At 34.6% G+C, this 57,671-nt stretch carries 51 protein-coding genes and 2 riboswitches (2 of these 53 only partly in view); of the genes, 5 read left to right on the forward strand and 46 right to left on the reverse strand.

Annotated features, from left to right (window positions below):
* The 3 genes from HQN62_RS18520 to HQN62_RS18530 all read left to right on the forward strand — a co-directional run.
* On the forward strand, positions 1–663 hold the final stretch of the coding sequence (locus HQN62_RS18520) for a helicase HerA-like domain-containing protein (RefSeq protein ID WP_173505441.1). It extends 846 nt beyond the left edge of the window; 663 of the gene's 1,509 nt are visible here — the last part of the coding sequence; the start codon falls outside the window, past its left edge; its stop codon occupies positions 661–663.
* A gap of 79 nt (positions 664–742) precedes the next feature.
* A complete protein-coding gene (locus HQN62_RS18525; protein ID WP_116797045.1) occupies positions 743–1,111 on the forward strand; it encodes a DMT family protein in 369 nt (122 codons plus the stop codon).
* Between the two features lie 6 nt (positions 1,112–1,117).
* Positions 1,118–1,564, forward strand: a complete 447-nt coding sequence (locus HQN62_RS18530) for a YybH family protein (RefSeq protein WP_173505442.1) — start codon at positions 1,118–1,120, stop codon at positions 1,562–1,564.
* A gap of 2 nt (positions 1,565–1,566) precedes the next feature.
* Here HQN62_RS18530 and HQN62_RS18535 read toward each other — a convergent pair whose 3' ends face one another.
* The gene (locus tag HQN62_RS18535) at positions 1,567–3,957 is read right to left on the reverse strand and encodes a penicillin acylase family protein (RefSeq protein ID WP_173505443.1); all 2,391 of its coding nucleotides are present in this window, start codon (positions 3,955–3,957) and stop codon (positions 1,567–1,569) included.
* A gap of 273 nt (positions 3,958–4,230) precedes the next feature.
* Between HQN62_RS18535 and HQN62_RS18540 the strand changes: the two genes are divergently transcribed.
* The gene (locus tag HQN62_RS18540; RefSeq protein ID WP_116797042.1) at positions 4,231–4,878 is read left to right on the forward strand and encodes a flavin reductase family protein; all 648 of its coding nucleotides are present in this window, start codon (positions 4,231–4,233) and stop codon (positions 4,876–4,878) included.
* 309 nt (positions 4,879–5,187) lie between these two features.
* Here HQN62_RS18540 and HQN62_RS18545 read toward each other — a convergent pair whose 3' ends face one another.
* From HQN62_RS18545 to HQN62_RS18615, 15 genes are all read right to left on the reverse strand, one after another.
* On the reverse strand, positions 5,188–5,601 hold the full coding sequence (locus tag HQN62_RS18545; RefSeq protein ID WP_173505444.1) for a glycine zipper family protein: 414 nt from the start codon (positions 5,599–5,601) through the stop codon (positions 5,188–5,190).
* 108 nt (positions 5,602–5,709) lie between these two features.
* Positions 5,710–6,984 (reverse strand): kynureninase, encoded by a 1,275-nt coding sequence (kynU, locus tag HQN62_RS18550; protein ID WP_173505445.1) that lies wholly within the window; start codon positions 6,982–6,984, stop codon positions 5,710–5,712.
* Positions 6,985–7,562: 578 nt separating this feature from the next.
* Complete coding sequence (queA, locus tag HQN62_RS18555) at positions 7,563–8,612, reverse strand: tRNA preQ1(34) S-adenosylmethionine ribosyltransferase-isomerase QueA (protein WP_111411093.1); 1,050 nt, start codon at positions 8,610–8,612, stop codon at positions 7,563–7,565.
* A 174-nt stretch (positions 8,613–8,786) separates the two neighbouring features.
* Positions 8,787–10,022 (reverse strand): 3-phosphoshikimate 1-carboxyvinyltransferase, encoded by a 1,236-nt coding sequence (aroA, locus tag HQN62_RS18560; RefSeq protein WP_173505446.1) that lies wholly within the window; start codon positions 10,020–10,022, stop codon positions 8,787–8,789.
* An 80-nt stretch (positions 10,023–10,102) separates the two neighbouring features.
* The gene (locus tag HQN62_RS18565; protein WP_007811153.1) at positions 10,103–10,429 is read right to left on the reverse strand and encodes a nucleotide pyrophosphohydrolase; all 327 of its coding nucleotides are present in this window, start codon (positions 10,427–10,429) and stop codon (positions 10,103–10,105) included.
* A complete protein-coding gene (locus HQN62_RS18570) occupies positions 10,426–12,423 on the reverse strand; it encodes a DUF3857 domain-containing protein (RefSeq protein ID WP_173505447.1) in 1,998 nt (665 codons plus the stop codon). The genes HQN62_RS18565 and HQN62_RS18570 overlap by 4 nt, the downstream gene beginning before the upstream one ends.
* Before the next feature lie 3 nt (positions 12,424–12,426).
* On the reverse strand, positions 12,427–14,454 hold the full coding sequence (locus tag HQN62_RS18575; RefSeq protein WP_173505448.1) for a transglutaminase domain-containing protein: 2,028 nt from the start codon (positions 14,452–14,454) through the stop codon (positions 12,427–12,429).
* Positions 14,455–14,461: 7 nt separating this feature from the next.
* A complete protein-coding gene (locus tag HQN62_RS18580; RefSeq protein ID WP_173505449.1) occupies positions 14,462–16,378 on the reverse strand; it encodes a DUF3857 domain-containing protein in 1,917 nt (638 codons plus the stop codon).
* A gap of 54 nt (positions 16,379–16,432) precedes the next feature.
* Positions 16,433–16,885 carry a D-aminoacyl-tRNA deacylase gene (gene dtd / locus HQN62_RS18585; protein ID WP_173505450.1) on the reverse strand — a complete coding sequence of 151 codons (453 nt, stop codon included), beginning with the start codon at positions 16,883–16,885 and terminating at the stop codon, positions 16,433–16,435.
* A gap of 50 nt (positions 16,886–16,935) precedes the next feature.
* Positions 16,936–17,913: a ribosome small subunit-dependent GTPase A gene (gene rsgA / locus HQN62_RS18590; RefSeq protein WP_173505451.1), complete on the reverse strand. Its 978-nt coding sequence runs from the start codon at positions 17,911–17,913 to the stop codon at positions 16,936–16,938.
* 224 nt (positions 17,914–18,137) lie between these two features.
* Positions 18,138–19,220: a bifunctional 3-deoxy-7-phosphoheptulonate synthase/chorismate mutase type II gene (locus HQN62_RS18595; protein WP_111411100.1), complete on the reverse strand. Its 1,083-nt coding sequence runs from the start codon at positions 19,218–19,220 to the stop codon at positions 18,138–18,140.
* Between the two features lie 153 nt (positions 19,221–19,373).
* Complete coding sequence (locus HQN62_RS18600) at positions 19,374–20,231, reverse strand: prephenate dehydrogenase (RefSeq protein ID WP_116797033.1); 858 nt, start codon at positions 20,229–20,231, stop codon at positions 19,374–19,376.
* 83 nt (positions 20,232–20,314) lie between these two features.
* Entirely contained in the window at positions 20,315–21,460 is a 1,146-nt protein-coding gene (locus HQN62_RS18605; RefSeq protein ID WP_173505452.1) for a pyridoxal phosphate-dependent aminotransferase, read from the reverse strand.
* Positions 21,461–21,530: 70 nt separating this feature from the next.
* Positions 21,531–22,358, reverse strand: coding sequence for a prephenate dehydratase (locus HQN62_RS18610; protein WP_173505453.1), 828 nt, complete (start codon positions 22,356–22,358; stop codon positions 21,531–21,533).
* Positions 22,359–23,027: 669 nt separating this feature from the next.
* Positions 23,028–24,272 (reverse strand): dicarboxylate/amino acid:cation symporter, encoded by a 1,245-nt coding sequence (locus HQN62_RS18615; RefSeq protein ID WP_173505454.1) that lies wholly within the window; start codon positions 24,270–24,272, stop codon positions 23,028–23,030.
* Positions 24,273–24,437: 165 nt separating this feature from the next.
* Here HQN62_RS18615 and gldA point away from each other — a divergent pair, with 165 nt between their 5' ends.
* The gene (gene gldA, locus HQN62_RS18620) at positions 24,438–25,334 is read left to right on the forward strand and encodes a gliding motility-associated ABC transporter ATP-binding subunit GldA (protein WP_173505455.1); all 897 of its coding nucleotides are present in this window, start codon (positions 24,438–24,440) and stop codon (positions 25,332–25,334) included.
* 83 nt (positions 25,335–25,417) lie between these two features.
* Here gldA and HQN62_RS18625 read toward each other — a convergent pair whose 3' ends face one another.
* The 30 genes from HQN62_RS18625 to HQN62_RS18770 all read right to left on the reverse strand — a co-directional run.
* Positions 25,418–26,182, reverse strand: a complete 765-nt coding sequence (locus HQN62_RS18625) for a hypothetical protein (protein WP_173505456.1) — start codon at positions 26,180–26,182, stop codon at positions 25,418–25,420.
* An 82-nt stretch (positions 26,183–26,264) separates the two neighbouring features.
* Positions 26,265–27,392 (reverse strand): helix-turn-helix domain-containing protein, encoded by a 1,128-nt coding sequence (locus tag HQN62_RS18630; RefSeq protein ID WP_173505457.1) that lies wholly within the window; start codon positions 27,390–27,392, stop codon positions 26,265–26,267.
* 43 nt (positions 27,393–27,435) lie between these two features.
* Positions 27,436–28,290 carry an alpha/beta hydrolase gene (locus HQN62_RS18635; RefSeq protein ID WP_217362502.1) on the reverse strand — a complete coding sequence of 285 codons (855 nt, stop codon included), beginning with the start codon at positions 28,288–28,290 and terminating at the stop codon, positions 27,436–27,438.
* A 55-nt stretch (positions 28,291–28,345) separates the two neighbouring features.
* A complete protein-coding gene (locus HQN62_RS18640; RefSeq protein WP_173505458.1) occupies positions 28,346–29,758 on the reverse strand; it encodes a pyridoxal phosphate-dependent decarboxylase family protein in 1,413 nt (470 codons plus the stop codon).
* 337 nt (positions 29,759–30,095) lie between these two features.
* Positions 30,096–31,052, reverse strand: a complete 957-nt coding sequence (metF, locus tag HQN62_RS18645; protein ID WP_173505459.1) for a methylenetetrahydrofolate reductase [NAD(P)H] — start codon at positions 31,050–31,052, stop codon at positions 30,096–30,098.
* 78 nt (positions 31,053–31,130) lie between these two features.
* A complete protein-coding gene (gene metH, locus HQN62_RS18650) occupies positions 31,131–33,812 on the reverse strand; it encodes a methionine synthase (RefSeq protein ID WP_173505460.1) in 2,682 nt (893 codons plus the stop codon).
* A 176-nt stretch (positions 33,813–33,988) separates the two neighbouring features.
* Positions 33,989–34,429 (reverse strand): potassium channel family protein, encoded by a 441-nt coding sequence (locus HQN62_RS18655; protein ID WP_116797021.1) that lies wholly within the window; start codon positions 34,427–34,429, stop codon positions 33,989–33,991.
* 59 nt (positions 34,430–34,488) lie between these two features.
* Positions 34,489–35,691, reverse strand: a complete 1,203-nt coding sequence (locus HQN62_RS18660; protein WP_173505461.1) for a cation:proton antiporter — start codon at positions 35,689–35,691, stop codon at positions 34,489–34,491.
* A 443-nt stretch (positions 35,692–36,134) separates the two neighbouring features.
* Positions 36,135–36,518 (reverse strand): hypothetical protein, encoded by a 384-nt coding sequence (locus HQN62_RS18665; protein WP_173505462.1) that lies wholly within the window; start codon positions 36,516–36,518, stop codon positions 36,135–36,137.
* An 83-nt stretch (positions 36,519–36,601) separates the two neighbouring features.
* Positions 36,602–37,603 (reverse strand): homocysteine S-methyltransferase family protein, encoded by a 1,002-nt coding sequence (locus HQN62_RS18670; RefSeq protein ID WP_173505463.1) that lies wholly within the window; start codon positions 37,601–37,603, stop codon positions 36,602–36,604.
* 235 nt (positions 37,604–37,838) lie between these two features.
* Positions 37,839–37,946, reverse strand: a riboswitch (SAM riboswitch).
* A gap of 216 nt (positions 37,947–38,162) precedes the next feature.
* A complete protein-coding gene (locus HQN62_RS18675) occupies positions 38,163–38,456 on the reverse strand; it encodes a type II toxin-antitoxin system RelE/ParE family toxin (RefSeq protein WP_116797017.1) in 294 nt (97 codons plus the stop codon).
* Positions 38,447–38,671, reverse strand: coding sequence for a hypothetical protein (locus HQN62_RS18680; RefSeq protein WP_116797016.1), 225 nt, complete (start codon positions 38,669–38,671; stop codon positions 38,447–38,449). Before HQN62_RS18680 ends, HQN62_RS18675 begins: the two co-directional genes overlap by 10 nt.
* A gap of 123 nt (positions 38,672–38,794) precedes the next feature.
* A complete protein-coding gene (locus HQN62_RS18685; RefSeq protein ID WP_173505464.1) occupies positions 38,795–39,847 on the reverse strand; it encodes an NAD(P)/FAD-dependent oxidoreductase in 1,053 nt (350 codons plus the stop codon).
* A 145-nt stretch (positions 39,848–39,992) separates the two neighbouring features.
* Positions 39,993–40,568: a precorrin-2 dehydrogenase/sirohydrochlorin ferrochelatase family protein gene (locus tag HQN62_RS18690; protein WP_173505465.1), complete on the reverse strand. Its 576-nt coding sequence runs from the start codon at positions 40,566–40,568 to the stop codon at positions 39,993–39,995.
* Positions 40,568–41,344 carry a uroporphyrinogen-III C-methyltransferase gene (cobA, locus tag HQN62_RS18695; protein ID WP_173505466.1) on the reverse strand — a complete coding sequence of 259 codons (777 nt, stop codon included), beginning with the start codon at positions 41,342–41,344 and terminating at the stop codon, positions 40,568–40,570. Before cobA ends, HQN62_RS18690 begins: the two co-directional genes overlap by 1 nt.
* Positions 41,337–43,427, reverse strand: a complete 2,091-nt coding sequence (locus HQN62_RS18700) for a HEPN domain-containing protein (protein WP_173505467.1) — start codon at positions 43,425–43,427, stop codon at positions 41,337–41,339. Before HQN62_RS18700 ends, cobA begins: the two co-directional genes overlap by 8 nt.
* Before the next feature lie 85 nt (positions 43,428–43,512).
* Positions 43,513–44,757, reverse strand: a complete 1,245-nt coding sequence (locus HQN62_RS18705) for a sulfate adenylyltransferase subunit 1 (protein ID WP_173505605.1) — start codon at positions 44,755–44,757, stop codon at positions 43,513–43,515.
* A 108-nt stretch (positions 44,758–44,865) separates the two neighbouring features.
* Positions 44,866–45,765 carry a sulfate adenylyltransferase subunit CysD gene (gene cysD / locus HQN62_RS18710; protein WP_111411121.1) on the reverse strand — a complete coding sequence of 300 codons (900 nt, stop codon included), beginning with the start codon at positions 45,763–45,765 and terminating at the stop codon, positions 44,866–44,868.
* A 124-nt stretch (positions 45,766–45,889) separates the two neighbouring features.
* On the reverse strand, positions 45,890–46,591 hold the full coding sequence (locus HQN62_RS18715) for a phosphoadenylyl-sulfate reductase (protein ID WP_173505468.1): 702 nt from the start codon (positions 46,589–46,591) through the stop codon (positions 45,890–45,892).
* 111 nt (positions 46,592–46,702) lie between these two features.
* Positions 46,703–47,113: an RrF2 family transcriptional regulator gene (locus HQN62_RS18720; protein ID WP_111411123.1), complete on the reverse strand. Its 411-nt coding sequence runs from the start codon at positions 47,111–47,113 to the stop codon at positions 46,703–46,705.
* A gap of 98 nt (positions 47,114–47,211) precedes the next feature.
* Positions 47,212–47,748, reverse strand: a complete 537-nt coding sequence (locus HQN62_RS18725) for an alpha/beta hydrolase (RefSeq protein WP_173505469.1) — start codon at positions 47,746–47,748, stop codon at positions 47,212–47,214.
* A gap of 60 nt (positions 47,749–47,808) precedes the next feature.
* Positions 47,809–48,516 carry a hypothetical protein gene (locus HQN62_RS18730; RefSeq protein WP_173505470.1) on the reverse strand — a complete coding sequence of 236 codons (708 nt, stop codon included), beginning with the start codon at positions 48,514–48,516 and terminating at the stop codon, positions 47,809–47,811.
* A gap of 318 nt (positions 48,517–48,834) precedes the next feature.
* Positions 48,835–50,007, reverse strand: a complete 1,173-nt coding sequence (locus HQN62_RS18735; RefSeq protein ID WP_173505471.1) for a trans-sulfuration enzyme family protein — start codon at positions 50,005–50,007, stop codon at positions 48,835–48,837.
* A 134-nt stretch (positions 50,008–50,141) separates the two neighbouring features.
* Positions 50,142–50,573: an OsmC family protein gene (locus tag HQN62_RS18740; RefSeq protein ID WP_173505472.1), complete on the reverse strand. Its 432-nt coding sequence runs from the start codon at positions 50,571–50,573 to the stop codon at positions 50,142–50,144.
* A 97-nt stretch (positions 50,574–50,670) separates the two neighbouring features.
* Positions 50,671–53,085, reverse strand: coding sequence for a bifunctional aspartate kinase/homoserine dehydrogenase I (gene thrA, locus HQN62_RS18745; protein WP_173505473.1), 2,415 nt, complete (start codon positions 53,083–53,085; stop codon positions 50,671–50,673).
* Positions 53,082–54,068 carry an alpha/beta fold hydrolase gene (locus HQN62_RS18750; protein WP_254454459.1) on the reverse strand — a complete coding sequence of 329 codons (987 nt, stop codon included), beginning with the start codon at positions 54,066–54,068 and terminating at the stop codon, positions 53,082–53,084. Before HQN62_RS18750 ends, thrA begins: the two co-directional genes overlap by 4 nt.
* A gap of 77 nt (positions 54,069–54,145) precedes the next feature.
* Positions 54,146–54,253, reverse strand: a riboswitch (SAM riboswitch).
* Between the two features lie 235 nt (positions 54,254–54,488).
* Positions 54,489–54,698, reverse strand: a complete 210-nt coding sequence (locus HQN62_RS18755) for a hypothetical protein (protein WP_173505475.1) — start codon at positions 54,696–54,698, stop codon at positions 54,489–54,491.
* Positions 54,699–54,799: 101 nt separating this feature from the next.
* Positions 54,800–55,051, reverse strand: coding sequence for a PLP-dependent transferase (locus HQN62_RS18760; RefSeq protein ID WP_116797003.1), 252 nt, complete (start codon positions 55,049–55,051; stop codon positions 54,800–54,802).
* 654 nt (positions 55,052–55,705) lie between these two features.
* Positions 55,706–56,914, reverse strand: a complete 1,209-nt coding sequence (locus HQN62_RS18765) for a sterol desaturase family protein (protein ID WP_173505606.1) — start codon at positions 56,912–56,914, stop codon at positions 55,706–55,708.
* A gap of 5 nt (positions 56,915–56,919) precedes the next feature.
* On the reverse strand, positions 56,920–57,671 hold the 3' portion of the coding sequence (locus HQN62_RS18770) for a homoserine dehydrogenase family protein (protein WP_173505476.1). The gene runs 355 nt beyond the window's last position; 752 of the gene's 1,107 nt are visible here — the last part of the coding sequence; the start codon falls outside the window, past its right edge; the stop codon is at positions 56,920–56,922.

Here is a 57,671-nt window from a genome sequence, read left to right on the forward strand (position 1 = left end):
CCCGAATTAGTCATTTTCATCGATGAAGCTCATTTAATTTTTAATGAAGCCAGCAAAGCATTATTAGAACAGATAGAAACTATCGTTAAATTAATTCGTTCCAAAGGAATTGGTATTTATTTTATCACTCAAAATCCTATGGATATTCCAAGTGGTGTTTTGGCACAACTAGGATTGAAGATACAACACGCTTTAAGAGCATTCACAGCCAATGACAGGCAGGCAATCAAACAATCGGCAGACAACTATCCTACATCCGAATTTTACAAAACAGACGAAGTATTAACCAGTTTAGGAATTGGAGAAGCCTTTGTAACTGCATTAAGCGAAAAAGGAATTCCTACTCCACTTGTAGCCACTATGATGCGCGCTCCAATGAGTCGAATGGATATATTAACTGATGCTGAAATTCAAGAAATCAACACAAAATCCAAATTAGTTAAAAAATACAGTGAAGTTCTTGATCGTGAAAGTGCTTATGAGATGCTCAATAAAAAAATCGAATCCGCTCAAGAGAAAGCTATCGTTCCTGAAGAGAAAAAACAAGAAAGCAACGAACCGAGTACTGCAAGTGTCGTTACAAAATCGGTTTTAAAAGTCGTTACCAGTGCCACTTTTATTAGAGGAGCATTTGGAATACTGTCTAAAATGTTTAAAAAATAAACACATCTCTGTTTCCAAAATCAAAGACAGCAACCGGTCCGAATAGTAAAAATCACTATTTTTGGCCCAAAAACAAAACATGAAAGCATACGCTACTATAGGTTTATTAATATTATCAAATATTTTTATGACATTGGCTTGGTATGGACATCTTAAATTCAAAGAATTAAAATGGTTTGAAAATGCGGGATTGATAAGCATTGTATTGATTAGTTGGGGACTGGCTTTATTTGAGTATTGCTTCCAAGTCCCAGCGAACAGAATAGGTTATGAAGGCAATGGCGGTCCTTTTTCACTTATGCAACTCAAAGTAATCCAAGAAGTAATTACATTAGTCATTTTCGTGTTGTTCTCATTACTTTTCTTCAAAAACGAAACCTTAAGATGGAATCATTTCGTTGGTTTTTTATGCTTGGTTTTGGCCGTTTATTTTATATTCAAAAAATAATTCTCTATGAAAAACACCTTCAAACTCATTATTTTTCTATTGGTTCTGAGTGGCTGTTCGCCAAAGTCGGAAACTAAAAATTTAACGTATGTCAAGTTAGAGATTGTTAAAACAGAAAAAGACTTTGAAAAATTAGTTGCCAAAAAAGGGATAGCCGAAGGATTTTATCAATTTGCCGATTCTAATGCTGTTATCAAAAGAGAGCACGACACTTTAATCATCGGCAAGATCAATATTAAAAATTATTATTTAAACTCAAAGTACCAAAACGCAAGTGTAACTTGGTCTCCCGATGCCATAACCGTTTCCGATGCCGGAGATATGGCTTCAAGTTACGGCAAATATGTTTGGACTTTTAAAGATGCTTCCGGGAAGGAACAAGTTTCAAAAGGAGTCTTTCATACGGTCTGGAAAAAACAAAAAGACGGCTCTTGGAAATACATCTGGGATTAGTACTAATTTTTCTGAGGATAAAAAATAAGTTTTGTTGAAGATTGTATAATTTCCTTTTTATTCAATTTCATTTTTCTAAATTTTCCCGCATTATACAATTCGGCTTGATCTGCATAATGCTCACTAAATGGATTTCCGGATTGCCCCGTCGGCAGAATTCCCCAACTATTTTCAATATCAGAGAAGTCAATAACTCTTCGGCTTGAAGGCCCTCCTTTTACTTTATAAAATCCATCATCGACAAAATCAAAAAACTGATTATTTATTACTTCGTTAGAACCCGAAACTTCAAAAGGACCAACATTAAAAAAAGGTCTAAATAGCGCTAATTTTCCAATTGGGTGTTGGTATTCTACTGAATGTACTTTTTCCCACTTCCATTCCGAAGGTGAATTACCCAATTGGTTTTCCAAAGCCGCTATTGCTTCTTCGAATGATTTTGCTAAAATTTGATTTCTGGTTTCTTTTATGTTTTTTGTTCTAACATCATCCCACCATGGCGAATTTTCGTTTGAAATTTGTCTGGCGACAATTTGCTTCATAATATGGGTTCCTAAAAATTGTTTGAATCCTTCATCACCCAATTCGTCCTGAAAAGTATTTTTTAGATATAAAAAAATCCATTTATTATAGATTGTTGGTGCAACATCATTCAAATCATTTGAACCATTCCATGATTTCAAAATATGTATAGCTTCATTTTCCGTTTTGGAAAGTGATTTTGGATTTAAATTAGAGATTAACTTTTTTACAACTCCTGGACCTACGGCTGATGTATTGTCACTAATCATTTCACCCACTGAACTTTCATCCCAATCGGATTTTGAATCCAATAATTGTGTAATTCTTTTCGCCCTGTCTTCAGGAAGATAATAGCCTGGATAAGCAAAACCATCAATCGCTTCAGGCTGATTGTTTGCAGAATAAACATAATTCCAATCTGGATTGACTGCTGATGGGTTTTTTGAAAAATCTAAATATTCTAAACTATCATCTTTCCCATTTGCACCATCAAGTATAAAATTTGTATTCACGCCATTATTGTGTTTGTACAATTTTCCGGTTGCCCACCAACCAACATTTCCTTTGGCATCGCCATACATTACATTCAGTCCAGGTGCGGCAATAAGCGCAACTCCATTTTGGAAATCGGCTATTGATCTGGAATGTGATATTGCATAAATCGCCTCAATACTATGAATAGGTTGTTGTGTATAAATCCAAGACATCGCAACTGGTTTATTGCTTTTTAAACCAGTCAACAAATCATTCATAATGGGACCATGCTGACTCACTTTTAAATTCAAAATCACATCTGATGAATCTTTTACCTTTATTACTTTCTTTCTGATCTCATAATCCTGAAATCCTTTTTTGGTTTGATATTGGTTACTATTTTTGGGATTATTTTCTTCTTGATAGAAATCGACATCATCATTTTCAAACATTGTCAAACCATATGCATATTCACGATTGTGACCCAATAAAGGGAAAGGTGCTCCCGCTAGGTAACAGCCATACAATTCGAAATCGGGAGTGTCAATATGTGCTTCATACCAAGTTCCAGGTTGAGAGAATCCAATATGTGGATCATTTGCAAAAATCACTTTTTTATTCTTTGTTTTTGGAGGAGCAACAACCCAACTATTGCTTCCAACAAATGGCGCTACTGGTGATTGATCCAAAAGTGACGCGATCGATTTTGAAATAGCTATATATTCTTGAGATTTTTGTTTTGAAATTTTAATTTTAGTAGTATTAAAATCTCCCTCTATTCCAAAATCTTTGAGATAATCCATTCCATATTTATTCCTAATATCGGTAAGTAATGGATCTGTTTTTTGAGCCATTGCAAAGCTAAAAGACATATATCCAAAAATATTATATACATCCTTGATGGTAAATTTTTGCTTTTTAACCCCTAATAATTGAAATTCCACTGGAGTTACACCTTCCTCAAGATATTGATTAATCCCATCCAAATAGGCCATCATCAATTGATAGGCTGCACTATTTTTATCTAAGTTCGAAATTGCTTTTGCAGATGCTTCTTCAATTCCTAAACCCACAAAAAACTTATCGTTCTTCAATGCAACCGATCCAAATACCTCGGACAAGCGACCTGGCGCAATACGTCTAAGTAGTTCCATTTGCCATAATCTATCTTGAGCATGCACATACCCCAAAGCAACCATTGCATCATTTGAATTTTTAGCATAAATATGCGGCACTCCAAATTCATCAAAATAAACCGTAGTCTCCTTTTTAATATTTTTTAAATAAACATCACCTTCATATTTAGGTTTTTGATATGACCTATAAATTAAAAATGCGCCAATTAAGACAATTATCAAAAAAATAAAAACAAGTAAGGCTCTTTTTAGGTTTCTCATTGGACGTCATTTAAATACACTTTATCAAACTTATGTAAAAATCTACACATTTTATGTACTGTTTTTAAAAGAGACATTTAAAAAAGGGTATATTTTTATCAAATGTAAATAAAACACAATAATAATGAATTTTAGCATTATTGTTAATTTTTTATTATAAAACAAAGAATAAACTCCTTAAAAGTTAAAATTCACTATTTAAATTGAGATTTTTACAACAAACTCCACGTGATTAAGTGTCAGTTTCTTATATTTGTTAAAACATAAAAAATCATGAAAAATATTTCAAAAGAAACCATTTCGCAAATGGATAAGATTGAAAAATTAAATTTAATTAATTCATGTACCGGTTTTAAGTCTGCCAATTTGATAGCTACGAAATCTATTGAAGGCAATACAAATGTTGCTATTTTTAGTAGTGTCACCCATCTGGGAAGCAGCCCATCATTAATAGGTTTCATAGTTCGTCCAACGACCGTTCCAAGAGATACTTATAAAAATATTATGGAAACTGGTTATTTCACCGTAAACCACATTACAGTTGACATGATTGCTGATGCCCATCACACCTCTGCCAATTATGATTCTGGAATTTCTGAATTTGACAAAACCAATCTAGAAGAAGAATACAAAGAAGGTTTTAACATTCCTTTTGTAAAAGGAAGTCCGGTACAACTTTACTGCAAATATGTAAATGAATACATCATCAAGGAAAATGACACGATCCATATTATCGCATCCATCGAGCATATTTTTTTCGATGAAACTTTAGAACATAAAGATGGTTGGCTACAATTAGACAAAGGAAATATAGTTGCCTTGAATGGTGTAGACGGTTACTTTTTACCCAAATTAATTGATCGATTTCAATATGCACAACAAAATGTTCCTACAAAATCATTTAAAAAAGATAAGGAATAAAAAATCAACATGAGTGATTAATAACCTATTTAAAATCATTCACCCGTCCCCACATTCTATTTAATGGTATTTTTGTTTTAGGTTCTTTATCATGAGAAATGTTTAAATTTAAAATATATACTAAATGGCAAAACTAAAAAGGCTGAAATAGAACTTGAGCGCATTCCAGAAAAGTCATTTTACAATTTTCTATGGCGAAATATAGCCGAATTTTTAAAAGAAATTTTGATTTAAAAATTCAAATAAAAAAGAGTGTTTAAATTCTTGATGAATTAAACACTCTTTTTGCTTTTTGGTAATGAAATTTATTTATTTTTTACTGCTGTCAATAATTGCCCCTGTTCCAGCACCTACACCAGCACCAGCAAGTCCACCTATAATAGCACCTTGCCCTTTTTTCTTGCTAATTATCGCTCCTGTTGCGGCACCGACTCCTGCGCCAATAACAGCTCCTTTTGCTGCTCCGCTCCAGCCTTTCTTTTTAGCAGTTGGTGCTTGAGCAGTACTCTGTTTGTTTACAACAACAACTTCTTTTTGATATTCAATTTTTTCTTTTTCAGCGTTTGCAAATTCGGTTTGCATAGAATCTATAATTCTTTGTTTTTCGATTACTGTTTTCATAGAGTCAATCGAAACTTGTTTCGCTTTATTTAAATCTACTTTTTGTTGATTTTGACAAGAGAAAAGTATCATTGCTGTAAAAACTATATATAAAGCTTTCATAATTATAAATTTTAAAGTTCAATTACAAAGTAACAACCTGAAACTCCAACTGGACTTACATAATTATTGCAATAGTTTATAACTTTAAAAGCTTTATGAAACAATAAATTACCCTAGAATTCCTTTTTTCAAAATCTGTCCGAAGTGATACATATCTTCATAAGAGGTATATAAAGGAACCGGTGCAAGACGAATTACATTGGGTTCACGCCAATCTGTAATTACACCGTTTTTCATTAGGTAATCAAATAAGCTACGCCCTTCGCCATGAAGGAAAACAGACAATTGACAAGCTCTTTCAGAAGGTTCTGTTGGAGTGATAATTTCAAAAGACCCTTGCACTTCTTTACTTATTTCGTTCAGAATAAATTCTAAATAAGAAGTGATTTTGTCTCTTTTTAATATTAATTCATCCATTCCAATTTCGTCAAACATTTCAACGGAAGCCAAATAAGGCGCCAATGATAGTATTGGCAAATTACTTATCTGCCAACCTCCAGCTCCGTGAACAGGATCAAAAACGGGTTCCATCTTGAAACGACGTTCTTTATTATGTCCCCACCAACCTGCAAATCGAGGCAATTCTTTATTGTTATGGTGTTTTTCATGAACAAAACAACCTGAAGCATTTCCTGGTCCTGAATTCATATATTTATAACTGCACCAAGCAGCAAAATCGACATTCCAATCGTGCAGTTCCAATTTAATATTTCCGGCAGCGTGGGCTAAATCCCAGCCTACGTAAGCACCTTGTTTATGTCCTGCTTCGGTGATGGTTTTCATATCGAAAACCTGGCCTGTGTAATAATTCACACCGCCTATTAAAACCAACGCCAACTCCTCGCCCACTTCTTCAATTTTTGTCAAAACATCTTCCAATCGGATGTTATGTTCTCCTTCACGACGTTTGATTTCCACAATGACATCTTCTGGCTTATATCCGTGAATATTTACTTGGCTTTGAAACATATATTGATCGGAAGGAAAGGCTTTTTCTTCGCAAATGATTTTGTAACGATTTGCTGTTGGTCTATAAAATGAAACCATCAATAAATGAAGATTCACTGTTAGCGTGTTCATTACAGTGACTTCAGATGGCAAAGCACCTACCAATTTACTTAACGGATTAGCAAAACGTTCCTGATAATCCCACCAAGGTTTTTCGGCATAAAAATGGCCTTCAACGGCGAGATTTGCCCAATCGTCCATCACTTCATCAATATATTTTTTGGTTCTTTTTGGCTGTAATCCCAAAGAGTTACCCGTAAAATAAATTACTTTTTTGTCATTGACTTTTGGAAAGATAAATTCGTCTTGGTATATATGTAGATGATCTTGTGAATCGAGTTGCTGAGCAAATTCTAATGTATTTTTGAAATCCATTTTTTGATTATTTTGTGCCGTAAAAATAGAAAAAAGAAAATTGAGATAAGAAAATAGAATAGAGAAAATAGACAATTGTGGTTATTAAAATTACAATTCAACAAAAATTGAATTATTTTAAACCTATATTTTACATTTACAGCAATAAGATTCTTATGAAAAGGAATTGCGTTAGGGGGTTCAAGTTTATAGATCATGACTATCGTTACTACAACCAAACTAATAATAGTAGCCACAGATTAAAAAGATTTACACAGATTTCTTTTATGATTGTACTGAAATCTCTTTAATCTGTAGTAAAAAAAACACTTGATACTCTTTGTGGACTACCCCATTTTAACCCAGATTCAGCATTATACTTTATTACGCAGAGACACACGAAGAATTCGCAAAGTTCCGCAAAGCTTTTTAAACTCCATTTAGAAAATTCTTTTTTCCTTTGCGAATCTTTGCGAGTCCTTTGAGCATCTTCGTGAAATTTTTCCTATTGCGAAAATTAAATGTTCGCTTTGCTCAATTTTGGGCAAAAAAAAATCTCGCCAATGCTGACGAGACTTTGTATTTAGTTTTGAATGTGATTAGATAATCAACATTGCATCTCCGTAAGAGTAGAATTTATATTCTTCTTTGATTGCTTCTTCGTACGCTCTTTTCATTAAATCATGTCCACAGAAAGCAGAAACCATCATTAACAAAGTTGATTTTGGCGTATGAAAATTGGTAATCATACAAGTTGGTATACTGAAATCGTGAGGAGGGAAAACAAATTTATTTGTCCAACCATCGTAAGGATTCAGTGTGTTTTGTGAAGAAACTGAACTTTCTACGGCACGCATAGAAGTTGTTCCTACGGTACATATTCTCTTTTTGGCAGCTTTGGCAGCGTTTACGATATCACAAGCTTCTTGAGTAATTTTTAATTCCTCAGAATCCATTTTGTGTTTCGACAAATCCTCAACCTCAACTGGATTGAAAGTTCCTAAACCAACGTGTAGTGTTACTTCGGCAAATTTAACTCCTTTGATTTCCAATCTTTTCAACAAATGTTTAGAGAAGTGTAAACCAGCAGTTGGTGCTGCAACAGCTCCTTCTTCTTTGGCATAAATTGTTTGGTAACGCTCTGCATCTTCTGGAGTTACGTCACGACTAATGTATTTAGGAATAGGAGTTTCTCCTAGTTCTGTTAATTTATTTCTGAATTCTTCATAAGATCCGTCATAAAGAAAACGCAATGTTCTTCCACGAGAAGTAGTATTATCGATTACCTCGGCCACTAATGAATCGTCATCTCCGAAGTACAATTTATTTCCGATTCTGATTTTACGGGCTGGGTCTACTAAAACGTCCCAAAGTCTTTGTTCTGCGTTTAACTCTCTAAGCAAAAACACTTCAATTCTTGCTCCAGTTTTTTCTTTGTTTCCGTATAAACGGGCAGGAAAAACTTTGGTATTATTCAATATTAAAACATCACCATCATCAAAATAATCGATAACGTCTTTAAACATTTTATGTTCTATCGTTTGTTTCTTACGGTCAATAACCATCAATCGAGACTCATCTCTATTTTCGGCTGGATATTCTGCAAGAAGTTCTTTTGGTAAATTGAATTGAAAGTGAGATAATTTCATTTGCTGTTTGTTTAAAAGTTTAAAATTTCAAGTCTCAAGTTATTTAAACTGAACTTAAAAATCTTTCGGATGCAAATATACGATTGTGAGATAGGCGTTGTCAAGTGTTTAGGTGTTTATTTTTCCTTACCTGACCCTATCCCGCAATGTGATTGCAAAAAACTCAATAAAAGTTTATGTAAACGACCATCTTTGCATCATAAAAAACCCTATTTTCTTTAAATCATCCCAAAAATCAGGATATGATTTTGATACGACATCAGCATTATTGATAACAATTGGCACTTTTAATCCTAATGGTGCAAAAGCCATCGCCATTCTGTGGTCGTTATAAGTATCTATCCTTATCTCTTCATTAATACTTTTTGTCGCTATAAGCGTCAAACTATCATTAGTCACTGATATATTGGCTCCCAATTTTGTCAATTCAATACGAAGTGCTTCCAGTCTATCGGTTTCTTTAATTTTTAAAGTGTGCAAACCGGTAAGATGACAACCAATTCCTAAACCTAAGCAAGTAACTACAATAGTTTGTGCAATGTCTGGAGTATTATTTAACTCAAAATTCAAATCTTTGTATTCGAAATCACTTTGCTTTGTCAAAGTAAGTTTGTTTCCTTCAAAATGTGACGTCACTCCCATTTCCTTGTATATCTCAACCAAAGCTGAATCTCCCTGCAAACTGGTTTCTTTGTAACTAGTCAAAGAAATAGAAGCTGTTTTTGCCAAGGCAACTAAACTAAAAAAGTAAGATGCCGAACTCCAATCGGATTCTACGGTCATTACTTTGGTTTCTACTTCCTTTTTTGGATGTACTGTGATTACGTTTCCGACAAAACTAGTTTGAATGTTTAAATCATTCAATAATGCCAAAGTCATTTTGATATAAGGAACAGAAGTTATCTCACCAACCAAAGTCAGTTCAATTCCGTTCTCTAATTTTGGCGCCACCAAAAGCAATGCCGATATATACTGACTACTCACATTGGCCGGAATACTAACCTTCGAAGCAGTGATTTTTTGCCCTTTGATTCGAATAGGCGGATAACCTTCTTCTTTTTCATAAGTGATCTGCGCTCCTAATTGCTGCAAGGCCTCAACCAAAACTTTTATCGGGCGTTCTGTCATTCTTTGAGATCCTGTCAACACAACTTCACGTCCTTCATTAACTGCAAAATATGCCGTTAAGAAACGCATTGCTGTTCCAGCATGATGAATATCTACAATTTCCTCATTACCATTCAAAGCCTTTTGCATTACTTCACTATCATCAGAATTTGAAGTATTCGCCAAAGTAATATTTGGATACAATGCCTGAAGCAACAATAGTCGATTGGTTTCGCTTTTGGAACCTGTAATTGCAATTTGTTCTTGTAAATCGTGTTGTGAAGTTTGTAACAGTAAATTCATTTTGGATGAGTTGATAGGTGTGTTTTAGCAAATTTATTTTAAAAAAAGGATGTACCAAAACTTTGCCCTGACTTATAACATTATTTTAGTTTATCGTTGTTTTTGTGTCGGTCTTTATCACGAACGGATTTTAGATCCATTTTCTTGTCAAAAGCGGCTTGCAAATCGATTCCGGTTTGATTAGCCAAACACAATACCACAAAAACAACATCGGCCAATTCTTCACCAAGATCTTTGTTTTTATCGCTTTCTTTTTCGGATTGCTCTCCGTAACGACGGGCTATGATTCGGGCTACCTCACCTACTTCTTCGGTAAGTTGTGCCATATTGGTCAATTCATTGAAGTAGCGAACTCCGTGTTCTTTGATCCAAGTGTCTACGTCTAGTTGGGCATTTTTTAGGTTCATGGTTGAATTTTTTTGAGAACTATTTTTTCGTTTTGCTTGTCAATCATTTTTTGATAAAACTCTTTAATTGGTTCATAAAACCCAGCAGAAACTATAGACATATTATTCTCCTTAGTAATTAAAAGCTGTATTCTATTACCCTGAAAAACCGTGTTAATTGAAAAAGACAACTCTTTACCGTCTGTCGATATTCTCATCGGCTGAGGAATTGACTCTACAGTATAATTGTCCGGTATTTCAAAACTGATATTATATCTTTCCAGTTTTGGATAACCAAAATAGATGGGCATTTGTCTTTTTTCCTGAACAAAAGGATTATGTGATTGTGTAAAAAACAACATCGGATTGATGTATATTTTGTCTCCAATAATATCGCAATGATTGCTAGCCGTAAAAGTAAAATTTTCCAGAATAGGATTTGCTAAATCGGTTTTTTTATTATCAATGGAATAATCTTGAATTTTAATACCGCTTAAATCATTTTCCAATTTTTCCAAATAAGCATCTCCATTCATTTCTGCATATTTTTCTCTAAAACTATACGCATCATAATCCGTCATTTGAAGTCTATACTTTCCTTCCATTTTAGCTTCCTTATCCATTTTCACCATCAAAGTATAATATTTACCAGATGGTTTTGCGGGAACTAAATCAACTTCTTGAGAAATTCCTTCTTGTTTGATAAGTCGGCCTTTCCAGTTTAAAACATTCAAAGGCAAGATGTTTTGTGTGGTGAATTTATGCGTTGCATCCAATAAAATTTGCTTGCCGTCTATAACAACAGCTGCAATAACATAATTAAAAACGGTTCTATTAGGAAAAACAGGTATCCCATGTTCTTTTGTACTAACCAAAACTGGACTCGCATCCAATCCTGCCAATTTCAACATTGAGATGAGAATGAAATTTATTTCTGCAACATTTCCTGTTTTGTCAATATAGGCCTGCCTAACACCTTTATCAGTATAATACCCATTGTCATTATTCCAGTTCATTCTGTTTTGAACAAATTTAAAAACTATTGCAAGTCTTTCTTCCTTAGAATCAACGTCTTTTAAAATCGTTTTTACATCATTTAGAAGATATAAACTTTCTTTTAATTCAATTCCAAATTCTTTATCCGCATAAATAGTTTTAGTTACACCATCCCAATCTTTGGAATAATTCTTTTCTTTTTCATCCGGAAAATTTGTCTTTTCAAGTTCGTGATGGAGAGAAGATTGATAATTTTGAATATTATCCACAAAATTTTCCTCTTTTAAAGCCGGAATATTTTCTGCAGTATATTTTGTCTTTAATTGTCTGAAACTCAAATTAACCATTTGTGAATTTTTGTCATCAAAAGAAAAACTTCCGTCCACCACTTTTGAATCCATTTTTATATCAATAAAACCAACTTGAATAGGCTTATAGGTAAAAAAATAAGGAATGCTCGTTATATATTCAGCGTAGTTTACTGGAATTTTCTCCTGAAAATTGAAAACTGGAAACTTAACTATATTTTCTGTTTTTAAAACATATTTAAATTCAATGACCGATCCCACTTTCACATTAGGCAACGTTATGGATGCTTCATTCCAATATTCATTTACATTTTTTTTAAAACTCCCCTCACTATTGAGTTTTGTTTTGACAATTGAACCATTCTCAAGATTATAAGTTGCTGCATTCGAAAACTTAACAACATCATCATTGTAATGTTCATACCCCACATAATAAGGCAAGGTGAAATTAGCCCAATCAGACCCTTCCTTTTTATAGATTTTAATACGCATAGTCACTTCTGTGATTGCTACAAATCCATTCTTCAAAGAATAATCAAAACTAGTTTTACCGTTTTTAAACAATATCGCTGCCACAGCGCTAGTATCTTTGGGATGCTGTTTTTCTTTTAATTCCGAAATAGACACTTTCCCTAATTCAAAATTTTGAGCATTTATCTTTATACAAGAAAACAAAATCAATAACCCCAAAAGGGCTTTAAAGTTTCTCATTATTTATGCTTTCTTTAAAACGATTTTTTCAGTTTGCTTAGCAATCATTCCTTGATAATATTCTTTTAGTGTAGTATAATATTCTGGCGAAACAATTGGTGTATTAATTTGATGGCTAATTGATAACTGTATATTGCTTCCAGATGCATTCGATATAAATTTAAAGCTACCAATATTATCCTCCATATTAAACACAGATGATTTTGGAAGTGTTTCTATCACATATCCATCTGGAATATCAATATTTATTGCATATTTGTCTATAAACGGGAACCCATAATCAATAGGATATTCTCTAACCTCTTGTTTAAATGGATTATGTTCTTTGGTAAAAAACAACAATGGATTGATATACATTTTTTCACCAATGATCTCACACAAACTTGTCCCTGTAAAAGAGCAGGTTTCTACAATTGGCTTTTTAACATCTTTCTCATTTGTTCTAGAGTAATCAGAAATTTCAATTTTCTCGTTTTCATTTTCCAATTTTTCCAAATATTCCTCCTCTTTTATGTTTTCTATCTCCGATCTAAAACTCATAGCATTATGGTTGGTTCGTTGACGTCTTAATTTACCCGTAATTTTACCGGTGGCATCAATTGAATACATCATTGTTACATTATCATCTGAAACTTTTGTAGGCATCAAATCGACTTCTTCTGATGTTCCATCTTTTCTAATTAACCTCCCCATCCAATTTAAATCCCTAAATGGCAATACATTTGGAGTTGAAAATTTACTTGTAGCATCCAACAATATCAACCCTTCTGGAGTTTCTACAGCAGCAATAACATAGTTAAAAGCCGTCCTATTTGGAAAAATTGAAATCCCATTTGCTCTGGTGCTAACCAAAACAGGATTTGCTTTTAATCCAGCTGTACGCAACATTGCTGTAAGCATTAAATTAATTTCTGCTACATTACCTGTCTTGTCTTTATACGCTTTTTTAACACCATCATCGCAAGAATAACCATTATATTCATTCCATTTTACGGTTAATTTCACATAATTTAGAATAGCTGAAATAATTTCATCTTGAGCTGATAATCCCGCAATAACGGCTTTTAAATCATCTTCAAAATAACCCGTTTTATTAAGTTCGGGCCCAAAATCATCATTGTCATAAATAGTTTTTACTACTGCATTCCAGTCGGTAGAATAAGTCTTAAGAGGTTCGTTTGGGTATTTCGTCATCGATAATTCTTGCGCTAAACTTGTTGTATAATTATCAATATTATTTACAAATGCCTCCTCCTTCAGGGCTGACATATTTTGAGCAGTATATGTTGTTTTAGTTTCTTGGTATTCGATCTTATCACTTGAAAAACTAGTTTTTGTAACATTTAATGAAGTTCCTGGAACTTGGCTTCTTTCCTTACTGGTAATAGTAAATGACTTTTGAGATTTTTCAACAGCAATTTGAGGTGAAATAAATCCTTTTAGCTTAGTGTTATAAACAAAGTATTCCGGAACATACGTTTTATATTCAGAATAATCAACAGGAATATCAGTCTGGAAATCAAATTCTCGTAGCATCCCAATATTATTTGTCCGTATGGTGTATTTAAATTCTAATACCGAACCTTCTTTAACATTAGGCAAGGTTATTTTCTTTTTACTCCAATATTTATTAACCTTTTCTTCAAATTCCCCCTCACTTTTTAGCTTTGATTTCTCAATCTTTCCTGCCACTAAATTATAAGCTACAGCATCCGTAAATAAAACACTTTCTTTTATTGATGTACTTCCCGAAATAAACCTTACTTCTTGATTTGCCCAATCATAGCCCTCTTTTTTATAAATCTTAATACGCATAGCTACTTCCGTAACTACTCTGAAACCTTCATTTTGCACATATTCAAATCTAGTTGCTCCAGTTTTAAACAATATTGCAGCAACAGCAGCAGTGTCTTTTGGGTGTGTTTTTTGTTCCAATTCGGCAATGGATACTTTCCCTAATTTAAATTCTTGTGCATTTACATTGGAACAAAATAGGATTGATAAAAATAAGAAGCAGGTTAAATTCTTCATTTGGTTATTAGCTTTTGGTTAAAATTATTTTGGCATTGTCGTTTCTAGAAATTTGCTCCATAAAAAGGCGAAATTCATCGTATTCTTTATTGGTATATAAACCTTTTTTCAAAAAAAACTTTCGCTTGTAAACGATAGTAGCATTGTCTTTTTTAATAATCTCTGTTTTATATTCGCCGAATTTTCCATTAATTTCAACATTCCCCGGAAGAAATTCAATTGAAAAATTAACAGGCAAAGCGATTTCAATTTCATCGATATCAACTGAGCCTCTTTGAATTTCTAAAGGATTTTTTCGATTTCGAATTCGTTTGACACTTTGAGTTAATGGATTAAAAGCATTTATAGCAAACATCATTTTATTTGTTGATACATTACCGTAATTCACTGCACTTATTTCGGCATTTTCAGTAAAACTCACTTTTTCAGTATCATTTTTAAAAGTGACTTTTTTGATTTTTAAATTATTAATGGTACTCCAATAATCTTTATAAAAAACTTCCATTTCCGTTGGAGAAAGCTTATCATTATTAAATTTTTGATTGTATTGAGAACCCTCAGAAACGATTCCAACTTTTCCTAAAAAATCACCATTCTCTGCAATAGAATAAGTTCCTTTACTGATTTGGGTATTACCCATATCTTCGTAAACTTTTGTTCTTACAATCTCTCCTCCTTCGGGTTTTACCACCAAAACATTTCTGTCATCTGTAAACGTTCCTTGATAACCAAAAGGATCTACCTGACTTGTACATTCTAAAAAAACATATTTATCTTTATTGGGTATAGCCAAAATCATATGATTCCCTTGCATTGAAACAAAATCAGTTTCAATATCACGCTTTCTTGGATTACCATATAAAATCACATTATAAGATGGTACATCCACCGCAGCAAGGAGTGCTTTGGTATAATTACTCAAAGCCTTACAGTCTCCATAGCCCAAACGATCAACATCACCAGCCAACATTGGTTTCCATCCTCCAATACCAATACTTATATTCACATATCTTGATTTTTCCTGAACATATTTATAAATGATTTGTGCTTTCTTAATGGGATCAGTTTCAGTACCTACTAGAGCTTTCATTTTTACTTTAGTTTCTTCTGGAAGATCTGTGGTTCCCTGTAGAATTTTTTCACTGTACCATTTTCCGAATTCTGTCCATGTTTTGGCAGTTCCATCCACACCTTCCAGATGAAACAACTCTAATCCCATCATTACTCTTGGAAAAAGGGAACTAATCGAGGGACTTGCTGCTTCTTCTTTTTGAGCCACCATTTTTGATGCTGTATAAGAAAGTTGTGTCGAAGTTTCTATCGTTTTTTTTACATTAAAATTCGAGAAATTGAATTCTTTATATTTAAAACTGAGGTTTGAAGGATAACTTATGTTCAGAATGCTTTTTTCTATACTTACAGCATAATCATTCAAAGGCATCCATTGCGGAATGAAAGCCGTATTGGATGTTTCTGTTTCGCTTTCAAAAACAACTGTAAACGGATATTGTATTGGTGTATAATCTAAGTAAATATAACGGCTCTCCGAAAAAAGAGTACTTCCGCTTACTGCACTTACATCCCTGAAATCTCCTTTTTTTATTTTTTTTATTTCCTTTCCTGAAACATCATAAACCGTTGCCAATATACTTTTGACAGGACTCGATTTGTCGTAATTTTCATAGGCTTCAATAGCGCCTAAGCCATTCTCATTCAAGACAGTTACCACACGTTTGTTTTTGATATTCATGCTGCGTTGAGAAGCAATTACAATATCAATTTGATTCAAACGAACCACTGCATTCGCATTTTCTTTGAGACTATCGGAAAGAGTAAGTGTACTATAATCGCTCTTTTGAGCAAAAAGAAACGTTGTTGCAAATAAGAAAGCAACGTAAATAACAGAATGGGACTTGGGGGTCATAATAAAATTTTAGCATCGAAATATAAGAAAATTTCGTTTAAATAAAAGCTAAAATTATTCTTTATTTTTACTATCAATCGATATCGTAACGGGACCGTCATTAATTAATGACACTTTCATATCTGCTCCAAAAATTCCAGTTTGTACTTTTTTACCTAATTCCTTTTCGATTTGTTTTACGAAATTTTCATAAATCGGAATGGCAACTTCTGGCTTTGAAGCCTTGATATATGAAGGACGATTTCCCTTTTTGGTCAGGGCATGAAGCGTAAATTGAGAAACAACAATTATCTCGCCGTCAACATCTTTTACCGAAAGATTCATAACGTCGTTTTCATCACCAAAAATGCGAAGATTAGTGATTTTTTGGCAAAGCCAATTGGTATCTTCTTGGGTATCGGCATCTTCCATTCCTACCAAAACCAACAACCCTTTTTGGATATTGGCAACAATTTTAGAATCGACAGTTACGGAAGCTTGGGAAACTCTTTGGAGAACAATTTTCATTTACATTAAATTGCAGATTTAAAAAATATTGAATTTTGAAATTGATATTGTTATTCCCTAGATTTATCACTAATGATTCTATCCTCATTATAATCATCGGTACGATAATGCTCATCATCTCCTTCCAGAATTTTGAGATAACTATTATATCGGGACCAAGCAATTTCATCTCTTTCTAATGCGGCTTTTATGGCGCAATGTGGTTCTTCTTTATGCAAACAATTGTTGAACTTACACTGGTCTTTCAATTTGAAAAATTCGGGAAAATATCCGCTAATCTCTGACGGATCCATATCGACCATTCCAAAACCTTTGATTCCTGGAGTATCTATAATTTTTGCCCCAAAAGACAAATCATACATCTCTGCAAAAGTGGTTGTATGTTGTCCCTGCTTGCTGGCTACAGATATAGTTTTAGTTTTTAAATGCAAAGAAGGTTCCATGGCATTCACCAGAGTCGATTTCCCAACACCCGAATGTCCAGAAAACATACTTACTTTACCAACCATCATATCTTGCAAAGCTTCGACCCCCTTATTCTCTGTCGAGGAAACCCGCAAACATTTATATCCTATTTCCTGATACACATGTTGCATATACAACTGCTCGTCAAGCGTAACCTCATCCAAGGTATCTATTTTATTAAAAACCAAAATAGCTTCAATTCCATAAGCTTCGGCGGTTACCAAAAAACGATCAATAAAGTTGAATGTGGTTGGTGGATTGTTTACTGTTACCAATAGAAATACGCGATCAATATTGGAAGCAATAATATGCATTTGATGTGATAAATTCACCGCCTTACGAACGATATAGTTTTTTCTCTCGTGAATATTATGAATTGTTCCAGTAACAGTATCTGAGGTTTCCTCGAGTTCATAATCGACAATATCACCCACAGCAATTGGATTGGTACTTTTAATTCCTTTGATTCGGAATTTCCCTTTCATACGGCATTCTATAAAATCTCCTTGTTCTGATTTTACGGTGTACCAACTTCCTGTAGATTTGTAAACGAGTCCTGTCATTATTAATTTTAGATTTCTGATTTTAGATTTCTGATTTAAAACCTAAGCCTTTGCAAAGATAAAGGATTTATGATTGAAGATTAACGATTTTAGATTTATGATTTGCAAGACTTCCTAAACAAACAAAAAAATCCCAAAACCTAAGCCTTGGGATTTATTAAAATCTAAATTTTACGACTCACAAAATCTGAAGTCAAAAATCGTTAATCTAAAATCTGAAATCTTTATGAATTCAAGATTTTTTCTTGGTGACCAATACTTTCTTGGTGGATATTTTTGAACAATTTAACTATAAATTCTTCTGTCAATCCTTTTTTAGCACCTTCGGCAATCATTTTTTCCTGGATTTCATTCCAACGATTATTTTGAAGAATAGCAACGTTATTTTCTTTTTTCACTTGACCAATTTCGTCCGCTACCTTCATTCTTTTTCCTAATAAGTCCAATAAATTAGCATCAAGCACATCGATATTAGCTCTTAATTTGGTCATTTTACTTGTAAACTCATCAGTGTCTCCACTCACTTTTCTTACTTTCAAATCTTTGAAGATTTGTTTCAAAGCAGCAGGAGTTACTTGTTGAGCAGCATCACTCCATGCATTATCTGGATCATTATGAGTTTCGATAATCATACCGTCATAATTTAAATCCAATGCTTCTTGAGTTACTTCAAGAATCATATCACGGTTTCCTGTAATATGTGAAGGATCAATAATCAAAGGTAAATCAGGAAATTTATTTTGCAATTCAATAGCAATTTGCCATTCTGGAATATTTCTGTATTTAGTTTTTTCGTAAGTAGAAAAACCTCTGTGAATTACACCCAATTTCTTGATTCCAGCAGCATACAAACGCTCTACACCACCCAACCATAAAGCCATATCTGGATTTACAGGATTTTTGATCAATACAATTTTATCAGTTCCTTTTAAGGTATCGGCGATTTCTTGAACAGCAAAAGGATTTGCCGTTGTACGAGCACCAACCCATAAAACATCAATATCATTTTCCAAAGCTAATTTACAGTGAGCTGCAGTTGCAACCTCTGTACCCATAAGCAAACCTGTTTCTGCTTTGGCTTTCTTTAACCATTTCAATCCAATCTCTCCAACACCTTCAAATCCTCCTGGACGTGTTCTTGGTTTCCAAATACCCGCTCTAAAAACGCTTACATCTGAATCTTTCAATTCGTGAGCAATTTTCAACACTTGCTCTTCTGTTTCAGCACTACAAGGTCCTGCTATTACAAATGGATGAGACAATTTGAATTCGTTCAACCAATCTCTCATTTCTTTCTTGTTTTCCATCTTTTCTAAAATTTTTCCTTTTTTCCCCTCTCCTCCCGATAGCTATCGGAACTCCCCAAACAACTGGAGGGATTGAGAGAGATCTTTATTATTAATTGCTTACTACTACTTTATTTTGTTGTTCTATTTTATTTTTCTCTAAACGAATTACTGCTACTTTTTGGCATTCATTCCGTTCAATATTTCCTTAATTCGGTTGACGCTTTCCATTTCATGATAAATCGCTTCGTAATCATCATTCACCAAAAGCTCCTTAAACTTGGATAAATTTGAAATATATTCTTCCAATGTTCTGACCACCTGTTTTTTATTTTGTTTAAAAATCGGTGTCCACATCGCTGGCGAACTCTTGGCCAAACGAACGGTACTTTCAAAACCGGAACCTGCCATATCAAAAATATCTTGTTCGTCCTTTTCTTTATTGATTACCGTTTTTCCAAGCATAAACGAACTGATATGTGATAAATGCGACACATAAGCAATATGTTTATCATGCGATTTTGGATCCATATAACGAATTCTCATTCCGATTGCCGCAAAAAGCCACAATGCTTTTTCCTGTAATTTGAAAGTTGTTTTTTCAACTTCACAGATGATGTTTGTTTTTCCTTGAAACAATCCTCTAATAGCCGCCGATGGTCCCGAAAACTCTGTTCCTGCAATAGGATGCGTAGCAATAAAATTTCTTCTTCTTGGATGACCCGAAACCGCTTCGCATATTGGCGTTTTTGTCGAACCCACATCAAAAACAATAGCCGAATCTGAAATTAAATCCAATACCGTTGGCAAAACTACAATAGCCGTATCCACTGGAACCGAAACAATCACAAAATCCGCTTTGGACAAATCATCAAACGTTGCTGCTTCATCAATAACTCCAAGCGCTATTGCTTCCTGCAAATGCTTTTCATTACTGTCAATCCCAAAAATTTTGGCATCAGGATTCAAACCTTTGGCGTCCAATGCTATCGATCCCCCTATTAATCCAACACCTATTACGTATATATTCATTTTATTCAATTTCAATGTCAATGTCAATTGCAATACCAATTAGAAAACCTAGCTTTTACTTTATTCCCCAAAAACTTAGAGTCCTAAAATCTATCTATCGCCTCCTGTACTTTTTCCTCTTTTACACAAAGTGCAAATCGGATGTAACCTTCTCCATTACTTCCAAAAATGGTTCCCGGTGTTATAAAAATAGATTTCTCGTATAATATTTTATCAATAAAATCCTCCGCCGATGTTATTCCTGCTGGCAATTTGGCCCAAACAAACAATCCAACACCTTCTTTATATACTTTGCATCCCAGTTTTTCGGCCAGTTGTTCAGTAAGTACACGGCGCTTTTTGTAAACTTCGTTCATCGAGTCAAACCAGGACTGATCGCTTTTCAAAGCCTCTACAGCCCCTTTTTGGATTCCGTAGAACATTCCGCTGTCCATATTGCTTTTTACTTTAAGAACTGAATCAATCAGCTTTGCACTTCCCAAAACCATTCCGACTCTCCATCCAGCCATATTGAACGTTTTGCTCAAAGAATTCAATTCCAGTGACACATCTTTAGCTCCTTCCACCTGCAACAAACTCATCGGTTTATCATTCAAAACAAAACTATACGGATTGTCATTGACCAATAATATATGATGCTTTTTGGCGAAAGCCACTAATTTTTCAAACAATTCCAGACTTCCTCTCGCTCCTGTAGGCATATGTGGATAACCAATCCACATAATTTTCACTTTTGATAAATCCAGTTTTTCTAAAGCTTCAAAATCAGGTTCCCAATTATTGACTTCTTTCAAATCGTAATAAACAGGTACAGCACCAACTAGATTCGTCACTGAACTGTATGTAGGATATCCTGGATTCGGAATCAAAACATGGTCTCCTTCATTCAAAAAAGCTAAGGAAATATGCATAATTCCTTCTTTAGATCCCATCAAAGGCAAAATTTCCACATTAGAATCTAAGGTTACACCATAATTATTTTTATAAAAATCTGCCATCCCTTTTCTAAGTTCAGGCAATCCTTGATAACTTTGATATTGGTGTGCATTCTCATCTTGCATTGCCAAAATTACGGCATCCATAACTGCTTTTGATGGCTTCAAATCTGGGCTTCCAATTCCCATATTGATAATTGGTTTTCCCTCTGAGGCTAATTGTCTCACTTCTCTCAATTTAGATGAGAAATAGTATTCTTCAATAATATCGAGACGTTTTGCTGTTGTAATCATGCTATTTTATATTTCTCTTTTCAGAGTTTATTTTATCTTTAAAAACTTTTGACTTGTAACTTCCGCCCAATTACGGCTTGGTGTTTTTATATTCTCCCAATACTTTAAAATATTCGGCCATTATCGTTAACAGCGCTTTTGATTTGGCAAAATCTTCATATTTATCAAAAGTAACATCAACAAAAAAAGAATATTTCCAAGGTGTTTCAATTTTTGGCAACGATTGTATTTTGGTTAAATTCAATTTACAATCACTCATTACATTCAAAACCGCCGCCAAACTTCCTCGTTTGTGATCCAATTCAAATTTTATCGAAGCTCTGTTTATTTCACTTTCTGGTACAAAATGATTTTCTCTATTGATAATCACAAAACGAGTCATATTATTGTTTATCGTTTGGATTTCCGGTGCCAGAATTTCCAAATCATACATTTCTGAAGCTGTTTTGCTAGCAATTGCTGCAATTCCTTTTAGCTGTTTTTCGTGTATTCTTCTGGCGGTTTCGGCAGTATCCTTGTCTTCAACTAATTTTATGTTTGGGTATTTTTTCAAGAACTCCATACATTGCAATAAAGCCATCGGGTGAGAATGTACTTCCAGAATGTCTTCTATTTTTTGACCTTTCAGCGCCATTAAATTTTGGTGAATATCAAGATAATGTTCACCAATAATATGCAGATTGTTTTTGTCAATCAATGCGTAATTTGGAATAATAGGCCCGGCAATAGAATTCTCTATAGCCATTACTGCCTGGTCTGATTTTCCCGACAATAAACTAGCTACCAATTCCTCAAAAGACAGACATTCGTCCACTTCGATGTTTTGATAAAAATAGTCTTGAGCCACTTGATGGTGGAAAGATCCTTTAATTCCTTGTATTGCAATTTTCGTTCTCATTGGGTCAAAAAAAAATCCTGATTTTCATCAGGATTGTATATTAGTTTTATTTGTTTTTTGTTCTTCAAATAACCATAGCACAATCCCTTACTTCCTAAAGAAGAAATAAAAAGAGTTGCTAAAATAAAAACGGTTATTAGACATGATGTGCTTTGTTTTTCTTCCGAAGAAGTATTTAAATTTTGGTTGTCAGAGAACCCACTTTTCATTTGATAGAAAACTTTTTTATTGTGGGTTTCAATTATTTATTGCAAATGTATAACATATTTTGAGTCAGCCAAAATAAAAATAATCTTTTATGTAACAAAAAAAGATTCGTTTGTTAAAAGGGATTTTAATTCATTATTCCATAAAAAAGAAGCTTTTTAAATGCATAAAATTATTGATTTCAAAACTACCAAACAGGCTACAACTCTTACTTCCTGCAAAAAAATTGCTTTTTGAATCCTTTTCTTTTGGATGTTGATGAAAAAAACCTCATTTCTGGGTTAATTCAAAGATGTTGTATGCGCGTGAGGGATAAAAGCTAGCTACCAAAGTAGCCCGGATAGCCCGACAGCATAAAACAAAGTGGCCGAATCACCGGTACAATGAGTTGGCCGCTTTGTTTTATGGTGGCACGCCCACACGAGCTTTTGCGAACTGACGTAGTAAAAGATTTTTATATTATTAGGTAATACTTTGGCTGATCCATTTCTTTCCTTCGGAGATTCTAGTGACTACCATTGCTGAAACCAAATCGCCATTGGCATTCAATAAAGTTGCGATTGGATCGACCAAGGTTCCTATAATCATTGCGGCCGGCAAGGCTTGCTCCATCGGAAAACCGTAGACCGTTATGGCGAGAATTTCTCCTATATAGCCCCCGTTTGGAATACCACCTTCGACTACAGATACTATTATGGTGATGCCGATTGCAGTCAATAAAGTATAAGGATCCGTAAAATCCTTGCCGAATAAGGCAAAAATTACAGCGATCTTCACAATCGAAGACATACTTGAACCGTCTTTGTGTAAGGGCGCCCCAAGCGGAATTACAAGATTCCGAATGTGACTTGGTATGTTCATTTTCTCCGCAGCTTCAAGATTGGCAGGAATCGTTGCAATGCTACTGCAAGTTCCCACTGCCGTCAATGCGGGTGTGATGTTGTTTTTCCAAAATACCTTAAGCCCTAAATTTCCTCCAGCGAAAAAAGCATACAAACTGTAGAACACAATGAAGTAAAAGGTACAAACGGCATAATATAACGCTAATGGTTTGGCATAAGCTCCGAATAACTGTGGTCCGAAGATACCGACTTGATATGCAAAATAAGCACCAAGACCTATTGGAGCCGTTTTCATAATAAGATGTAGTAATTGTTTCATCACTTCGTTACCCGAATTTAGGAATCGAGCAAAATCTTTTCCTGTTTCACCTGCACGCAAGGTCGAAAAACCGATTAGAAAAGAAAACAATATGAGCGCTAACATATTTTTTCGGGACAATATCTCATAGAAATCATTGACTGTTACCAATTGTGTGATTTGCGAACCGGTGCTACTTTCCTGAATAGTTTCTAATGCTATTTTTGAGATTACAACACCTTGATGAATTGGAAAAATCAAAACACCAATAATCATTATAACTGCCGAAATAATTACAGTTGTTAGAAACACTCCTAAAACTATTCCGAAGAGCTGACCGAGTTTTTCGGATTTTTGCAAATTGGCAATGGAGGACGCAATGGTAAAAAACACCAACGGTATGATTGCCGTGAAAAGTAAATTCAGAAATATATCTCCCAATGGTTTTATGACTTCTACCCCATTCCCAAAAACCAAACCTAATATGCTGCCAACGATTATTCCGCCAAGGAGTAATAGAATACTGCTGTAATTTTTCAAGAAACTGCCTGATTGATTATTTCCCATATTGATTTAGTTTAATTGTAAATATATAAATCTTAATGATAAAGCCATCATTTCTATCCAAGCTTTGTCAAAGTTCCAAAATTTGACAAAGGTGTAAGGCTCATTGTTGGACAAAAACAATAAACAAAAGTTTTTTCTGTTTACTTTTGCAACAAATAAAGTTTTATGTCAATAGAAGTTAAAAACATTTCGAAAAGTTATGGTGTTCAAAAAGCGTTGGACAACATTTCATTTTCTGTTAAAAAGGGAGAGATTGTTGGTTTTTTAGGTCCTAATGGTGCTGGAAAATCGACCTTGATGAAAATTTTGACGACATATCTTCACGCCGACTCTGGTGTTGCGCTAGTCAATGACTTTGATGTAAACACTCAGGAAAAATCGGTGCAACTTTCTATTGGATATTTACCGGAACACAACCCATTGTATTTGGACTTGTATGTGAGAGAATATCTGGCTTTTAATGCCGACGTTTATAAAGTAGATAAATCAAGAATCGAAGAAGTAATTCAACTTACAGGTTTACAAACTGAAAGCCATAAAAAAATAGGACAGTTGTCCAAAGGCTATCGCCAAAGAGTAGGTCTTGCAAATGCATTATTGCACAATCCCGATGTTTTGATTCTGGATGAACCTACTACCGGATTGGATCCAAATCAATTAGTCGAAATCAGAAATGTGATTAGAAACGTAGGAAAAGACAAAACGGTTTTTCTTTCTACACACATTATGCAGGAAGTCGAAGCGATTTGCGACCGAGTGATTATTATTGACAAAGGACAAATAGTTGCCGATAAAAAATTGGACAATTTAATTTCCGCCAATAAAGAACAAGTAATCGAAGTCGAATTTGATTTGAAAGTAGAAGAAGACCTTGTTGCTCAAATTCCACATCTAAAATCGTTTAAAAATACTCATGGAAACTCTTGGGAATTGACTTTTGTTTCCGACAAGGATATGCGCCCAACGGTTTTTGATTTTGCTTACGATAATGGATTGAAAACTTTACAGCTGAATCAAAAGAACAAGAATTTGGAGGCAGTGTTTAGGGAAATCACGAAGTAAGTTGAAAGATTGCAGATTTTAGTTTACCGATTACAGATAAAAAAAGAGCTCGCTTAAAGTCATTTTAAACGAGCTCTCTTTTTTTATTTCACCAATGACTTTAAATAGATTGTAAATAGTAATGATAATACAATTGCCGAAAGGCGAACCATATTTTTCACAAGTGCACTATTAAAACTTAACGAAGGTAAATTGGATTTTGTTTTTAGAAAAAAGACAATAAGCTTTTTATATTCTAATAAAATCAAGAACAAAACACCAATCGTTAATACAACAGATTGCAATAATGCGCCCGTATTCATTTGATAAAAAACATTGATTAAAGTCAAATTGACTAGTAGCGCAAACAAAATTATGGTTCCTATTAACAATGTTCTTCGAAACAATAATAAATAACCGCCACCAATTTGGATAAGCGCTATTATAATTCCAAAAACCTGTGAGTGTCCAAAATAAAACCAAGTCAACCATTCACCCGATTGCTGATTCATAGGCAAACTCGCAATTTCTGTTGGCACGATAAATTGAAGTCCATAAAACTTTTTCCAACCAAAACTGGCAATATTAAAAGCTATAGTATATCGAATTCCGCTATATAAAAAACCATATATTTTTGCAGAATTCATTTTCTGCTTGTGTTCTAAATAATGCCATATAAAAGGAAATAGAAGAGCACTTAATAAAGCAATCCCAACTAAAGAAAAAACTACTATTGGCGGAAACCAAGAAATATTACCGCCGTTACCAAGCATTAATAGCAAAGCGGAAAACACAAGTCCCAGTATTAAAGTTGTACTGATTTTTTTGGCTATCGAAGTTGAAACCTCATGATTTGATTGTTCTAACATAACTTTTTTATTTGAATTAATACACCCCAAAATTGGCTATTAATCAAATATCAAGTGTTCCGATGTACCCGTTCGAACGTATTTAAACTTCCTTTTTTTCTAAAATCCTATTTGATTTTACAAAATCTGTTGGAGACACTCCTGTATACTTTTTGAAAGTTGTATTAAAAGTAGTTTTAGAATTAAATCCAGATTCATAAGCAATTCCCAGAATATTTAATTGACTGTATTTCTCAGACAACAATAACATTTTTGCTTCTTCGACGCGGTATTTGTTGACAAAATTATAAAAGTTATCACCGTATAATTCATTAATCACAAACGAAGTTTCATTACAACTTGCCTTCATATTTTTGGCTAATTTTGGCAAACTTAAATCATTTTCCAAATATACTTTTCCAGAATTCATGAGTACCCGTAATTTTTCGTCTAACTCATTCAATCGCTTTTCCGAAACTCTTTTGGGATTCTCTTTTTTATACTCTTTAATAGTTGACAACTCATCTAAATCTTTTTTATTAAAATCAAAAATTTCTTTTTGCTGTAAAGAAAAATAAGCTAGAAAAAACACAGATAAAAGATATAATAAAGGGGTAAACCGAGTTATGTTTTCCAAGTTAAAAAAGACAAGATTGAGCCAAGCAATTATAATTATCACCAAAATCAATAAAAAATATTTTAACCAGGAAAGATCGATTTGCTCAGTTGATGATGAAAATTGACGTATATCTTTTATGTGTTTTTGCAATTTACTAAAAGACAAATACCAGTAAATTATTGTTTGAAGAGGCAATGCAATTTGTAGCGCAAAAAAAACTATTCTGCCTACAGAATAACTGAATTCAATGTTTTTCCCAGTGATAAAAAACGGAAATCTAAAAATCAAAAAGATTAAAAAGGGCAAAAAATGCCATAAAATTTTCTTGTCAAATTTTTTAAGTAATGAAGTAAAATATAAAATACTGATATAAAGAGCAGGAGCGGTTAAGAATCTCATCAGCCCAATTAAATCAAACAAAACAGGATGATTTGACTGAAAATTTTCTGAAACCAAAAATATTTCCAACATCGCTAATCCAAGAGTTATGACAAATAATCCCAGCCAGCGATTTGCTATACTGTTGATTTTTTGCGGATGCATAATAAGCAAAAAACCTAGTAAGAAGGCTGCTCCAGAAGTAATACCCATTATGATTGGAAAATTCATCATGTCAAAAAAATATAGAATTATGATATTACTGAAAAGAAACTACTTACTTCACAAAATAGTTATTATCCTCAAACCAATCCGTTAACCTCTGTGGCCAAGTTTTCAAAGAATTAGTTTTGGCTCTTTTTCCCATATTAAAAGCATGCCCTCCTTTGGAATACAAATGCATCTCTATAGGAACATTCGCTTGACGGTATTTATTCAGCAAATCAACTATCGGTGCGGAACAACAGGTGTCATCATTCGCAGCCAATAAAAATGCCGGTGGCGCATCCGATTTAATTTCTTTTGGGATAAACAAAGGCCCTGGATAAATTAATATTTGAAAGTTGGGTTGTGCATCTTGTTTATCGATTGCGTCAGATGAATTTTCCAAAGTATTTTTAGCATTATAAGCGACCAAAGCCACAACTTCCCCCCCAGCAGAAAACCCCATTGCACCTATTCGAGTTGGATCTATTTTAAATTCAGCAGCCTTACTTCTTATCAGTCTCATTGCCCTTTCAGCATCCTGTTTCACATGAGTTTCTAATTTATAGGGTGACCCAACTTCTCTTGCCAAACGGTATTTTAGGACAAAAGCTGTTATACCAATACTTGTAAAATACTCCGCAGCATCTCTTCCCTCTGAATTGAAAACCAAATTTTCATGCCCTCCGCCAGGACAAATAAGTACCGCCATACCATTTGGCTTTTCAGGAAAATAAGCCGTTATCGATGGATTATGAATATTTTTTACCCACCAGTCTTTGGCTTGTTCGGGTTCGTCTTTACGATTTTCAAAACCAGGAGCGCCATTTTCCCAAAGAGAAATTTTCAAACTCTTTTCCTGTGAAAATCCTTTATTGCAAATAGTTAACAAAAACAAACAGATGTAAAGTTTCAACATTATTTTCATTCAAGATATATTTAAAAATACTAGTTCCTAAATATACTACAAAAACGTTTATAATCTACTGTGACACAACTGTTGAAATAATTTTCTTCATTTCTTCTATCACAATTTTAATGTCATTTTCATTCGTTCTCCAATTGACAAACGAAGCTCTAATTCCTTTGCGGTTTTGATATACTGTTGGCGTCATAAACACTTTGCCGTTATCATTGAGTTGCGTCAAAAATAAATTTACTTTTTCCTGATTGTGTTCTCCTGTCAAAGTGAAACAAACATTATTGAGACGGGTTGGCGCCAATAATTCGAAGCTTTCATCATTAGTTATAAAAGCATCCAACTGCAATGCCATCGCAACACTATTTTCTACAATATCTTGAAATCCCTGTTTTCCGTATGCCAATAGTGAAAACCAAACAGGCAAAGCTTTTAATCGTCTGGAATTCTCAGGCAGGAAATTCAGGTAACTGAAATTCTCCAATGGATCACCCAAATATGGAGCATTTGAATTTTGGAACGTTTCCACCTGAAGATTTTTATGTTGTTCTTTTACCAAATAAAAAGCACTTTCGTAAGGAACATTCAGCCATTTATGGCAATCTATGGTAATACTGTCTGCGTTTCCCCAACCGTTTACCAAATGTTTGTATTTTGGAGAACAAGCTGCAAAACCTCCGAAAGCGGCATCAATATGCCACCAAAAATTGTATTTCTCTTTGAGTTTCGCAATTGCATTAAAATCATCAAAATCGGCTGAGTTGACAGTTCCCGCACTCGATATTAAAATAAAAGGCTGACCATTTAAACTTTTAATGTTTTGTTCCAAATCGTTCATGTCAATAGCTTCCCGATTTCCTTCAACTGTTTTTACTTTAATGAAATTTTGGCTTCCAATTCCTAACATCGCCAAACATTTTACTGAAGAAGAATGCGGTGTAGCCGTAAGAATATTTAGAGGAGCGCTAATTCCGTTTTTTGCAAAATCCTGACCCAATTGCTTTCCGAACCATTGTCGAGCCACCGCCAAACTTGTGAAATTTGACATTGTAGCGCCTGTTACAAATCCGCCCAAAAATGATTTTGGCAAATCCAATAATTGCAGCAATAGATTAATGGTTTCTATTTCTATCAAAGCAGAAACGCCTCCTTGCGCTTTTGTAGCCTGTGCATTTGCATCATAAATCGTAGTTAACCAATCGCCAACTATAGAAGCAGGTGTTGCCCCTCCCGTAACAAAACCCCAATATCTAGGTCCCGCCTGTGAAACCATCAAAGGGGCTAAACGTTCATTGAATTCGTCCAAAACCGACATTGCTCCCAAACCAGAATCACTTAGATTCCTATTAGTGGATATTGTATTTTGGGTTGAAGTGGGGATCTCATCAATGACATTAAGAAAATCAATTCCTTGTTGTTTTACTTTTTCGAGAATATTTTCAATGTCTTTTAAATCTTGTTGGAGGGTTGGGTTCATATACTTTTATTTAATTTCGCTTAATTCTAGAAATAACAGCATTCTTTCAAACACTTTATTCAACCATATAAGTCATATAAGTAATCCTTTTGAGAAAGTTAAGCAAAATTAAAAGATCATATAAGGTAAATGAAATAAACCCATAAAGAAGGTTTTTCTCTTATTTGTACTTTTTTCGACTTGACAAACTTTTTTATATTTTAACTTATATGACTTATATGGTAAAAAATAAATGCTGTTTATTTTAGAATATAGCGTTTAATATTAAAAAAAATACCCCATTAGTTAAAAATAACCAATCGAGTATTTCAAATTGAAATTAATAATAATTTTTTATTTAAAAAACTTGGCTTGCTATTTGTCTGATATTTTCTGATTTTCCCATAGAATAATAATGTAAAACAGGCACTCCAGCCGCTTTCAATTCTATTGATTGTTGGATGGCCCACTCTATACCCACTTGGCGTATTTCTGCGTTATTTTTGCACTTATCAACTGCGCTTATCAAATCTTCTGGCAAATCGATACGGAATATTTGAGGCAATACCTGTAAATGTCTTTGCACCGCAATCGGTTTTATTCCCGGAATAATTGGAACGGTAATTCCTATTTCTCTGGCTTTGGCAACAAACTCAAAATATTTGGCATTATCAAAAAACATTTGAGTCACCACATAATCAGCTCCAGCATCTACTTTTTCTTTCAATCTTTTTAAATCTGACATCAAAGAAGGAGATTCCAAATGCTTCTCTGGATAACCTGCAACACCTATGCAAAAATCGGCTTTGTTGTCGATGTCCATTACATCGTGTAAATACTTTCCGTTATTCAATTGATAAATTTGACTCACTAAGTCGGATGCATAATTATTCCCACCTTCTTTGGGTACAAAGGACTGTTCGTCTTTCATCGCATCACCACGAAGCGCCATAACATTGTCAATTCCTAAATAATGACAATCGACTAACAAATATTCCGTCTCTTCTTTGGTGAAACCACCGCAAAGCACGTGAGGAACCGTATCCACATTGTATTTATGTTTAATAGAAGCGCAAATCCCCAAGGTTCCAGGACGCATTCTGGTCAGTTTTTTTTCCAATAAACCATTGCCTTTATCCACATAAATATACTCCTCACGAGAAGTCGTTACATCTATAAATGGTGGCTTGAACTCCATCAACGGGTCAATATTGTCGTATAACTCCTGAATGCTTTTGCCTTTCTGTGGCGGAATAATTTCGAAAGAGAATAACGTTTCTCCTTTGGCTTTTTCAATATGTTTTGTTACTTTCATTTTATTTGTTTCAAGTTTCAAGTTTAAGGTTTAAAGTTCTCTCGAGTAACTTGAAACTTTAAACTTGAAACAAATTTTTTAATCTGCTATATTTGGATTCAGCCATTTCATGGCGACCTCTGTTGAAACACTTCTTCGTTTGGCGTAATCAATAACCTGATCTTCTTTTATTTTTCCAAGACCGAAATACTTGCTTTCCGGATTTCCAAAATAATATCCCGAAACCGAAGAAGCCGGCCACATCGCCATACTTTCGGTCAGGGTCACTCCAATTGCTGCCTCTACATTCAGCAATTTCCAAATCGTTGGTTTTTCCAAGTGGTCTGGACAAGCAGGATAACCCGGTGCCGGACGAATTCCTTTATAATCTTCTTCAATAAGCGCTTGTTTGCTCAAAACCTCATCGGCTGCATAACCCCAAATTTCTTTACGGATTTTTTCGTGTAAATATTCGGCGAAAGCTTCTGCAAAACGATCCGCCAAAGCTTTAACCATAATCGAATTGTAATCGTCCAAATCCTTTTCGAATTCAGCCGCCCATTCGTCTACACCAAAACCGGTGGTTACACAAAATGCTCCCATATAATCCACTTTCCCACTCTCTTTTGGAGCAATAAAATCGGCTAATGCGATGTTTGGTGCTCCTTTTGTTTTTTGTGACTGCTGACGCAAAGTCAAGAATGTCTGCAATGGTTTTCCGTTTTCGTCAGTCAACTCGATATCATCATCATTGATTTGGTTCGCAGGGAAAATTCCGTAGATTCCTTTGGCTTGTAATTTCTTTTCTTTCAAAATTACTTCCAACATAGCTTGTGCATCCGCAAAAACAGAAGTCGCTTGCTCTCCCACAACTTCATCTGCCAAAATCGCCGGATATTTTCCGAACAATTCCCAAGTCCTAAAAAACGGAGTCCAGTCAATGTAAGGAACCAACACATCCAAGTCCACTTCGATAGTTTGTTCCCCAATAACTTTTGGTTTTACAGGTTCGAAATGTCTCCAATCCAATTGTAATTTATTCTTACGCGCTTGCTCAATCGTTAGGAAATTCTTGTCTCTTGAACGATTCAAGAATGTTTCTCTAAACGCATCGTATTCGGCACGGATATCGCTTGCATAAATTTTTCGGTTGTGATCTAATAAATTTCCTGCTACGGTAACCGCTCTTGACGCATCGTTTACGTGAATCACGGTTTCTCTGTATTGAGGTGCAATTTTCACGGCCGTATGTGCGCGTGAAGTAGTTGCGCCACCAATCATTACCGGAATTTTCATCCCTCTTTTATCCAATTCCTTAGCGAGATACACCATTTCGTCCAAAGACGGCGTGATCAATCCGCTTAATCCAATAATATCTACTTCATGTTCAATAGCCGCTGCAATAATTTTTTCGGGAGGCACCATAACACCCAAATCGACAATCTCATAATTATTGCAAGCCAATACCACCGAAACAATATTTTTACCAATATCGTGTACATCACCTTTTACGGTTGCCATCAAAATCTTTCCATTCCCCGATTTATCACCTACCTGTTTAGCAGCTTCGATAAACGGCAATAAATAAGCCACAGCTTTTTTCATTACACGTGCCGATTTTACCACCTGTGGCAAAAACATTTTACCTGAACCAAACAAATCTCCGACAACATTCATTCCCGTCATCAAGTTGATTTCGATAACTTCGATAGGTTTTGTGGCGGCTAAGCGAGCTTCCTCAACATCAATTTCTATAAATTCATCCACCCCTTTTACCAAGGAATGCGTAATTCTTTCCTGAACCGTTCCCGAACGCCATTCTTGAACCGCTTTCTCGTTGCTCTTTACATCTCCTTTTACATTTTCGGCAAAATCCAATAAGCGTTCTGTAGCATCATCGCGTCTGTCCAGAATTACATCTTCTACGTGTTCCAATAAATCTTTTGGAATTTCGTCATATATCGACAACATTTCCGGATTTACAATTCCCATTGTCATTCCGTTTTTAATGGCATGGTACAAGAAAACCGAGTGCATCGCTTCTCTCACCGTGTCATTTCCCCTAAACGAAAACGAAACGTTACTCACCCCGCCACTAATGTGCGCGTGCGGTAAATTTTCTCGAACCCATTTGGTTCCTCTAAAGAAATCCAAAGCATTCAAGCGGTGTTCCTCCATACCTGTCGCTACGGGGAATATATTCAAATCGAAGATGATATCCTGTGGAGGAAAATCTACTTTGTTTACCAAAATATCATACGACCGTTGGCAAATTTCAACTCTACGATCGTAATTATCGGCTTGTCCTACCTCATCAAAAGCCATTACAATCACGGCAGCTCCATAACGTTTGATCAATTTGGCGTGATGGATAAAAGCTTCCTCTCCTTCTTTCAGCGAAATCGAGTTTACCACACATTTTCCCTGCACGACTTTCAAACCAGCCTCAATGATTTCCCATTTCGAACTGTCAATCATAATTGGCACACGAGAAATATCCGGCTCGGCAGCAATCAAATTCAGGAATTTGGTCATTGCATAAACGCCGTCAAGCATTCCCTCATCCATATTGATATCGATGATCTGCGCCCCTCCTTCTACCTGCTGTCTCGCAATATCGAGTGCTTCCTCATATTTTTCCTCCTTGATCAATCGAAGGAACTTTCTCGAACCTGTTACATTGGTACGTTCCCCAACATTCACAAATACGCTGTCCGGCGTAATGATCAAAGGCTCTAATCCTGATAATACAAGGTTTCTTCTATTTTTATTGTGTCCCATTTTTTTATTTTATCTTGCCACGAATTCACGAATTATAATCTATATTTTTAAAATTCGTGAATTCGTGTTTATAATTTAAAGCCTTTCTTTGCGTCTATATTTTTATATTCTATTCTAAACTATTAATAAACTTAAATAAATTTCCCCGTCCCACGCTCATAACTGTTTTTTTACAATTAATTCTTATTATTTTTAATTGCTATAATTTTCTGTACTACTGCAAAGAACATTGTGGTTGACCAACCAAATAACAAAATCCCATTCATGGCTTCAAATCCACTCATGATGCGCCAGATAGGAGGGAGCGTGATATCGCCATAACCTAACGTGGTGTAAGTAATCATTGAAAAATAAATCGATTCTTCCCAATGACTGATTTTATCCAATGCAGGTATCATCATATAAACGCCAGCCCAAAGAGCAATTTCAATAAAGTGTAATACCATTAAAAAAACGGCCATAGTAGAAAGTGTTTTCAAAATCTTATAAAATCCGAAAACCTGACTTTTTAAATCGCGGTTGCGAAACAAATAATTCAGCCACCATGCGGTTCCCAATCCATGAATAAAAATGGTTGCAACAATAATTCCCAAACTAAAAAGTATTTGTATCGCCATCTATTTTTAAAATTTACAAAATTACTATTCTCTACGTTTGAACTTAATGATATTTTATCTTACTGAAAATACTTGCCAAGCATTTTTGAAAAAGGTACCGCAGTAAATCCATGCAAAAAAATACTTAGCAAAACTGTAAGAACAATAACTGAAATTATGCGTTCATATCCCGGTATTCCTAATTCAATTATTACGAGTAATAAATACAAAACTGATGCAATGCCGCGTGGTCCAAACCAACCAATAAATCCAATAGTAACACTAGGTAATTTTGTACCAATAAGGCAAATTGCAACGGGCAACATTCTGATAATTGTAAGACTTAATAAGGCATAAACCCAAGCGTTTATATCCCAATAAGGATAACAAAACGGAACGAGCATCATACCAAATAAAAGAAAAATAAAAAGTACGAGTGCCTGACTTTCTGCTTCACCAAATTCATGTAATCGTTCGCGTACTTTGAGGTTATGAGTTCCGAGTAACATGCCTGCAAAAAATGCAGCGATGAAGCCATTACCGTCAACTGTTTCGGCTAGTGAAAACGCTAATAATGCAATGGCTATTGAAGATAAACTTTGAAAAGTGGAATTCATCCAGCCTTTGCTTGAAGCCTTGTCAACTAAATATCCTCCTGCCCAACCAATCAATCCACCAATCAATGGACCAAAAACAAATTGCCGGAGTGTAAAAAGTAACCAATAAGATGTACCAGAGTTTCCCGCATCTGCATGAGATAAAACAGCAAGACAAATTAATATTGGAGGAAATGCAATCCCATCGTTTAAACCACTTTCAACGTTTATGGTTTGGCGAATTTTTTCGGGCACCAGTTTACTTGTAACCACTGCCTGCCCCAAAGCAGCATCAGTAGGCGACAAAATAAAAGCCATAAGCGCAATTACCCAGATATTAACACCAGGAAAAAGTGGGATGCCTATTAATATTCCCAATACCATAGTCAATGGCAAACCTATTAGCAATAAACGAACAGGCAATTTTCGATGCTTTCTTAATTCCATTAAATTAATAGTGGATGCATCATTAAAAAGCACTAACACCAGTGTAAGTTCAGCAAGTATTTTTACCAATGGCGCATCAATACCTTGCCTCAATTCATCTATTTGAAAATTAGAAGCTATTATACCAATCACTACAAAAACCATTGGTGCTGTGATAACAGATTTTTCAAGGGCTTTTGAAAAAAGTCCGTAAACTAAAATCAGTAAAGCCGTAAATACAAAGATTGGATATTCAGTCATATTTTTCTTTTGTCCCTAATCTCGCTTATGAGTATGTGCTATTCTCTCCACGAAGTTGTGTTATTCAATTTCAATCAAAGCTACAATCTTAATAAATTTGTTTAATCATTGTTTCTATTTTCTATTCAAAGCCAATTCCTCCAGATTTTGTTTTTATCGAAAACCTTTCATTTTATTCTCTTTGCGGGCACGGATTGCAAATCCGCGCTATCTGGATTACTAAGTTTCTAAGTAGCTTAGATTCTAAGTTTTTATTGTTTTATCTACGGTCCAAAAAACTGTAGTTATATTTTATTTTAATTTCAACTTTATTTGGGCGTGACCACAAGGGTCGGGCTATTCGTTTCAAGTCCTCGTCCAATTCCGTCCCGATAGCTATCGAGACTCCATCGGTCTGTGGGCTTTCCACTGCTATCCCTCACGCGAGCTTTGTGCAATAAACATCATTTAATCTTAATTTCTTTCTGTCTAACAGAGTCAATAAATTTAATTAGGACTGGGCTGTTATAAAAATCTAAACACTTCATTAAATATAAATTGTTATTAGGATCATATGATTTGTATTCTTTTTTTGCCCATTTTTTAATCATCTCTCTATATTTTTCATTTCCAAAAATATATTCCCCTTTCAAATCTATAATCTGTACATAACTACTACCATCTTTATATCTTATTGATTCTTTCCCTGATAAAACTTCAGAATAACAATCACAAAATGCCTGATTCTTTAATTTCAACAATTCCCCTTCTAATTTTTTATTTTGACCTTGAGAATAACCTACATATCCAAATAAAATTATGTAACAAAAGCTAATTAAGATCTTCATAAAATTTAATTTCAGTGAGTAAAAATGTTTAAAAATCTTCGCTAGCGGTGGTATGTGATTCTTAACGCTTCAATTATTTCAATTTACATAACCGCCGTTGAAACTCTAGGCTTATAATCCTTCGCGATATCGGCAATCAATTTGATATGATTTGGAGTTGTTCCGCAACAACCGCCTATGATGTTTATTAAATTATCGTCTAAATAACTTTTAATTTGTGCTTGCATTTCCTCCGGTGTTTCATCGTATTCTCCAAAGGCGTTTGGCAATCCTGCATTGGGATGCGCCGACACGTTGAAAGAAGTGTTATGCGACAAAGTCTGCAAATACGGTTTCAATAAATCGGCACCAAGGGCACAATTGAATCCTACGCTCAACAATGGAATATGCGACACCGAAACCAAAAAGGCTTCTACCGTTTGTCCCGAAAGTGTTCTTCCCGAAGCATCGGTAATCGTTCCTGAAACCATAATCGGAATATCAAGATTGCGCTCTTCTTTTACTTGTTCGATAGCAAAAAGCGCCGCTTTGGCATTTAGTGTATCAAAAATAGTTTCTACCAAAAGTAAATCGCAACCACCGTCCATTAAGGCTTCGACTTGTTGCTTGTAAGCTATACGCAAATCATCAAAAGTTACGGCTCTGTATCCTGGATCGTTCACATCTGGAGACATACTCGCCGTACGGTTTGTCGGACCAATTGAACCGGCAACAAAACGAGGTTGGTTTGGATTTTTAGCAGTGAATTCATCGGCTACTTCACGGGCAAGTTTTGCCGATTCGTAATTCAATTCATAAACATATTCTTCTAGGTAATAATCCGCCATACCGATGGTGGTTCCTGAAAAAGTATTGGTTTCCACAATATCGGCTCCAGCTTCAAAATAAGCTGCGTGAACTGCTTTGATAGCTTGAGGTTGCGTTAGGGACAATAAATCGTTGTTTCCTTTTAGCGGATGTGGAAAATCTTTGAATCGTTCGCCACGAAAATCTTCTTCAGAGAAATTATAACGTTGCAGCATTGTCCCCATAGCTCCGTCGAGCACGAGTATTCTCTTTTTTATTTCTTCTTGAATTGTTGACATATTTTTTATTTCTCGCAAAGACGCAAAGGCGCTAAGCTCATTATTAATTCCAAAAATTCCTAATTCTGGCTCTTTAGCCCCGATGGAAACGACATCCTTTTATGCTGGGGTTCAGCATAAAAGATATAGTGTACAGCGGGAACGATGACTGCAAAAAATGCACCAATCATTCGCTCTAAAAAAAATATCGAAATGTTGTCAGGAAAAGGTTTGAGGAATACGGAGATGTATTCTTGTGTTATCTATCCGCGCTGTGCGTGGTAGAATGTAGCACCTTCTTTAAAAAAGTAAAGGGTTGCTAAGGTTTCATCGGGTCTTTTCCCTCCGCCTTTCGTGATAACTTTCAATAAAAATAGGAACAGTGCAAAGAAACGACATAGCGCTAACAATTGCAAGTTTTTTTTTTAGATTCTAAGGTTCTGAGCTACTAAGCCTCTAAGTCAAAATTTTCATTCATAATCATTATAAAAAAAACTCAAAACTATATTGCAAGTTTGAGCTTTTTTTGAAAATCTTAGCTTCTCAGCTTCTTAGTAACTCAGAATCTTAAAAAAACAGTTTAGTGCTTTATTTTTTGCTTAGTACCTCTTAAATTAACGATTTCAATTCGTCTCATCTTAGTGTTTATTCTGTAAACCAGATAATTATTTTTATCTATAATTGCTTTGTACAAATATTGGTTTGTTCCTGATTTTGGGAATAATTCAGGGTAGAGAATTACTAAACTTGTAACTTGTTTTATATTTTCTTCTAATTGCAAAATTTCTTTTATGGACCAAAATTTCTCCAAATAAAAAAGTACGCTGTCTAAACCTTTTTCTGCCTGAGGCGTCCATTTAATCCCTAATGCCATTTCTTGAATTTATCCATAACGGTAGAATGGCTTACTAAGTCATTGTTGTCAGCTTGGGAAATTCCAATTTCAATTTCTTCTTTTTCCTGAGCTGATAATTCACTGTACCAATCCTTTTTGCTTGCCTTTACCAATAGTTCGAGTTTTTCCAAAAGACTTTCGTCTACATTGGATAGTTCTTGAATAAAATTATATTTTCTTGTTGCTAAATTCATGATGAATTAATTTTAATATCACACAAAGATATAAATAAAAAAGCTCAAACTATATTACAAATTTGAGCTTTAGTATTTCAAAATCTTAGATTCTCAGCATCTTAGAAGCTTAGTCTCTAAAGATTAAACAATAGCTTTCACTACCGCTTTTGGAGCTTCTTTACGAGTACCGTCGAATCCGTCAACTCCGGAAACGGTGGTGTATTTCATTACGTATTTTTTACCAGGATTGATGATTTGGTATGCCGCTTGACACATTAATGTGGCTTCGTGGAATCCGCAAAGAATCAATTTTAATTTACCAGGATATGTGTTTACGTCACCAATGGCAAAAATTCCAGGGATATTCGTTTGGTAATCCAAAGCATTGTTTACTTTGATGGCATTTTTTTCGATTTCTAATCCCCAGTCGGCAATAGGACCTAATTTTGGTGTTAGACCAAAAAGCGGAATGAAATAATCTGTTGGAATGTTTCTGTGTGCTCCGTCAATATCTACATCAACAGATTCTAAATGCTCTGCTCCGTTTAAACCGACAACTTCGCCGGGTGTGATCATTTTTATTTTTCCCGCATTCTTCAATTCTTGCACTTTTTCTACAGAATCAAGAGCTCCTCTAAATTCGTTTCTACGGTGAATCAAAGTTACTTCTGAAGCTACATTTGCCAAGAAAATACTCCAGTCCAAAGCAGAATCTCCTCCTCCGGAAATCACAACTCTTTTGTCTCTGAATTTTTCTGGGTTTTTGATAAAGTATTTAATTCCTTTATCTTCGTAAAATTCGATATCTTCGATAAGTGGCTTTCTTGGTTCGAAACTTCCCAATCCTCCAGCAATAGCTACAACAGACGCGTGGAATTTTTTTCCTTTGTTTGAAGTAACAATAAAACTGCCATCTTCTTGCTTATCGATAGTTTCTGCACGCTCACCAAGAGTAAATCCAGGTTCGAATTGCTTGATTTGTTCCATTAAATTATCCACTAAATCTCCTGCCAATACTTCCGGAAATCCTGGAATATCATAGATAGGTTTCTTTGGATACAACTCTGATAATTGTCCTCCCGGTTGTGGCAAGGCATCCAGAATATGACATTTTAATTTTAATAATCCTGCTTCGAAAACGGCGAATAGACCTGTTGGCCCGGCTCCTATTATAAGTATGTCTGTTTTAACCATTATATTTAAATTTAACTCTTTATATTATTTTTTATTTTGTGCGCAAATAAACGAATGCTTTCAATTTCTGAAAATGATAATTGTCACAGAATCTCATTCTTTATTTCTGCATTCTTTTCTCTAATTTCTGCCTTCTGAAATCTGCTTATTTTTTTAATCCTTCTGTAATTTCATTCATTTTTTGAACTTTTTCTTCGAAATTACCTTTCAAAGTCTTTCGATATTCATTCAGGTTTTGAACCATTTTATTGATGTCTTCCGGAATTACTTCTTCGAAAAACTCGCGTAATCTTTTGGCTGTTGTTGGCGATTTTCCGTTAGTTGAAATGGCAATTTTCACGTTTCCTTTGGTCACGATTCCTCCCAAATAATAATCGCATAAATCGGGTGTATCGGCAATATTGCAAATGAGATATCTTTTTCGGGACAAATCATATACCCGTTTGTTTACTTTCAAGTCATCAGTACAAGCTAAAACCATATTTCGTTTCTTGAGCATTTTTTTCTTGAACTTCGCTTGGGTCAATTTTACCGAAGGATGTTTTTCGGCTAATGCTTCCAATTCGGGCAGAAACTTTGTCGCCACAACCTCAACATTGGCGTTGGGGCTTGATTTCAACATAAACGACAACTTTTCCAAACCTACATTTCCACCACCAACAATAAGTACATTGATGTTATGCAGTTTTAAAAAAATAGGATATAATTCGTTTCTTTCCATTATAACTTTATTTCGGCGGCTACAAATTCTTCGTAAAACCCTTTCAGTTGATTACTTTCTTTGACTACTTCCCCAATTACGATAATTGCCGGTGAACTCAATTTATTTTCGACAGCCACTTCTTGAATCGTATCAATTGTTCCCACACCTATTTTCTCATTTGGTGTTGTTCCGTTTTGAATAATCGCAACAGGAGTTTCTCCTTTGGATTCTTTTTGGAATAAAGCAACAATTTGTGATAGTTTACTCATTCCCATCAAAATCACAACAGTCGCTGATGATTTTGCTGCAAGAGCGATATCACTAGACAAATTTCTGTTGGAAGTGGTTCCTGTGATTACCCAAAAACTTTCGGAAGTTCCTCTTTTGGTCAATGAAATTCCCTGATAAGCGGGAACCGCAATTGCGGATGAAATTCCGGGTACTACAAATGTAGGGATTCCAAAACTTTCTACGTAATCTATTTCTTCACTTCCTCTTCCGAAGATAAATGGATCCCCTCCTTTTAACCGAACCACGTGACCGTAGGTAAGCGCATTATCGACAATCAATTGGTTGATTTGATCTTGTGAATATTCGTGGCAACCGATTCTTTTCCCCACAAATATTTTAATGGAATTTTGAGGAGCGTACTTCATTATTTCCTCATTGGCCAAAGCATCATACAAAACCACATTCGCCTCAGCAAGTGCTTTTACGCCTTTTAGCGTAAGCAAGTCTGGGTCGCCAGGTCCTGCGCCTACTAAAGTTACTTTGGGTTGTATCGTTTTATGCATTAGCTAAATCTTTGGTTCTGTATGCTTCTATTTTTCCGAAGAAAGCTATAGCATCTTGTATATATTTTTGTGCAAACGCTTCTGATGGTTCATTAGCTCTGATTTGATAAACCAAATCTTTGAAATCTGATCCCAATTCTATTTTTTTGCTTTCTATAAAAACAGTATCAAACAAATCGATAATTCCAGCGTGGTGGTTTGTTTTTTCGTTTTCAGCCAATAATAATGCTTTGGCTCCATTTACAAATCCAGCGTAAGCCAAATAAATTGCATCTGACCATTTTTTATCATCAAAAGCTTCTTGAGCAAACGTTAATTTATCTTTGGCTTCAAACAATAATGTAGCTACCAAATCAATTACAACACCGGCACATTCTCCAACTCCAACTGCTTTTACGTAATTATCGGCATTACCCCAATCTACAAAATCAGCTTCGGTTAAATTCGTTACATCAGCCAATGGTTTTAAGAACTCATAGAAATATTTCTCTCCTTTGGCATCATAATAATCCACAAATGGCTGTCCATTTCCATTGGCTTCAAAATCATTTAAGATCAATCGCAAAGCATCCGGTCCTCTTCTGCTAGGTATTTTGATTACTTTATCAGAAAAACGTCCAACGCCGTTGCCTATATTTTTTCCTCCTAATAATACCTGAAGTGCTGGAGCTACCAGTTTTCCAGCATTGATGGACATTCCTTGAAAACCTATTTCGGACATATTGTGTTGTCCACAGGCATTCATACACCCGCTAATTTTTATGGCAATATCCACATTGCTATTAAATTGTGGATATTCTGTTGCTATAACTCTCTCCAATTCTTCAGCAATACCTGTACTGCTCGCAATTCCTAAATTACAAGTATCAGTTCCAGGACAAGCCGTGATATCAGCAACGGTATTATATCCTAAAGTAACAAAATCCAATTTGGCTAATTCCTGATAGAAAAAAGGTAAATTTTCTTCTTTGATGTTACGGATAAGAATATTTTGTCTTAATGAAAAACGCAATTCATTGGCACCATAATTTTTAACCAAATCAGCCAATAATCTTGCTTTGTCGATATAAAAATCTCCTAGAAGAATTTTAATTCCAATAGCAACATATCCAGCTTGTTTTTGTTCAATAACGTTCGATTTTTTCCAAGCTTCATAAGCTTCAACATTATCAATCGTTACTGAAGGCACTTCCAATAAAGGTTCCGTAATTGCTCCTTCAAAATCAGTAGTGTCTATTTCGTATGTATGGAAAGCCAAAGCTTTTTTCTCTTCGTCAACCAAACGCATAAATTCGTCACGTCCCAAATCTTTGATTAAGAATTTCAAACGCGCTTTCAAACGTTTTGCTCTTTCTCCGTGACGGTCAAAAACTCTGATTACCCCTTCGGCAGTCGGGATAATTTGGTTAACCGGGACAAATTCTGAAAGCAATTCAGCGTGGCTTGGTTGTGAACCTAAACCTCCACCCAACATTATTTTAAAACCTTTTTCACCATTTACAATTTTGGGAATGAATCCTAAATCGTGCAAATAGCTCAAAGCGGTATCTTTATCAGAAGATGAGAATGATATTTTGAACTTACGACCCATTTCTTGACAGATTGGGTTACGCAATAGATATTGAAACAAAGCGTGTGCATAAGGAGATACGTCAAATGGCTCGTCTAAATCAATTCCGGCAGTTTCACTAGCCGTGATATTTCTTACCGTGTTTCCACAAGCTTCTCTCAAAGTAATATCATCTTTGGCTAAGTCTGCCCAAAGTTCAGGTGTTCTGTCCAAACTTACATAGTGAATTTGGATATCCTGACGCGTTGTGATGTGCAGACGGCCTGTAGAATATTTTTCAGACACATCTGTGATTCTTCTCAATTGTTCGCTAGACACTTTTCCGTAAGGCAATTTAATACGAATCATTTGTACGCCTTCCTGACGTTGACCATAAATACCACGTGCCAAACGAAGACTACGAAAACGTTCATCATCAATTTGTCCTCCACGGAATAAATGGATTTTTTTCTCTAAATCGATAATCTCTTTTTGGACAATCGGGTCTTCTATTTCGGTTCTAAAACTTTGCATAACTTTTTAGTTTATAGTTTGTGGTTGGTTGTTTATGGTTGGTTGTTGGCAGCATAACTATCAACTAAAAACCATCAACTATCAACTATTTAATAAATCCAACTCCTGCTGTTGTGTTGGTTGCGGCATCTATCAAAATGAAGGCTCCATTAGATTTATTTTCTGTGTAAGCATCAAAATAAATGGCTTTACTCAATTTAATGGTTACTTCTCCTATTTCGTTTATTGCTAATTGAGTCGCTGGCGTTACTCCTGAATAATCGGTTGCGATTACATTTTTCACGCTATCAATTTTGGCCAAAACTCTATTCGTATTGTGTTGTACAAAATATTTTGCGCCTGCCACTAATTTTTTGCTGTCCATCCAACAAACGGTTGTTGTGATGTCTTTTTCAATTCTAGGAAGCTCACTTGATTTTACGATCATATCACCTCTCGTTACATTGATATCATTTTCTAATTCGATTGTTATAGACGAACCAACGCTAGCTTCATCAAATTGTTGATCAAAAAAGTGAATATTAGTAACCGTAGATTCTGTCAAAGAAGGAAGCACCGTTACCGCATCTCCAACTTTAATATTGTTCCCGTACAATTTCCCAGCATAACCTCTAAAATCGTGGTATTCTTCTGTTTTTGGGCGAATTACTGTTTGAACAGGGAAACGCGCTTGCCCATTATCGTAAACATCTTTTGGCTCTAAAGCTTCTAAATGCTGCAGGATAGTTTGTCCTGTATACCAAGGCATTTTTCCTAATGTTTCTACCACATTATCTCCTGTTAAAGCGCTCAACGGAATGTAACTTACGTTTTGTTCTTTGTACGCGCTTTTTGCATTTAATGCTTGAAAATCGGCTTTGATTTTGTTGTATACTTCTTCCGAATAATCAACCAAATCCATTTTGTTTACTGCAACAATCACATCTTTTACTCTCAATAAATTATTGATAAAAAAGTGACGGTACGTTTGCTCAATCACACCTTTACGGGCATCGATCAAAATAATAGACACTTGTGAAGTCGAAGCTCCAGTAACCATATTACGAGTATATTCTACGTGACCCGGAGTATCGGCAATGATGTAACTTTTTTTCGCTGTAGAAAAATAAATATGTGCTACGTCAATTGTAATCCCTTGTTCACGCTCAGCAACTAAACCATCGGTAGCCAAAGAAAAATCTAAATAATCGTATCCTTTTTGCTTACTGCTTTTTTCAATTGCTTCAATTTTATCTGTAGTCAATGATTTTGTATCGTACAACAATCTCCCGATTAAAGTACTTTTTCCGTCATCTACGCTTCCTGCTGTTGCTATTTTTAAAACTTCCATTTCAATATTTGGTTTCAAGTTTAAAGTTTCAAGTTTTATAACTTTATCAATAAACTATTTTTATTTATTTGTTTGATTCTTAATTCCCCCTTCAGGGGGCAAGGGGGCCTAAAAGTATCCTTGTTGTTTTCTTTTTTCCATTGCAGCTTCAGAACGTTTGTCATCGATTCTGGCTCCTCTTTCAGAAATAGTCGAAGTACGAATCTCTCCAACCACTTCTTGAATGGTTGCTGCATATGATTCAACAGCGGCAGTACAACTCATATCTCCAACGGTTCTGAAGCGAACAATTCGTTCTTCGATTTGTTCGTCTTCTTCTTGGTACACAAAAGGAGAGTGTGACCAAATTAAACCGTCTCTCAAAAAAACTTTACGTTTGTGTGAAAAGTAAATCGATGGAATTTCGATTTGCTCTTGTTCGATATAACTCCAAACATCCAATTCAGTCCAGTTTGAAATTGGGAAAACACGAACGTTTTGACCGTTTTCAATTTTTCCGTTCAAAAGATCAAACAATTCAGGACGTTGATTTTTTTCATCCCATTGTCCAAAATCATCACGTACAGAAAAAATACGTTCTTTGGCTCTTGCTTTTTCTTCGTCACGACGCGCTCCACCAATACAAGCATCGAATTTAAATTCTTCGATAGCATCTAATAATGTAGTGGTTTGCAAACTGTTTCTGCTAGAATATTTCCCAGACTCTTCCACTACTTTTCCTTCATCAATAGCATCCTGTACATTTCGCACAATTAATTCCAAACCTAATTCGGCTACCAATTTGTCTCTAAATTCAATTGTTTCAGGAAAATTGTGTCCTGTATCCACGTGTAACAATGGAAAAGGAATTTTTGCCGGAAAAAATGCTTTTTGCGCCAAACGCACTAATGTAATTGAATCTTTACCGCCAGAAAAAAGCAAAACCGGTTTGTCGAATTGAGAAATTACTTCTCTGAATATGTAAATTGCTTCGCTTTCTAAAGCATTTGTTTTTAATACTGAACTCATATTTTTAGTTTAAAAGTTTAAAGTTTAAAGTTTAAGGTTGTTCTTGTGACCTGGACTAAAATCTCTCAACTATTATTGTTTTTTTATTCTCTCTATTCTATTTTCTAACTTCTGACCTCTAACCTTATTTCTGGTGTAAACCACATTCTTTATGACTGGACTCCCACGACCATCTTCCTGCTCTGATATCTTCTCCTTCGGCAATCGCTCTTGTACAAGGCGCACAACCGATGCTTACAAATCCTTTTTTGTGCAAGGCATTTTGTGGCACATTATTCTCATCAATATATTTTTGAACATCTTCCAAACTCCATTTCAATAATGGATTGAATTTTATGATATTGAAATGAGCGTCGTATTCAAAGGCTGCCAAATCATTTCTGTTTTCTGATTGCTCGGCACGCAAACCTGTAATCCAAATTTCATTTCCTTTCAAGGCTTTGGTCAAAGGAGCAACTTTTCGAATAAAACAACATTCTTTTCTGTTCTCCACCGATTCATAAAAGCTATTAGGTCCTTTTGCATTTAACAGCTTTTCAACATCGCTGGCTTCTGGAAAATAAGTTTGAATAGCAACTTTGTATTTTTTTATTGTTCTATGGAAAACATCATATGTTTCTTGAAACAATCTTCCGGTGTCAAGTGTGAATATATTAATTGGTAACTCATTCTTAGCAATCAATGCAGTTATTACCTGATCTTCCTGGCCAAATGAAGTTGAAAAAACCACTTTCCCCTTGTGTTCATTAGCCAAAAAAGCCAAAGTTTCCTCAATCGTGAAACCTGCCGTTTTTTCCAATAAAGTATTTGCTATCGCTGTGCTCATTTATTTTTTTTTAAACTTTTAAATCCATTACCCTATCGGCTTACTAGATTACTTTGCAAAAGTAACACTTTTTTTTAAATTCAAAATTATTTTTAAAAAAAATTTAATAGTTTAGAATGCGATGTCTGCCAAAGAGTTACTCTCAAGTACCTTAAGGGTATTGTCCCTAACCTGAGTCATTAAGCGGCGCGCGGCGCAAGTAGTTTCATCATCACAATCATCACATTTTTCATAAAAATTGTGACTTGCGCAGGGAAGCAACGCAATTGGTCCTTCAAGAATGCGATATACTTTGGCCATACTGATATCTTTTGGGTCTTTTATCAAGTAATAGCCACCGCCTTTTCCTTTTTTTGCACCAAGAAAACCAGAGTTTCTGAGCAATAACAAAATACTTTCCAAAAATTTAATCGAAATATGTTCATTTTTAGCAATTTCAGCAATTTGAACAGGTGTATTGTCTTTTTGGCGAGCCAAAAAAGTAAGTGCCTTTATTCCGTATTTAGTTTTCTTTGATAGCATTGTGATTTATGATTTATGATTGCTGATCTATGATTTTTTGAAATCGAAACAAGTCGTCTATAAAATATGTTTACGAAACTACAAACTTTATCCTTTTATCAGCAAATTGTATGAATCTTTTTTAAAATTTCATTGCAAATTAAAGTTGTGCAATCTATTTCAGTATAAAAATCGTGTTCCTTATTTTTTATGATCTCAAAATCTATTGAATGTTTTTCTAACCAATTATGCTTTGGCTTATTGATGTCATTTTCGCCATAATAGAGCTTTATTACTCCATTGAGAATTTCATTCTCATATCGCAATCTCGTTGATGAAACGGCAAACAAACTTCTAACATTCAATCCTTTCAAAGTTGCTTTCCAAGCAATTGTTCCGCCAATACTAAAGGCAAGAATATCAACTTGATTCTTTTCTGTTTTCAAAAGATTCTCCACCCCTTTTTCAATTCCTCCATTAATAAACTGACGGTGGAGACTTTCTTCGGAATAATTTGTTTTATCAATTTCTCCCAATTCGCAACAATCGTAATATTGAATTTCGAATTTATCCTTCAATAATTCAACATAGGCTGAAACCCAATCTGATTTTTCTTTTCCCCACAAATCCGATAAAATAATAAGTTTTGGTTTCATAAAGGTTCTAAAGATTATAAATCAGTTTTTTAAACAAAAATCGAAGCGTTTTTATATTGTTTACGAGACAGATGTTAGTATCATTTTATCAATTACCCATCTGTTGCTTACTTTTTTAATATAAAAAATATAAAAACTTCCACATCTCCCACAAAAATCAAAACCGCCCTCTAATACCCCAACTTTTTTTTGTTTATCAAATTGAATTCTAGAAAAAAATAAATTTCCAGAAAAAACAAAAGGATATTTTATTTCAAATAAAAGCATTCGTTTATTGCCAACTTTTGGAAATTCTGAAATATTCTTTAGCTTAAACTTATTATTCAACTTAATCTTCTCAAAGTCAAACCTGTATTCATCTACTTCTTCTTGTTCTTGAGAAAACTCAACATTTGGATAATAACTTTTTAAAATCCTAATTTGTTCTGTTTTATTCTTTTTTAAAAAAGGGTCAAAAGCAATAATAACACTCGAAGTATCTTTCTCAACTTTCTCATTTTCTTTTTGCCATTCTCTATATTTGATAATTTGTTCTTTTGTCGCTTTGGTAGAATCTTCTCTAACAAAATGACCAGATTGATCATAAACATTTTCTCCAAATTTAGGAGGCAGCATTTTTCTACTATCAACACAAATCGAATCGACTAAACTTGGAAAAATTTCGGTCATCACACTTTTCTCAAAATCCATTTCAGTTGCTTTCTTTTCACAACTTGATGTTATAATAGCGACAATAAAAAGCAGTGTTATTTTTATATTTTTTTCCATAAAAACAGATATTGATTTAACCAAATTTACAATTTTAACAAATCAAAACTAATCTATATTACAATCTGAATTTGAATACTGTTGTTTTTCCTTTTTGGATAATTGCAAAAAAAGCAAAATCTCTCCTTTTAGCCCCGATAAAAGTGGAAATCCTTATGTGCCGGGGTTCGGCACATAAGATTGAAACGGATAGCGGGACAATGCCAAGTAAAAACACCAAATCTTTCTGCTCCAGATTAACTGTTCTATAATAACATCTCTACTAGAAACACAAAACCCACAGTTTGAACCGTGGGTTTTTGCTATAATTTTAAATCTTTAAGAAAGAGCCTGCTCCAAATCGGCGATTACATCTTCTACAGTTTCTAATCCAACAGAAACACGAACCAATCCATCTGTAATACTTACTGCCAAACGTTCTTCAACAGTCAATTTACTGTGAGTTGTAGAGGCAGGATGTGTAACGATTGTTCTCGTATCTCCTAAATTTGGCGATAACGAACACAATCTTATTTTGTCCAAAAATGCTCTTCCTGCTTCGATTCCGCCTTTGATTTCGAAAGCAACGATATTGCCTCCTAATTTCATTTGCTTTTTGGCTAATTCATATTGTGGATGAGATTTTAGGAATGGGTATTTAACGGTATTTACATTAGGATGGCTTTCTAAAAATTCAGCTACTTTCATTGCATTTTCACAATGTCTATCTACACGAATAGCCAAAGTTTCCAAGCTTTTCGATAATACCCAGGCATTAAATGGGGATAAGGAAGGACCTGTAAGTCTAGAAAATAAATAAATATCTTTTATCAAATCTGCATTTCCAACCGTGATTCCACCTAATACTCTTCCTTGACCATCAATCAATTTAGTTGCAGAATGTACCACCAAATGAGCTCCCCATTTCATCGGTTGCTGAAGGTATGGAGTGGCAAAACAGTTGTCGATAATCAATATCAAGTTATGCTTTTTGGCAATAGCTCCCAAAAGTTCCAAATCAATAATATCAACAGCTGGATTAGTTGGCGATTCAGCAAAAAGTATCTTCGTATTTGGTTTTATAAAACTCTCAATCGTTTCCGGTTTATTTAGATCAAAATAAGATGTTTCTATTCCCCATTTTGGAAAATAATTCACAAACAAGGAATGAGTTGTCCCAAAAACACTGCTAGCAGAAACGATATGATCTCCTGATTTCAATAAAGCTGCAAAAGTAGAATAAACAGCCGCCATACCCGATGCAAATGCAAAACCAGCCTCAGCACCTTCCATCGCACAAATTTTATCTACAAATTCGTTGGTATTTGGATTACTGTATCGGCTATAAATATTACGATCTTTCTCTTCTGCAAAAGAAGCACGCATATCTTCAGCATCTTCAAATACAAAACTAGACGTTAAGTACAAGGGCACTGAATGCTCCAAAAATTGTGTTCTTTCTAATTGATTACGGATGGCTTGGGTTTCAAAACCATATTCTTGTTCGTTCATTGTTATTTATTATTTAACACGAATTGCACGAATTTGCACGAATTCATATTGTTTTAAATTTCACAAACTAAATAATCCGTGTGGATTATTTAATCTGTATTATCTGTGTTCTATTATTTATTTTTTGCAGGAATCTACTTTTCTAATTCCTCTCCGTTCACAACTACTTTATAATGAATGGTTACATTTGGCTCAAGCGTTTTTGAAACCGAACAATATTTTTCAAAAGAAAGTTGTGCAGCCTTAGCCGCTTTATCTCCGATGATTTTTCCTTCCAAATAAAATACCACGTGAATATCTTTGAATGGTTTTGCCTCACCTACTTGTACTCGTTCTCCCTCAACCTCAGCTTTGAAAGAGGTAATTTCTTGGCGTTGTTTTTTTAGAATCGAAATCATATCAATTCCACTGCAACCTGCAACTCCCATTAATACTAATTCCATTGGGCTAGGCCCCATATCACTTCCGCCAAATTCAGGACGGCTATCTACATTTACGATATGACCTCTTTCATTTTTTAATTCAAAATGGAAATTGTCGTTTACTCTGTTTAAGGTTACTTTCATTTTGTTTTATTTTTTTTACGCTGATGACGCGGATTTTCAAACGCGAATTCAACGGATTATTTTTATTCTGAAATCTAAAATCTGCAATCTAAAATCATCATCCTTTATCTGACAATCTCAAAATATCTCCAAAAACTCCCCTCGCCGTTACTGCAGATCCCGCTCCTGCACCTTGAATCACAATAGGTCGGTCTCCGTAAGATTCTGTGTAAATTTCGAAGAATGAATCCGAACCTTTCAATCCGCCCAAAGCGGTTTCTTTTGGTACTGAAACCAGTTTTACTTCCAGATTTCCTTTGTCATTTTGCAAATCACCCGATAATTCTCCAATGTAACGCAATACGTGATTTGGTTGTTGATCTGCTTTAATTTTATCATAAATCGGATCAAACTCTGTCAATTTGTTTAAGAAATCTGAAACATCACCTTCGCGCAAATGCTCTGGAATTAAGTTCTGAATCGAAATCTCTTCAAACTCATTTTGCAAGTCCAATTCTCTTGCCAAAATCAATAATTTTCTGCCCACGTCGTTTCCACAAAGGTCTTCTCTTGGGTCTGGTTCGGTGTAACCGTTATCGATAGCTTCTTTTAATATTTCGCTAAACGGAACGTCTTTCGCGGAGAAATTATTGAACAAATAACTCAATGTTCCCGAGAAAACTCCTTTTATTTTGGTAATATTTTCACCCGAAAGGTGCAATAATTTTATAGTGTCAATCAATGGTAAACCAGCACCAACATTAGTTTCATAAAGGTATGTTTTTTGATTGTCTTCCAATACTTGTCGCAACTCTTTGTAAAACGAATAACTCAATGTATTTGCTACTTTATTCGAAGAAATCAAATCGAAACTATTCTCGGCCAATTTGATATAATTTTCAACAAAAGAAGTACTTGCAGAATTGTCAATCGCAATTAAATTCTCCAAGTGATGTTCATTTGCATAAGCAATAACATCATCAATTGTGTATGAAGTTCCGTTGGTTTGGATTTCATTTCTCCAGTTTGGGGAAACGCCGTCTTTATTTAAAAGCACGCTTTTAGAATTGGCAATTGCAAAAACATTCAGTTTGATTCCTTTGCGTTTTTCAATAGCACCTTCAGATTCCAAAATTTGGTTAATCAGCGTTCCTCCAACCAATCCGTGACCAAAAATGGCAATATTTATTTTCTTCGAAACTCCAAAAATCTCTCCGTGAATTACATTCAACGCTTTGTTCAGCTCCGATTTTCTCACCACCAAACTCACGTTTTTTCCCGTAACCGTGTTGTTGAAAAGGATAGGAACAATTTTATTTTTGATTAAAGCCGTGTAAGGTTTATGAAACGTGCTCAAATCCTGCCCGATAATCGAAATCACTGAAACATTGTCCGTAACCGTAATTTTATTGACGTCTTTCGAATAAAAATCATTTTCAAATTCTTTTTCCAATTCAATCATCGCGCGAGTCGCTTTATCAGCATCCACCACAAGCCCGATTCCTCTTTCGGATGAACCTTGCGAAATGATACTAACGCTAATTTCATTATCTCCCATCACTTTGAAAATACGTGCATCAACACCAGTTTTTCCAAGCAATCCTCTTCCTTCTAGATTCACCAAAGCCACATTTTCCAGAACCGAAAGCGTTTTAATTCCTTCTTTACCAACATTGGACGTAATTAAAGTTCCTTGATTTTCATGGTTGAAAGTGTTCAAAATACGAAGCGGAATATTTTTTTCCAACAAAGGAATAATGGTCTTCGCGTGTAAAATTGTTGCTCCAAAATTGGCCAACTCATTAGCCTCATTAAATGTCAAATGATCAATTTTCTTGGCATCTAAAACCAAATCAGGATTGGCTGTATAAATTCCGTCAACGTGAGTATAATTTTGAAGTTCCGTCGCATCAAGATAATTTGCCAGCAACGAAGCGGTGTAATTACTACCGTTTCTGCCTAAAGTAGTTGCTTCATTTTTACTATTGGAACCAATAAAACCCGTGACAACATTCACTGTTTCTCCATTGTGCTCCTTAAAATATGCTATCACATTTTTCTTCGAAAGCTGTTCAACCGGTTGCGCATCACCGTAATTCGAATCTGTTTTTATCAATTCTCTCGTATCCGAAAAATTTGCTTTTATTCCATTTTTAACCAAAATAGCAGTAAGCAATTTAGCTGAAATCAGCTCTCCTTTAGAAAGCACTTCATCCTTAATTTTTATGCTATAATCCCCAATCAGGCTAACTCCTTCAAAAAGTTTTTCCAATTTATTGAACTCTTCAGATAAATCCACATCGTCGTAAACATCTTGTTGATAGTTTTTAAAATCTTCAAAAAGCGGTTTATAATCCCCGTTTTTAGAGGCCAAAGCCAGTATCTCTTCTAGTTCGTCCGTGGCATTTCCACGAGCCGAAACCACAACTGCAATCTGCTCCCCGTTATTCACTTTGTCTGCAATAATTGCCACCACCTTATTTAGCCCGTCTCCGTTTGACAAAGACTTTCCTCCAAATTTTAATATTTTCATTTTGATATATTTTTTTCTAGCTCAAAAACTCCTTTAAGTAAATTGTCCAGTTGTTTGTATTCAATCAAAAAAGCATCGTGTCCGTGAATGGAATCAATCTCTTGAAACGTTACATTCTCTTTGTGTTTTTTTAATATCTCGTATGTTTCTTTATTTTCATTTACCGTAAAAAACAAATCCGAATTGATTCCGATAATATGGATATCAGCCTCTATTTTTGATGCCACAGCCAGAAAAGATTCTCTGTTTCTGGAAATATCTATTGTTTTCAGCAATTGATTCATCAGCTTATACGCCGAAATCTGAAATCTTTTTTGCAATTTCTTTCCATGATGATTTAACCAACTTTCGATATTAAAAATGGCCAATTCCTCATTGGTAGTGCGATCAAATTTTGCCTTAAAAGATTCTGGCGTTCTATAGCACAACATTGCGTGAATACGAGCGTCTTCTATTGGCTTCGCCGAATTATTTAAAATTTGCTCCTGCAAAAAACAATTAGCAATCAACCAATCGGTAGATTTCCAGTCGGTTGCAATCGGAATTAAGTGTTTTGTTATTTGTGGTGACAATGCTGCAATTTCCCAAGCAATTCCACCCCCTACAGAGCCTCCGATAATGGCAAATAATTGATTAATTTGAAGTGATTTTAGTCCTTCTATAAAAAGTCTGGCCACATCTCTGGCTGTAAAATCCAAATAATTTTCAATAATGGTATCGTCAAAACCATTTCCCGGAACATTAAAAGCCAATATGGTGTATTGATTCGTGTCTATTGTTCTGTTTTCACCAATAAGTACATTCCACCATCCCTTTAAGCCCACAACTTGTGAATTACCGGTTAATGCGTGATTGACCAAAACAATAGGTGCTGTATGTAATGCCGGGCCAAAAAGATGATAACTTAAATTGATCGTAGCATAAAAAGCACCACTTTCGGTAGTGAAATTTTGTATTGTAATTGTGGTTGGTTTATTTTCCAATTTCAAATCTTTTTTGATTTTTTGATTTGTACCTGGAAATATTATGAAGAAAGCTAGAAAAACTAGTTGAATTCTTAGTGTTATCTTTCCACGTTTGGCGTGGTAGAATGCAGCACCTTCTTCGATAAATCGAAGGGTTGCTAAGGCTTCATCGGGTCTAATCCCTCTGCCTTTCTTTATAACATTTCAATACGTTTCTGAACTTAAAGGTGCAAATTAACTACAATTTTATGAAACAACCAAATTATTATTCAATTCATCTTTGAAACAATGATTGTTCATCAATTAAAAAATTGCCATGAAATGCACTAATTCTCACGAATACCTTTTCACTAAAAAAGGATTTCGTGTTTTTATCCGTGCATTTCATGGCAAATAATTTTTACCTACACATTTCTTGAGATACTCATCATTTAACTCTCAAATAAAAAGAGTTTCGTTTTCTTTAGAATACATATGAAACAATAAAGAACTCTTGCCTTTTCTTGCTTTCAAATCGAAGTTCTTATCTACGTGAAATCTTGTGTGGTCCAACTCTTTTGTAGGGTTAAACGGTTCTGATTTTATTGCTTTTAAAATTCCTTTTTTTAGTAACTCTACTCTGTTTGTGATATATGTTATAGTTTTCATGATATTTTATTTTTGTAATTAATGTTTGCTTTTATGGCTTATATTTTAGTTTTATTTATAGCACAATGAGTTTCGTTTCCTAAAAAAAACAATTGTGCTTTTTATGCTTGTAATTCTATAAAAACTCTTGATAAACAAAAGCCTTTTAAATCCTTCCGATCTTCTATCCTTCTCGAGAGTCGAATCACATCTTTCTTTATTCCCTTGACGACCTGCTCTACATCTGACATCTGCTGACATCGTATACTGGCCGGGTGCATAATAAAGGATTTGGTGTTTTCAATATTGGCCGAAATAGAAAATAACTTTATATCGTCGGCCATATGTTTTACTGCAAAATTTGTTGCACTCATAATTTCTTCTTTTTATGGTTATTTTAAACAAAGCATATTCAACTTTTATATTCATTTTTTTAATTCTTCCTTTTATGTCCTTTACCAACTGAAAACAAAAAACCCTTTCAGACACAAATCCAAAAGGGTTTTTAAGTTATATAATAAACTTATACTTTTGGAATCAACGTATACAAACACACACCATGGCGTACTTACGCATCATAATTTTCTTTGCCTGGCAAACGGTAATATTAATCGTGTAGAGTTGGGGCATGCTTAATTATTGTTTTACTTAATCTTATTGTTTTTTTAACCTTTAAATGACAAAAAAAAACCTCCCAAATTATTGAGAGGTTTTTTGCTATATATTATTTAATTTAAAATAAAGCTATATACACCTCCCCTTGCAGGTTTTCACCTGAATGGCTTTTTTAGACATATTGCATAAATTAAATTTCATTTTTCCTCTTTTTTATTTCTGTTCAACAAATATCTAAACTTTTTTCCAATAATCCAAACGCGAAACTTAAATTTAATAATTAAGTTACAAATAATTAAATTTACAACACACTAAACATCAGATTATTATTCAAAAACAAAAAGCATAATCTGACATATTCCTACATTTTTTTAACAAAAATTTCTCATTTTGCTTTTTTTTGAAAACCCAAATCATGCCGAAAACAACAACTCTTGGTATTTTGAATGTATTGTTTGGTAAAACAGTACTCCAACTATCCCTATCAACACAATAGCAATAAGCAGCAGCGGATTTGGAAAAACAGAAAAAGCCAAATAACCAACAATCCCTATTCTCACAAACTCCAAATGAAAAATCCATTTTTTTTGTTCCAACATCGCTCCCGTGACAATGACACTCAAAATAATAAATCCTGTTAATAAAAATTCGCTAGAAATGCTTAAGTAGTTTGAAAAAAGAATGGTAAAAAACAAAACCGACATTGTTATGATTGTTTTTACAATAACTGCTTTTATTAATTTCTTCGAATACTGAATATCTATTGCTTTTTTAGAAAACTTCCTTTCCAGAAGTGATCGTATCCTGCCATCAATGTCATTTGGCCCCCCAAAAATTACTTTCAGTTTCTGTTTGAACGTTTTTGCCATTCTAAAAGCAACACCTAACTCCAAAACATAATGAAAATGCTGCCACAAAAAACTGTAACTACCCAACGACTTGGTTAAACCGTATTGAGGCTCATTAGTTTCTTCGACATAGGTTCCGAAAATTTTGTCCCATATAATCAGCATATCTCCATAATTTTTATCCAAATATTCCGGATTGCTGCTATGATGAACTCTATGATGTGATGGCGTAACTATAATATATTCTAACCAACCCAATTTCCCCACTAATTGAGTATGCGTAAAAAAAGGATAGGTTCCGTGAATAAGCAGCAATACTGTTATCATTTCTGCTTTGAAACCAATAATTGGCAAAACACACCAAAACAAACCTCTGGCAACGGCCTGAAAAACCGTTATCCTAGCTGCTGCTGTATAATTAAAATCATCACTTTGGTGATGCACAATATGTGTTGCCCAAAAAAGATTGACGGTATGCCCTAATCTGTGGTACCAATACCAAACCAAATCGGTTGCCAAAAACAAAAGAATCCAAGTTGTAGCCGATGATTCTATCGAGAAAATGGAAAAATTAGTATTGAGCCAAGAAAAAATAAAGAAAAAAGTCCCTGTGGTTAAAAGGTCAGAGATTCTTTCAGCAATTCCAACATTAATATTGGCAACACTTTCATTAAAATGATGAACTTCTTTATTTTTTCTTTTACTGATATAGTACTCCAAGAGCATGAATGATGCAAAAAATGGAACTGCAAAAGCTATGTAATTTAATTTCATTTGCTCTAAAGCCAAATTGTTTCTTTTATTTTTATCTTTTCTGCCACTTTTAGAATATCCGTAAGAATTCCTCTGGCTATGATTTCCGTCTTTTTTCCTGAATTATTCCCATGTACAACTAACGGGACATTCCCGCGCGATTGAGTGTAGATTTCGAAAACAGTCTCCGACCCTTTCAATTTACCAATCGCAGAATTTATTGGTTCAGAAACTAATTTGACTTCCAATTTATCTTCTGGAATAGAAATCTCACCTATATATCGCAACACTTCATTTTTTACCAAAGTAACTTTGGCTATTTCAAGATATTTATCAAGGACAGCCGCATCGTAATGAAATTTAGATTTGAGATGTGCTCCATCTAAATCATTATACAAAAGAGAATTGATTTTTATATCTAAGAACTCTGCATTTTTTCCCAATTCTCTAGCTAAAACAAGCAACTTCTTGGCAACCCCAATACCCGAAAGTTCATCTCTAAAATCTGTTTTTAGCAGACCTGTTTTTTCAGCATCTTTTAGTATAGTTGAAAAAGGCAAATCCTCGGATGAAAACCTATTCAAAATATAGCTTAATGAATCTGAAAAAACACCTCTGATTTTAGTTATTCTTTCTCCCGAATAATACAAATCACTTATTATCTGCAAGACTGGGATCCCTGCTTCAATATTAGTCTCATACAGAAAAGTCTTGTCGTACTTCTTTAGATTTCTTCGTATTTCTTTATAAAAATCAATATGTAATATATTCGCATTTG

The organism is Flavobacterium sp. M31R6, assembly GCF_013284035.1.
Classification (GTDB): Bacteria; Bacteroidota; Bacteroidia; order Flavobacteriales; family Flavobacteriaceae; genus Flavobacterium.

What these genes read in the sequence shown, in the direction of transcription:
- HQN62_RS18575 (WP_173505448.1), bottom strand. Translation starts at nt 14,454, where the DNA reads ATGAAGAATTTAACCTGCTTCTTATTTTTATCAATCCTATTTTGTTCC.
- gldA (WP_173505455.1), top strand. Translation starts at nt 24,438, where the DNA reads ATGTCAATAGAAGTTAAAAACATTTCGAAAAGTTATGGTGTTCAAAAA.
- HQN62_RS18630 (WP_173505457.1), bottom strand. Translation starts at nt 27,392, where the DNA reads ATGATGAATTTTCCAATCATAATGGGTATTACTTCTGGAGCAGCCTTC.
- HQN62_RS18675 (WP_116797017.1), bottom strand. Translation starts at nt 38,456, where the DNA reads ATGGCATTAGGGATTAAATGGACGCCTCAGGCAGAAAAAGGTTTAGAC.
- dtd (WP_173505450.1), bottom strand. Translation starts at nt 16,885, where the DNA reads ATGAAAATTGTTCTCCAAAGAGTTTCCCAAGCTTCCGTAACTGTCGAT.
- HQN62_RS18735 (WP_173505471.1), bottom strand. Translation starts at nt 50,007, where the DNA reads ATGAACGAACAAGAATATGGTTTTGAAACCCAAGCCATCCGTAATCAA.
- HQN62_RS18740 (WP_173505472.1), bottom strand. Translation starts at nt 50,573, where the DNA reads ATGAAAGTAACCTTAAACAGAGTAAACGACAATTTCCATTTTGAATTA.
- metH (WP_173505460.1), bottom strand. Translation starts at nt 33,812, where the DNA reads ATGGGACACAATAAAAATAGAAGAAACCTTGTATTATCAGGATTAGAG.
- HQN62_RS18595 (WP_111411100.1), bottom strand. Translation starts at nt 19,220, where the DNA reads ATGGAAAACAAGAAAGAAATGAGAGATTGGTTGAACGAATTCAAATTG.
- HQN62_RS18705 (WP_173505605.1), bottom strand. Translation starts at nt 44,757, where the DNA reads ATGGAAGTTTTAAAAATAGCAACAGCAGGAAGCGTAGATGACGGAAAA.
- HQN62_RS18525 (WP_116797045.1), top strand. Translation starts at nt 743, where the DNA reads ATGAAAGCATACGCTACTATAGGTTTATTAATATTATCAAATATTTTT.
- aroA (WP_173505446.1), bottom strand. Translation starts at nt 10,022, where the DNA reads ATGAATTTACTGTTACAAACTTCACAACACGATTTACAAGAACAAATT.
- rsgA (WP_173505451.1), bottom strand. Translation starts at nt 17,913, where the DNA reads ATGACAGGACTCGTTTACAAATCTACAGGAAGTTGGTACACCGTAAAA.
- HQN62_RS18685 (WP_173505464.1), bottom strand. Translation starts at nt 39,847, where the DNA reads ATGGTTAAAACAGACATACTTATAATAGGAGCCGGGCCAACAGGTCTA.
- HQN62_RS18665 (WP_173505462.1), bottom strand. Translation starts at nt 36,518, where the DNA reads ATGAAGATCTTAATTAGCTTTTGTTACATAATTTTATTTGGATATGTA.
- HQN62_RS18610 (WP_173505453.1), bottom strand. Translation starts at nt 22,358, where the DNA reads ATGAGAACGAAAATTGCAATACAAGGAATTAAAGGATCTTTCCACCAT.
- HQN62_RS18570 (WP_173505447.1), bottom strand. Translation starts at nt 12,423, where the DNA reads ATGAGAAACTTTAAAGCCCTTTTGGGGTTATTGATTTTGTTTTCTTGT.
- HQN62_RS18700 (WP_173505467.1), bottom strand. Translation starts at nt 43,427, where the DNA reads ATGCAAAGTTTTAGAACCGAAATAGAAGACCCGATTGTCCAAAAAGAG.
- HQN62_RS18615 (WP_173505454.1), bottom strand. Translation starts at nt 24,272, where the DNA reads ATGGGAAATAATCAATCAGGCAGTTTCTTGAAAAATTACAGCAGTATT.
- metF (WP_173505459.1), bottom strand. Translation starts at nt 31,052, where the DNA reads ATGAAAGTAACAAAACATATTGAAAAAGCCAAAGGAGAAACGTTATTC.
- cysD (WP_111411121.1), bottom strand. Translation starts at nt 45,765, where the DNA reads ATGAGTTCAGTATTAAAAACAAATGCTTTAGAAAGCGAAGCAATTTAC.
- HQN62_RS18720 (WP_111411123.1), bottom strand. Translation starts at nt 47,113, where the DNA reads ATGCTATCAAAGAAAACTAAATACGGAATAAAGGCACTTACTTTTTTG.
- cobA (WP_173505466.1), bottom strand. Translation starts at nt 41,344, where the DNA reads ATGCATAAAACGATACAACCCAAAGTAACTTTAGTAGGCGCAGGACCT.
- HQN62_RS18680 (WP_116797016.1), bottom strand. Translation starts at nt 38,671, where the DNA reads ATGAATTTAGCAACAAGAAAATATAATTTTATTCAAGAACTATCCAAT.
- queA (WP_111411093.1), bottom strand. Translation starts at nt 8,612, where the DNA reads ATGAAATTATCTCACTTTCAATTCAATTTACCAAAAGAACTTCTTGCA.
- HQN62_RS18640 (WP_173505458.1), bottom strand. Translation starts at nt 29,758, where the DNA reads ATGAACCCAACCCTCCAACAAGATTTAAAAGACATTGAAAATATTCTC.
- HQN62_RS18605 (WP_173505452.1), bottom strand. Translation starts at nt 21,460, where the DNA reads ATGATTACAACAGCAAAACGTCTCGATATTATTGAAGAATACTATTTC.
- HQN62_RS18690 (WP_173505465.1), bottom strand. Translation starts at nt 40,568, where the DNA reads ATGGAAAGAAACGAATTATATCCTATTTTTTTAAAACTGCATAACATC.
- HQN62_RS18725 (WP_173505469.1), bottom strand. Translation starts at nt 47,748, where the DNA reads ATGAAACCAAAACTTATTATTTTATCGGATTTGTGGGGAAAAGAAAAA.
- HQN62_RS18760 (WP_116797003.1), bottom strand. Translation starts at nt 55,051, where the DNA reads ATGAGTGCAACAAATTTTGCAGTAAAACATATGGCCGACGATATAAAG.
- HQN62_RS18765 (WP_173505606.1), bottom strand. Translation starts at nt 56,914, where the DNA reads ATGAAATTAAATTACATAGCTTTTGCAGTTCCATTTTTTGCATCATTC.
- HQN62_RS18530 (WP_173505442.1), top strand. Translation starts at nt 1,118, where the DNA reads ATGAAAAACACCTTCAAACTCATTATTTTTCTATTGGTTCTGAGTGGC.
- HQN62_RS18635 (WP_217362502.1), bottom strand. Translation starts at nt 28,290, where the DNA reads ATGAAAATAATGTTGAAACTTTACATCTGTTTGTTTTTGTTAACTATT.
- kynU (WP_173505445.1), bottom strand. Translation starts at nt 6,984, where the DNA reads ATGGATTTCAAAAATACATTAGAATTTGCTCAGCAACTCGATTCACAA.
- HQN62_RS18540 (WP_116797042.1), top strand. Translation starts at nt 4,231, where the DNA reads ATGAAAAATATTTCAAAAGAAACCATTTCGCAAATGGATAAGATTGAA.
- HQN62_RS18545 (WP_173505444.1), bottom strand. Translation starts at nt 5,601, where the DNA reads ATGAAAGCTTTATATATAGTTTTTACAGCAATGATACTTTTCTCTTGT.
- HQN62_RS18655 (WP_116797021.1), bottom strand. Translation starts at nt 34,429, where the DNA reads ATGGCGATACAAATACTTTTTAGTTTGGGAATTATTGTTGCAACCATT.
- HQN62_RS18535 (WP_173505443.1), bottom strand. Translation starts at nt 3,957, where the DNA reads ATGAGAAACCTAAAAAGAGCCTTACTTGTTTTTATTTTTTTGATAATT.
- HQN62_RS18600 (WP_116797033.1), bottom strand. Translation starts at nt 20,231, where the DNA reads ATGAATATATACGTAATAGGTGTTGGATTAATAGGGGGATCGATAGCA.
- HQN62_RS18715 (WP_173505468.1), bottom strand. Translation starts at nt 46,591, where the DNA reads ATGAGCACAGCGATAGCAAATACTTTATTGGAAAAAACGGCAGGTTTC.
- HQN62_RS18565 (WP_007811153.1), bottom strand. Translation starts at nt 10,429, where the DNA reads ATGAACCTAAAAAATGCCCAACTAGACGTAGACACTTGGATCAAAGAA.
- HQN62_RS18670 (WP_173505463.1), bottom strand. Translation starts at nt 37,603, where the DNA reads ATGTCAACAATTCAAGAAGAAATAAAAAAGAGAATACTCGTGCTCGAC.
- HQN62_RS18755 (WP_173505475.1), bottom strand. Translation starts at nt 54,698, where the DNA reads ATGAAAACTATAACATATATCACAAACAGAGTAGAGTTACTAAAAAAA.
- HQN62_RS18660 (WP_173505461.1), bottom strand. Translation starts at nt 35,691, where the DNA reads ATGACTGAATATCCAATCTTTGTATTTACGGCTTTACTGATTTTAGTT.
- thrA (WP_173505473.1), bottom strand. Translation starts at nt 53,085, where the DNA reads ATGAAAATATTAAAATTTGGAGGAAAGTCTTTGTCAAACGGAGACGGG.
- HQN62_RS18730 (WP_173505470.1), bottom strand. Translation starts at nt 48,516, where the DNA reads ATGGAAAAAAATATAAAAATAACACTGCTTTTTATTGTCGCTATTATA.
- HQN62_RS18625 (WP_173505456.1), bottom strand. Translation starts at nt 26,182, where the DNA reads ATGTTAGAACAATCAAATCATGAGGTTTCAACTTCGATAGCCAAAAAA.
- HQN62_RS18580 (WP_173505449.1), bottom strand. Translation starts at nt 16,378, where the DNA reads ATGACCCCCAAGTCCCATTCTGTTATTTACGTTGCTTTCTTATTTGCA.